This window comes from Paenibacillus sp. ALE2, assembly GCF_054113385.1.
The window spans coordinates 957,843-1,015,513 of sequence record NZ_CM134213.1 but is presented as its reverse complement, the minus strand read 5'-3'; the positions used below and the strand labels follow the sequence as shown (position 1 = coordinate 1,015,513).

Genomic DNA, 57,671 nt, shown 5'->3' with positions numbered 1-57,671 from the left:
ATTCACCGTGTTTTGCCATCCTTTCGGAACCCGGGTGGTGACCAAGATTACCTGTCTGGCTCCGGAAAGGGATTGCAGTACGTCGTGCAGTTGGTTTTTGCTAAACGGACCATTGGTGCCGAGTTCGATAATGACCTGGTCTCCCAGTTTGCCTTGGGCGGCCAATTCATTAATGACTTTTACAGCTTGAGACATCTGCCGGCCAACCTTACCGTCAACCGTCATATTCGGAAGCTGCTCTTTTAAATAAGGCTCAATTCCGACCGTAACCGAATCTCCAATCATCGTGACGCCCTCGCCGTTTAAGGAAGCAGATGATTGAGCTTGTTCCCCGCTGGTGCTAGAAGCCGCACGCTTTTGTGCAGCAGTCTGCATCTTATCAAGATTGTATAGAGAAGAGTCCTTGCTGCGGGATTCGTGATCATCTGAATTTTGCTTTGCGTGCATATGGAGAACTATGGCACCTAAAAAGATAAGGATAATCATAAATCCCCATAATCCGCTTACCATCCATCCATTTTTTTTGTTCATAGCTAGTTCATCCTTTCCTTTAACATGCTAGTAGGTTTTATCTTGTTTGATAGCATCAATTAACAACGAGGCATAATACTGAGCGCCTTCTGGTTTCAGGTGGACACCATCACCATAAAATAGATCGTCCCGGTTTTCGCTGGCTGAATACCAGTCGATAAGCTGGACATTTTGAAATTCACCAGCAATTTCACGCAGATTGTCATTTACGGTATTCTGCCAACCTCTTGGTACTCTAGTTGTTATCAGATAAATTTGCTGGGAGTCCTGCAGTGAAGCCAGCAAGGACTTCAGTTGACTCTGGTTAAAAACGCCGTTGGTGCCGAGTTCAATAATGATTTTATGGCCAAGTTTACCCTGTTCCCGCAGGCCATCAAGCACATCACCTGCCTGTGACATTTGACGTCCCACCTTGCCATCAATGATCATACCGGGGAGCTGCTTTTCCAGAAACGGGGCGGCATCCAGAATAACGGAATCTCCGATCGCAGTGATCCCCGCTCCTTCTGCGGAGTGGCTTGTATTTTCAGCGGGATGATTTTCATCGGAACAGCTGCATTGCAGTTGTTCTGTCTGGACGGGGTCCCGGCTTACGGCTGCTGGTGCATCAGGTACAGGATCTGGAGCTGGTGAGTCCGTCTTCCATGATGCCAAGACGAGAATGATGGCGATAACAATGACGACAAGGCCTAGCTGGCTGCCAGCGCCTGACCTGCGGAGGGATTGCAGGCCAGTCCAAAAGGTCCCACGGCGGATGGGCTCTTCGATGTATCTGTAGGAAAGACCCGCCATTATGAAACTGGCCGTTACCTGCAGAGCCATGCGCATATAGCTGGCATCATCGGTATTTACCACGGGACTTGATAAAATAATGATTGGATAATTCCATATATACAGACTGTAAGATCGCTTACCGATCCAGCTTAGAGGCCTGCAGCCGAGTAATCGTTCCAGTCGGTTGGCTGGATGAACCAGTACAGCGATAACAACCGCGGTAATGAGTGATAAATAAAGAAAACCGCCGCGATACAGCGAATCATCATACTCGTTGGTCTGAGCAATCAGGATAAACAGCATTATAATGCCCAGCACGCCAGTCATATCCAGCATGGTGCGGGATGAAGAAGATACATTGTCGCTCAGTCTCCAACTGGGCCAGACAACCGCCAGAGCCGCTCCGATCAAAATAGCAGACGCGCGCGTGTCCGTCCCGTAATACACCCTGCTCGGGTCTGTTCCGGGTTCGTATATAACGGCCATGGCTATGGCGGATACGCAGGCGCAACCCAGAATGTATAACATAAGTCTGCCTCGTCGCGGTGCAAGGCACAGACCAATCAGTAGAACGAGCGGCCAGATGACGTAAAACTGTTCCTCAATGGAAAGCGACCAGAGGTGCCCGATAGGTGAAGCCGGACCAAAGCTCTCAAAATATGAAACATGATGAAAAATGAGATACCAGTTGTTTACGTAAAAAAGCGAGGATACAAAATGGCCTCCTAATGCCTGCAGTCTGGAGAAATCAGTAATTAAAAGCCACAATGCCACTGCAGTCAGCATAAAGATCATTGCTGGTAGTAGTCTGCGCATTCGTCTGATCCAGAACCGCACAATGGAAAAACCGTTGCGCGTCCTCCATTCATAAAGGATCTGGTCCGTAATCAGATACCCTGATAGGACGAAGAAAATCTCCACCCCTAGCAGCCCACCCTCTGCCCATCTAAGATGAAGATGATAAGCAATAACAGCAAGCACGGAGATGGCCCTTAGCCCATCCAGACCGGTCATATAACGTTTTATGGGTTGATTTAGGTGCAGATTCGGATTTTCATTCACTATGGTCCATTCCTTGTCCTTATAGGCTAATGATCTTGCTTCATTTACTATAGAAAAAAGATGTCGCGAAAGTTTGATCAACATGTAAACAAATTGTCACAACGGTTGCAAAAAGAAAAACCTTATTCCGGCTGAACAACCGAAGTAAGGTTTTTGACATCCACAAATATAGAAATCCTAATCGCTATTTCAACTCAATGATCAATGACTCCTTACTAGGAGAATCCGTTGGCGCAGTCTGCGAGGAATCCAACTGTTTTTGTCCTTGAAGTAGTACACTTTTATTGTTCGGATTCCAATACATATGCGTTGGCACAATTCCGCGATACACCGGTTCGTTGTACAGTATATTTCTTCCCTGCACCTTGGCTACGTAAGTGACATTTTGATCATACACGGTGTATGCGATATTTTTCCTGTCAGGCGAAAATTCAAAATCAAGCACTTTTTCCAAAATGACAGAGAGCTCGCCGTTTCGCTGATCATATTCGTACAATGAATTATCCGTTCCGAGAAACACAAACTGGTCGTTATTCATCCAGGCTACTGAATCTCCACCAATCTGATGCTCGTATTGAAATTCAATATTCTTTCCCGAAACCTTCCCAAGGGTTAGCACCTTTTTCTGGCCTTGTTTTGCACCAAATAACTGTAGCAGTACGCTGCGGCCATCATTTGCAAGGTTAACACTCAAAAGTGTGTCTTCCTTTAGGATCCCTTTTAACTGATATTTGCTGGAAGTTTGAGACCCAACATCGTAGATGTATAGGCTATCAGCTCCATGATCAACCAGGTTTTCTACCAGGTAGCTGATATACGAACTGTTGGACGACCAGGAAACATATTGTACATAAGATTCGTTCCTGGTGCTGATCCTGTCTATTTCCTTTTCCTTGCCATCCTGCAAGGAAATAAGCTTTAAGGTTGTCTCCGAGGAAGAAGGGGAAACTTCGCAAATATATTTCCCATCGGGGGAAAGTATTGTATTGGAAGTTACCTTGTCGATTTCGGATATGACCTTGCTTTGCTCATACGGATAAGTTAAACGTTCCAGCGTGCCTCGCTTCAGTATGGTCATGGCCCCGAACGATGCGATGATGGCATCTCCAGACGACCAGCCCAGCAGCTGGCCCCGATTTGCAAAACGATCCGGAAGCCGATATATTTTTTGGACCTGAAACGGACGAGAGCTTTGATCGGTACTGGAAACTTCATTGCTGTCGGCGATGACGACAGTCTCTGTTTTTGGTTCTGAACCGCATCCTGACAGCAGTAATATCACGAGAGATACGACCAGCGGCATTACAACATATTTATATTTATTGCCCATTATTCATTCTCCGTTCCCCGCGGTTTCCAGCGCTTTAAATTCTACCGTAACGATAGTTTCATTATGCTCATTTGTAATTAAGATGGAACCCGCAAGTTCTTCAACGATAGATTTCACAATGCTGAGTCCCAATCCTACACTGCCTTCTTCGGCGCTGTCGGAATGAGCCGGATAAAACGGCTGTAATAGGCGTGACAGATGTTCTGCTTCAATTGGATCGCTTGGATTGCTGAAGATCAAGCGAATCTTTTCTTCTGCCCGCACCGCTTTTACCGATACTGCCGAAAAAGGCAAACTGTATTTAATCGCATTATCTATCAAATTGATGAACATCTGTCTGATTCTGTCCCGATCGGCCAACATGATCAATTCCTCATTAATCTCATATTCAATGGTTTTTTTATAGCGCTGAGAGCGGATCATCATTGATTCACACACATCCTGCAGGATCAGCCCAATATCCACCCGTTCAAGCTCTTGAAGCATGATATTTTTGCGTGAAACTTCCAGTAGTTTTAGCACCATCGCATGCAGGCGCCTGCTCTCCTCGATAATATGATTCATTCCTTTATCAAAAAAAGCACGGTCTTTCTCACCGTTAAGCCTGATCAGCTCCGCATATCCCAAAATGGAGGTTAACGGCGTTTTCAGTTCGTGAGTAATATTGTCAAAAAAGCGCTTTTCCTGCTGGTGAAGCTGCTTTAAATGGTCCCGATCCTTCTCAATAATATGAATTTGTCTGCTAATTTGACCAATCATATCGTTAAAATTCTCAGCCAGTCGGCCAATTTCATCCCTGCGTTTAAAATGTAGGCGGATATCCAGATTTCCGTTTTTTACCTCGGTGGAGGCCTGCGTCAGTCTGGTCAGCGGGATGGTAATATGCCTGGAAAGAATATAGGAAAACAGAAAGGCTGCCGCAAAAATCGCTAGGGCAATATAGAGGGTAATCTGTCGAATCTGTCCGGTTTGTTCGTAAAGTGAGCTGAAATCTTTGTAAAAACGCAGGATGCCCACCTTTGAACCGTCTATAACAACCGGATAGGAGAAAAGAACAGTCGTCTTATTACGATCATAAGTAATGCTGTACGCTGTATTGCCGTCAATCGCTTGCTGCAGATCGCTTTGCATTTGCTGCTGAAATATGGAGCTGTCTGGGGCATAAAGCAATTTGCCTTCCACCGTATACACGCCAATACTGCTGTCCGTGGTATGGTTCAGATTAGTGGCTATCTCCCTGGCGATTTCTCCAAAATACAGCTCATTGCTGCTGAAATGGTTAATCAGGAAAGCCTGGCGTACATACACATTGCTATTATTTTTCAGTCCGACGAGTTCGGAGGTAACCAGATTCTGATTGCTTGTCCGGATAAATTCCTTGACTGTCTGATTAAGCACGACAAAAGAAAGCGAAAAAATCAGAAAAAAACCGATCAGAAATTTGATGCTGATTTTACGTATCATGCTTAACCACCCATTTTTTAAAATTTGTATCCAGCTCCGAAGACGGTAGTAATGCATCCGGTGGTCCGTACGAAGGCAAGTCGGTAATCGGAGCATCATTTTCAATAATAAGAATCTTTGCTTTATTCATCGTAATCCTCATCTCTAATTTTAATACGGCAGGTTCATAACATCGTCCATTATATTAATCATTCAGGAGAAAACAATCAAATGTATAAAGAGAGAACCGACAGCCCCCGATAGACTAAAAAGACCAAAAAGACACGGTTCCTGTGGGGAGAACGTGTCTTTTTGGTCTATACAGCAACATGCGAGTGTGCACGTTAAATATCCGTTGGTCAGATGCGGACTTCCGTCTCGTCCGGAACGAACTGACGATATTGAAAATACATACGAAGCCGCCAGTGTAACAAGGTCCCGAAGGCTAGGATGAAAAATAGCCCTGCTGTTTGCGGAATGGTAATGTAATGCTGAATAAATTCATGCAGCAGCAATCGGACGATCAGTAGGCTGATCAGGATAAAAAAGAAGGTGCGTGAGCGTTGCACGAAAACCAGCCCTTCTTGCAACTCAAATTTAGTGCTGCGGATCAACGGGTAGGAAAAAATAAACCAGCCGACCAGAAAAGCGCCCAGCGCCCAAAGCCAGGGAACCCGTACTTCCGGTACCACAAACATCATAAAACCGGTGCTCATGCCGAGCGGAGGAATGATGATTTTTTTGGCATTAATCGGGCGATGACCTGTCTTCATGCGGATGAAAATAGCCGATATAGCGATTAAGATCATACCGAAAGTTGCGCCATATTGCAGCAATGGGGTGCTGATATGAAACATGGACTGGCCCCCTCTATAAGGAATATAAGCGTTATTGGACAGACTGCAAACCTTTTACATTATAGCACATATGCAATGGATATATTTAGTTACAGTCTTTCCTCCGGCAAGCGGATTATACGCCTCTTGGTGGTAACCGGCCCTATAATCGGGTCTCTTTCATCTTATGCGAGTTCTGTTGCTTGTACCTCTCCCGTAGCTGATTTTTTCTCCTGACGTATGATATAACCCATCGCTACAATAATAAGGATAAAAGCAATGAGTGCAAGCAAAGGAATGGTGATGAAATCCAGCCAGTTCAGATAATCCTGTTCGCAGGATACTCTACCGCAAGCCGTCGAAGTTTGCGTGGCTGCTTTGGCGGCTGCATGGATACGCTGAATGATAAAATGATAGGCCGAAATCGCACCTCCAATGATAGCTAACGGCATAACGTAAATCCGTATTTTTGTGTCACCTCGAAAATATGCGATTCCGAGTAGAAGGGTCAGGGGATACATCAGAATACGCTGAAACCAGCACAGTTTACAAGGTTCATATCCCAAGATCTCGCTGAGATACAGACTGCCCAATGTCGCCACACAAGCTACTACCCAGGCGGCAAATAAAGCAATATCCGTTTTTTTTAACGATCCGATCATAGTAACGCTCCTTTTTAAATTCAAATGAGAACAGTATGAACTCATCGTGTCTTGTCCCATCGGCAGGCATTTGCCGATATGCATGTCTTTATCCGTATTGTACTGTATTTTGAGTGCGGGGTCATACTTAAACATATTGACATCATTCACTATCATTTTTATAATTGCAGTAGTTTGGGAAGTTAATGAAGATTCAAGATATATATTAAGAAATTAGGAGTGTGCCCAGAATGTCGAGCAGCCGGAAAAATGAAACCTTATCTGTTATTAGTGAAAGACACGCGGTAAAAAGCTATGTAAAGGATTTTAAAATGCCAGAGGAAGATCTGGAAGCAATCTTGACTGCCGCGGTAGAAGCTCCTTCCGCATGGAACCTTCAACATTGGAAATTCCTCGTTATCGAAAGCGAAGCAGACAAACAAAAATTGTTGCCTATCGCCTACAACCAAGGTCAAGTAGCAGAGAGCTCTGTTACGATTGCCGTACTGGGTGATCTGGAAGCGAACCGTAATGCTGTCATTTATGATCAAGCGGTAGAAGCAGGAGCATTGCCAGCGGAAATCCGTGACGCATTGGTAGGACAAATCAATGGCGCGTACCAAAACCCGCAGGTAGCTCGCGATGCAGCGATTCTGAACTCTGCTCTTGCAGCACAAAACATTATGCTGGCTGCTAAATCTTTGGGCTACGATACTTGCGCAATGGGCGGATTTATTCCAGCACAATTGATCGAGCAATTCAATATTCCGGCACGTTACCTGCCAACCATGCTTATTAGTGTAGGTAAAGCACAAGTACCAGCACGTCCATCAGGACGTTTCCCACTGTCTGACGTTGTTGTAAAAGGCAGCTTCTAAGACGAATAGTGAATATAAAAGGGTGTTCCTGCAACCATTGTGGCGAGGAACACCCTTTTTTACGTCGTTTTGAACTGTCAAAATCCTTTTATTTCGTACCTCGTTTAGTCTGAGCGTTTGGACACGAGATACACCAGTTCCAGCGTCAGGATCGGTAGAAAAACAGAAGCTGGATAGGCTAGATAGCGCGGCTCCCACTGCGGCTTGAACTTATCCTTGAAGCGTCGGAGCCCCTGGAAGCCGTAAAAATGTCCCCCGTATTGAAAAACAAGTCGAGCCAGCTTTTCCTCGCGCAGTGCCTTTTCGCTTTGTCCTACCTGGGACAGCGGTGCCATGCCCAGATTAAATGTCGTATATCCACTCTCCTTGGCCCACTCAATGACCCGTGTGAATAAGTAATCCATCGTTCCATTGGGTGTGTCAGGCAGGTGACGCATCAGATCGATAGAGACCGTCTGCCCATGATCATAGGCAGGGGCCATCGTGGCGAAAGCAATAACCTTCCCTTCAGAGTCTTTCAGCAATGCAATTGGAGCCAACTGAAGGTAAGATTCCTTGAACCAGCCGAGTGAATATCCCTTCTCCTTGCGCCCGTCCAGCCAAATATCCGAAATATGACGCATCTCCTCAATCAATGACGCCTCTAGAGGAGGCTGGATCATTTCGAATGAATAGCCTTCGCGGTCAAAGCGGTTTTTGGCGCTTCGCAGCGCCTGATTGCTTTTGCCCGTTAGTGTAAAGGACTCCAGCGGCACGAGCGCTTCCTCGCCCAATTTAAAAAAACGATAGCCGTTCTCGTGATAGATGGACAAATATTCCGGGGATGCTTGATAAAATACAGCCGTCAAAGCATAGCGATCCGCGAACCGTTGGAATTCCTGAATGGCTTCACTCACACGTTCTTTTGGACCTAGGGGGTCACCTAATACAATCAGTTTGTCCCGACTGCGAGCATAGGGGAGAACTACCTGTTCGTCCTTGGTCCAATACAGATATTTATCGCCGAGAAAAAGCATATGAGAAACGAGATTACCACCCTGTCGTTCCAAAAATTCTTTTAGCTTAACCAGCTCCAGTGCGTCGGGTAGATTACTGATGCTACGTTGAGGACGAAGAAAGAAATACACCGTCAAGAATACCCATGCCAAAATCAAACTAAATACGGCTGTAACTCCGTAATCGCTGCGGTTCATAAAAAAGTCCAGGTGGACCTTGGCATGCAAATGACGCATAAATGGAGTATTGGAGCCTGCCCCGATTATAAAATAAGCACCAGTTACGAGTAGAGATAATCCGCCCCATATTAAAATGTTGTGCCGATTCAGCGGCGCACTGACCCGATAAAATCGTGAACGCGAAATCCACAGCATTAACGCTACGAACAGCAGGAATAAGGCTTCTTCAAAATCCAGACCTTTCGTGAAGGTGAAAATGGCTCCTGTCAGCAGCAGTATCAATGTTAGCCGCAATGCTCTGCGAATGCGAAGAGAAATTCCATGGGACAGAACGACAAGCATAATTCCGATGATGACCGAGATTTCATGCGATAAGCGCATAACGGGTAGAGTGAGCAAATGTTCAGCAAAACGGAGCCGATACAGTAGACCAGGCGTAGCGGCCGACAACAGAAGCACTACGCCGGAGATGAGTACCAGCTTCCCAAGCGCCCACACCCCCAGATCGGCTAAAAACCGAAATTGACCAGGCCAGCCCCATACCTTCTGCCAGGCATTCAGGGAGTAATCCCAGCCTGTCTCAGCGAGCTGGCTCAGGCGCTCGTTACGCGGGATCATTTCCAGCGCGGCTAATACCAGGCCGATGAGCCACGGAATGATGAAATAAAAGACGCGAAAGACCAGCAGCACAGCCAGCGCCCGGTCCGAGTTGGCTCCTGCCATTTGCAGCCCAAGCAGGGCAATAATATCGAATGCGCCGACGCCTCCGGGTGCAAGACTGATTAACCCTGCAATTGCCGCTATCACATAGATACCGAACACAGCATGGAGCGGCAGTTCATGGAGCAAGTGTGAGCCGATCCATGCAAAGGTAAGACCAGCCAGAAGCCATTCCAGCAGAGAGGCGCCAATGGAGGCAGAGATGGTGAACCAGGAGAGCTGTCCTTCTCCCTTGTTGAACCATGTGGCATACTTTTTGGAGCGCTGCATGATCAGAAATAGAGGCAGGTATAGTGCCATACCCCACAGTGCCCAATGAAGCCATGGGTGAGCATCCAGCACAAGCTGCACCGGATACAGATGGACAATAGCACCCCAAGCCAGCAAAGATAGTCCGGTAATAACGACAGGCGAAAGAAATACGACCGCCGAGGTGATAACACCCAATGGCACACCGCTCTTTTTATACAGCACAGTGCGCAGTCCAGCTCCTGTAAAGCCGGCGAAGCCGAAGACATTATTGAAGGTATTGGAGATCCAGGCGTACCGGAATGTCGTTCCAGGCTTGACTTGAAGCTTAAAATGATGCCTGATTACATAATCGTAAGCACTCATAGCTGCCACGGCTGCCAGGGAGAACAAGCCAATTTCGATGAGAAACGTGGCATCCATTCGCCGCAGCTCATGAAGCATCCGTGCCAGATTAAAGTCTTTTAGCTCTCGTCCAGCCTCCCATATAATAAAAGCCAGTACAGCCAGCGGTAGCAAAATACGCGTTAATCGCTGCCTATAGATGGTCATGATGTACTGTACGATTTTAAAGGATTGGATCGGTTTGTGATTTGACTTCATAGATTCACCTGCTTGAAAAAGGATAAGATTGAGACTGATAATGCGCGAAAAATTTCCTGCCCAAATAAAAGGCTTCGTTATATTATACCTGTAATAATAGCTTGAATAACAACAGAAGGGTTACGAAATGGGAGTTCAGATTGATTGCTGTAAATAATTCCAATATAATGATGGAATACCTAGTAAATTGCTTGGCATTGGAGCTGACTGGACATGAGTATATGGGATCGTAATCTTTTTATACGTCGATTGGAGCTATTATGGCCTCCAGATGCTGACAGGAGCCAATACCCTTTTAACTTAAAGGCTCTTCAACAGTGGAATGAACTCAAATTCCATCCTTCCGTTACCTATATTGTTGGAGAAAACGGTGTAGGTAAATCGACGCTTATGGAGGCAATCGCGGTCGCGTGGGGATTTAATCCAGAGGGTGGCACTAAAAATTTTAACTTTTCTACACAAGCCACGCATTCCGCGCTGCATGAGCATATCCGGCTGGTGAGAGGGATCGAAAAGCCGAGAGACGGCTTCTTTTTCCGGGCGGAGAGCTACTATAATGTAGCGACTCATATCGACGAGCTGGATCGAGAAGGAGGAGGGCGACCCATTCGAGATTCGTATGGGGGGAAGTCGCTACATGAGCAGTCGCATGGCGAGTCTTTTTTTGCTGCATTTGTGCATCGGTTTGGAGGACAAGGATTGTATATTTTGGATGAGCCAGAGGCAGCACTCTCGCCCTTACGCCAGATGGCCATGCTTGCACGGATTCATGAGCTTGTGCAGCAGGGATCGCAGTTTATCATTTCTACACATTCCCCCATCTTGATGTCTTATCCAGATTCGGTCCTGTATCATCTGACACATGAAGGGATCGACACACGGACGCTAGAGGAAACCGATCATTACATCATCACCAAACAATTTCTGAATAACAAGGAAAAGTTGTTGCAGGAGCTATTCGAAGATTCACCATAAGGATATAGGAAGTTTGGTAGTATCCACTTGATGAGGAGGAAACCGTATGAGTTCAGATCTGGATGTAGTTATTCAACGGATAGCGGCTTTCAAGATAGCAGCGCTGACTGCGCAAGCCCCTTTTGCAGAATTGGGTGATGAGGTACGCAGACAGTGGCAACAAGTGCAACAGAACGTTCCAGAGAACCACTCAGGTCGTTTGGACGCAGATATAGGCTATGTGTTAACTCCCCAATGGACAGTTGTTGAAGAGAATGGAAGTACGGCAGTCAAGGTGGGTGTTAAAGTGTTCTCGTGGAATGAAGTGCCGGATAGTCTTGAACGCATTGAGGTGCCTGAAGGGGAGTATGCGGTGACCCGTTTTCAGGGAGATCGGGAACGATTAAATACGATCTATGATGACCTATTTGCTTGGTTGGATCGTAATGGCTATGAGCGTAATACGACAGAGGGGGTATATTGGATCGAGTCGAATCGGCTGAAGCCGGTGAACCCTTTTGATATTCCATCCGCAGAAATTCAGAAATTTGATTATGATATTGCGATCGCTATTGTACAAAAATAAAGGATGGTGAAACGTTATAAGAGGGACAACCTCATGATTTAGTGGTTGTTCCTTTTTGCTACCTTGTCAAAGGTAACATTCAGGGTTATCGGAAGTATTTTATGATTGTTATTTGCCTCCCGCTCTATTAATATAATGAAGAGTTTTGCTGAAATAGTTGCAAAATAAGAATTTCGTATACGAAATAAAGAACCTGAGGAGGACAAAACGCAACATGTCGGATTCACAACAGTTGAAAATGGGGCCGCTCGTCATTTTGATGATTAATATGTTTATTGCCATGCTGGGAATTGGACTCATTATTCCAATCCTCCCCAAGTTCATGGGTTCCTTGGGGGGCAGTGGTGAAACGGGAGGCTATCTGGTTGCCGTGTTTGGGTTGACCCAGTTTATGTTTTCGCCGTTAGCTGGGGAATGGTCCGATAAATACGGACGTAAAAAAATGATTATTATCGGTTTGGTCATCATGACGGTGTCTTCTGTATTGTTTGCGATTGGACACTCGTTGACGATGCTGTATATTTCCCGTTTACTCGGGGGTGCAGGGGCGGCATTTATGATCCCTCCAATGATGGCTTATATTGCCGACATCACAACCGTCCATAACCGAGGCAGAGGAATGGGGCTGTTGGGGGCCGCTATGTCGCTTGGTTTTGTGATCGGTCCTGGTGTAGGCGGTTTGCTGGCAGATATCTCGCTTCGTACACCCTTATACGTTTCGGCGGCGGTATCCGGTTTAGCGGCACTGATTTCATTGATTTTACTGCCCGAAACCCTGTCGTTGGAGAAGCAGTTGAAGTTTCGAAATGTTAAGGTGAAAAGAGACAATGTGATTAAACAGTTTGCGCTGTCTTTCCGCAAGCCGTACTTTATGTTGCTGATTATGATATTCACGTTAACTTTTGGCCTGACGCATTTTGAAACGATGTTTCCCTTCTTTGTAACAGGCAAGTTTCATTACAATGAACGAGATATTGCTATCATTATTACGGTAGGTGCATTGGTCGGAACCGTGATTCAAGCTGCGGTCATTAGTCCGATGTTGAGCCGTTTTGGTGAAAAAGGTGTGATTATCGGTTCTTTCCTGTTTTCCGCGATTTCCCTTGTGCTTATGCTGCTCTCAGGGAACTTTTATTATGTACTCGGAGTATCACTTATCTTCTTTACCGCTACATCGTTGTTGCGGCCAGCTATTAATACGGCTTTATCCAAAATGGCAGGAGATGAGCAGGGAGTTGCAGCCGGGATGAACAATGCTTATATGAGTATTGGTAATATTCTGGGACCTGCGCTTGCGGGTACATTGTTTGAGGTGCATATCAATTTGCCGTACATTTTTGGGGCGGCCATTCTCATGCTTAGTTTGGGGCTGGCTGTAAAATGGAAAAGTAGAGATACGCAATCCACAGCGGTTTAATGTTATTTTCTCTGTAAACATAGTCTCTTTTGGTGTGAACTGTGACGTTCTTATGAACCACAGATTGCAGCGAAAGAGGCTATTTTTTTGCATACATAGCCACTTGTTAATGAAACGGCAGAATCTTGGGTAATAATGCATGATAAGTTTATAACCAGACAAAAAGTAGAACTTAAAAGTCGAATAACATGTAAGTAATACGCTAAAAGGAGCTGAGATCGGATGGAAGAGCGGAATGAGCAGTTATTTTTTATAGGAACTTATGCGTCTCGTGAGGAAAGAGGAATTTATATAGGCTCTTTGCATACGGACAATGGTGATTTGCGTATGGTTGGAGGTGTGGAAGGAATAGAGAGACCTTCTTTTCTGGCACTGCATCCGAATGGGACAAAGTTGTATGCTGCCAGTGAAACAGACCAAGGCGAACTGTACACATATCAGGTGAACACCCAGACGGGGGAATTGCATCCTTTGGATCGAAAAGGAACGGAGGGAGCACATACTTGCTATGTATCCGTAACAACAGATGGACGATATGTGCTGGCTTCTAACTATTCTGGGGGCAATGCCGTTGTATTCCCTGCGACAGAAGCAGGAGGACTGGGAGACATGTCGGGGCAGGTTCAGCATACGGGGTCAGGGATTCGCCAAGACCGCCAGGATGCGCCACATCCACACTCGATTATTCCTGATCCTTCAGGACAGTATGCTATGGTATGTGATCTGGGGCTGGATCAGATTATAGGTTATCGTTTGACAGAGGATGGGAAATTGGTAACCCACCGTGAGACAGATTTGCCACCTGGTTCCGGCCCACGTCATCTGGTTTTTCATCCCTCGGGTCGATATGCCTTTGTCGCCAATGAATTGAATAATACCGTCGCTGTGTTTGGTTATAACGAACGTAATGGTAAGCTTACCTTGCTGCAAAGTCTGTCCACACTGCCAGAAGGCATTATCGATGTAGAAAATACAGCAGCGGATATTCGGATTACTCCCTGTGGACGTTTTCTGTATGTATCCAATCGAGGACATGACAGCATCGTACTCTACCATGTCGATGTAGACAGTGGCAAGCTGAAGACGATTGAATGGGTCGAGAGTTTCGGCAGTACGCCGCGTAACTTCAACATCTTGTCTGGTTATTTGCTAGTGGCGAATCAGGAGGGAAACAACATTGTATCCTTTGCTATCCATGAGGATGATGGACGGCTGACCCGAACGGGATATGTATTGGAGGTTCCTTCACCGGTATGTATTGAACCTGTACGTTAATTACACAGCGCATGGCAAAAAAGGGTCGAAGGACCAGTAAAAGAGGATAAAGTAAAACACGGCGCTTTGTCTCCCAAGAAAGGCATGGGCAAAACGCCGTGTTCAGGTTTTGAAGGAGTCTAATGGTTACTTGCTGCTCTCGCCAGCTTCTACCGTTGCTGTTTTGGTATGGTTTTCCGCAGGTTTGTAGTACAAACGGAACAGGATATCCTGGTTATAGTTACCGAATCCAGTACCGAACAGGGTTACCCCTCCAATATGCTGGGCATCATCCAAAATAGCGATACGGAATTTCCATTGCTTCTGGTCAATCAGCACGTCGCTTAGAGTCACATCGGATATCTGCTTGCCATCCATAAAGGTGCCTTCAGACGTAACGCGAAGTCTCTTAAGTAGGCCATACTGATTGATAAAGTCAGGCCACCATGAAGGTGTATATTTACCACGATTATCCCCAAAATCCCCTGGGCTGGTCCAAGTGCCCAAATTCACATCATTTAGGAAAAACGTGATGTCTGAAGGCCAATTATCATTGGTAAATGGGGCTTCTGATGATAATTCCATTGAAATTTCCAGTTCCTCAGCTTTTTGACTGGACAATAGGAAATTCGGCACTTTATAATCCATATACCCTTGGCTAAACCACAGAATTTTGGAATTGAAGCGCTCAGGGTCCAAGAATGAACGAGGCTCATCAAATTCTCCGATAATCTTTTCGACGGTGGCTAGACCGCAGGTGGACTGAATCTCAAAATCTGTAAAGTGTCCGACAGAAATCTCCGTCTGATGAAATTGCCGTACATCCTGCTGATAGCGTGGCATGGCGATTTCAATTTTGTCTGTAGCCAATGAGCATACTTTCTGAACCCCGCCTCGTCCGGGCAGCATTTTAGTCGAAATAATGGATGCCCTTTCCAGTTTCTTAACATGCATTGTCATAATCGCACTACTGAGTCCCAGCGCTTCCGCTAGCTCACGTATATTCATCGGTTTCTCCGCAAGCAGAACAATCATATTCAGCCGAACCTCACTGGCCAGCGCTTCATAAACGGGAAGTGATTTTTCAGAAATGTCCAGTTGCATAATTCCTCCAATTCTAACGCACATCATAAATTGATGGTAGTTTAACATATATGGATTTTTTTCAATATTCATACATATAAAACGATATGATTTACATTTATATAAACAATATACCCTTTCCTTGATCGCTGGCACAAGCCTAACCCGGCAAAAAGCCAAAAATTGTTCAAAAAACAGGACACCCCATGAACTCTTTCTTTGTGTGTTGGGATGTCCTGTGATGGTATGTGATTTGCGGGATGTATACGGGATCTATTTCAGGCGCAACTGGTGTTTAGGACCGCATATGTTCATCAGCCACAGAAGAATCAGCGGTTGTATCTTTGTCAGTTGTGTGTAATTCCTGGTGCTGCGAACCATCGGACTTCATCAAGCCGGGATGACCCACATAAGGACGATCACTTCGCGAGCGGCCTCGGGTAAGTCGGAAGCCAATCAAGAACAGCACAAGCTGTACAGTCAGTATGTAGGGAGATGCTTCTGGCCCGAGCCACTGAAACAGGGCGACAACGGCGATGACCATGCACAACAGGCTTGTTGGGAAATGGGATGCCGTCACGTCCAGATCATTTTGTCTACGCAGGGTCATCAGCCGATAGACATACAGCAAGGCGATTAAGCCAGAAACGAACCTTATCCATGCATACCCTATAAGCCATGAGGCAGATTGTGTGGTGTCGGGTAGACTAACATCGACATGACTGTAGGTTATCAGTTCTATAACCAATCTTGAGATTAACCAGACCATTCCCGCCAGCGCCAGCGGACCGGCCGTTGGGCGCAATAGTTTCCATAATGCTGTTCCCCAGCCTGGAGCATGGGATTCCAGTAGAACAAGTCGTCGTTCCTCGATCAGTTTGTTCATTTCACGCTCCAGTGATTTGAGAAGCAATTCCCGGCGGAATGGATCACATTCCCGAAGGGATGCTTGAACCTGCTCTTGAAGGTGAGGGGTCAAATAGGGGGCGGCCTTAGCCTCCTGAAGAGCATGGATTAGTCCATTCTGGTGCTGCTGCTTTTCACTGTTGTTGATCGCGTTCTGGGTAGCCGTTTGGAGATAACCAGCTAACCGGCCATAGATACGCAGTGATTCCTGTAATTCCTCGAGCCGCTGCTGACGCGAATTGCGAAGCTGGGCTGCACTGTGAACATACAGCCATACCAGTAAGGACAACGCCAGCAGGAAGGCGATCAGACCGGGTGAGATATATGCGGCTAATGCCGCGAAGTCCGTCGGGGACACCCGCAATCCCTCCTTCCATTGTTCTTTCTACACTATTGCACAGACCACACAGGCATTTCAAGGGCTTGTATATCTCTAAACCAAGAACTATGAAGTATTTTTTGGTAAAATAGACAAGATTACAGCAGGAAGGGAGATTCGGCATGAATAAAAAAATTGAATTTGCAACAGAACATCATGAGACATCGAATCAACCGTACGAGCTGCTTCGCGTAGATTACGCCATTCCAGCCGTCGAGGAATATCGGGCTTTACGCAAGGAGGCTGGTTTATCGCAAATTACGGAAGAAGCGGCAGCTAAGGGCCTGCCGAACAGCCTATTTGCTGTAACGCTACGTCTTGGACAGGAATTGATCGGGATGGGCCGGGTGAGCGGTGATGGCGGTGTGTTTTTTCTGGTTACGGATATTGCAGTCAAGCCTTCCCATCAGGGGAAGGGCTATGGGCGTAAGCTTATGGAAGAGATTATGGAGTATTTGAAACGGGAGGTTCCGGCGGGCAGCTTTGCAACGCTGATTGCGGATAAGCCAGCCGACCGGTTATATGCGCAGTTCGGCTTCCAACTGGTCAGTCCGGGGTCAGAAGGGATGTACTGGCGCCAGCCGGGGGGACTGTAAGCTGAAATCCTGTACGAGTTTGAGCTGGTTATAAAACGGATAATTAACAGTAAGAAAATTATAGATAGGAAGAAGGCAACTTAATATGAAAGTAATTATTTTTGGAGCAACAGGAACAATTGGCAAAGCGTTAGTAAAGGAAGCGATCAAGCGTAAGTATGAGGTGACGGCGGCAGTGCGCGATCCGCAACGAGTGACGGAGCAAAGTGAATATTTGACGGTGGTTCAGGCGGATATTCTAAACCCGAATTCCGTTACAGAGGTAGCCAAAGGGCACGATGCTATCATTAGCGCCTATGGTCCCAAGTTTGGAGCTGAGGAGGAACTGCTCGAAGCAACTCGTTCTTTACTGGAAGGAACACGGCGTTCCGGCGCGGAGCGCATACTTGTCGTTGGCGGAGCGGGCAGTCTGAAAACAGAATCCGGTGAGCGTCTCATGGATACCGCTGAGTTTCCGGAGGAAGTAAAGCCGCTGGCGGCTGCGCACGCTGATGCCCTGGAGCTGTACCGTGCTGCGGATGTAGACTGGACCTATTGCAGTCCTGCCGGAATTATTGAACCAGGTAAACGTACAGGACAGTTCCGTATTGGCTTGGATCATTTGGTGGTTGATGAATTAGGTCATAGTCGCATCTCTGTCGAGGATTATGCGGTAGCCCTGATTGATGAGTTAGTAGAAGGGGAATTTGTCAATTCCCGCTTTACCGTCGGATATTAATCAACAGGGATGGCTATATGGGAGGCGAAAAAGCATGTATATGGTGACCGCCGAACAAATGCGGCAACTGGATCGGTACACGATTGACAAGCTGGGAATCCCGGCCCTGATCTTGATGGAAAATGCCGGACGAGCAATAGCTGACGAGGTACTGAAGCTTTGTGCTGAGAGACGTGAAACAAGCGATGGCATAAATGTGGTCACACACACAGGACCAGGGGATGTACCAAGACATGGCGGTGTTATACGGACGGATTCATCGAGCGGTGGGCAATATGACGTACGTGAACGAGCACACTGGTATATCCTCGTAGGTAAAGGCAACAACGGCGGTGACGGTCTGGTGGCAGCCCGCCATCTGACCGATGCAGGTCTGCGCGTCACCGTTGTGTATGCCGAGCCGCCTGCAAAGCTACGCGGTGAAGCGGCTGCCCAGCGCGATATCATCGCGGCGCTGGATATCCCGGTTATCCTCTATGGTCGGGATAACCTCGACCTGCGCGGTGCCTCTGGCATCGTCGATGCCCTGCTGGGCACAGGCACGCAAGGTCCACCGCGCGAGCCTTACGCCTCGCTGATTCGCGAGGCTAATGCCAGCGGCGCGCCGATCGTGTCGGTAGACGTGCCTAGCGGACTCGACGCCGACACAGGTGCGCTGCACGAGCCGTGCATTCATGCGCGTGTCACCGTATGCCTTGCCTACTTGAAGTGTGGGCTCGCCCAATATCCGGGCGCCGGAAACGCTGGTGATGTGGTGGTACGCTACATCGGTATCCCGCCCGGCCTTGCCCGTGAGCGTGGCGTGCAGCTGCGGCTCCTGACCAGCGATACGCTGCGCGACGCGCTGGACGTGGACGTCAGCCGCAGCCGTGTGCCGGACGGGCACAAGGGCACCTACGGTCACGTTCTGGTCGCAGGCGGGAGCCTGCGCATGAGCGGTGCGGGCCTGCTGGCCGCACGTGCCGCCTTGCGTATCGGCAGCGGGCTTGTGACGTGGGCGGTGCCCGAGGCGCTGCTTCCGCGCGTCATTGGCGCCGCACCGGAGCTGATGCTCGCTGCCGCAGCAACAGGCAGCGACGGCGAATGGAACGCCGACTCCGCAGACGAGCTACTAGAGCTCGCGCAGACGCGCGATGTGCTGGCCGTCGGGCCTGGCCTCGGCCGCTTCGCAGGGGACACTGGCTGGCTGCGCCGCCTGTGGGAGGAATACAGCGGTCCGCTCGTGCTTGACGCGGACGCCTTGAACATCCTCGCCTCGGCGGGGCCTGAGCTGGATGCTTGGAAGTCGAGAGATGCGGCAATCGTGTTAACGCCGCATCCCGGTGAAATGGCACGTCTGCTGGGCATATCGACAGGAGAGGTGCAGCGTGACCGTATCACCCATGCCCGGGAGTACGCCCGGACACGCGGAGTCACGCTGGTGCTCAAAGGAGCACGCACAGTCATCGCGTGTCCTGACGGAACGACCTATGTCAATACCACAGGCCACGCTGGGATGGCGACAGGCGGTGCGGGCGATGTGCTGACGGGCATCATCGCAGGATTGCTGGCCCAAGGCTTGAACGCTTCGCAGGCAGCAGCCTTTGGCGTGTATCTGCATGGTGCGGCTGGAGAATTGGCCGCGCGCCATCGCCAGCATCCCGCCTCAGTGGTAGCTGGCGACATCATTGAAGCCCTATAATCCATAGCAGCAGTGGCAGGAGGAAGGCCAGCATGATCTGTACTCCGTATTCACGGTTCAGCCAGTGCCTTCCGCCATAATAGAGCAGTGTAATCCCTGCACCTGCCATGCCGTTGCTCCACGAGATGCCCGTTCCAGCAGGCGACATCAAAGATCCTAGCAGAAGAAAGACACTGAACCCTACGGCAAGATATAGCGTGAACTGCTCAGGCTTGCGAAGCCAGGGTAAAAGATCACGTAGTGCATCAGCGGCAAGAGCCGCCGGAAGGGCAAAGCCATAGGCCCATAACTGCGCGGTCAGTTCACCGCTATTGCCTGCTATACTCACAGGCAATCCCGTTATTTCCTCTGTCAGATAGCAGTAGACCCATAACAGACCAAAAACCAATCCTCCACAGGCAAGCTTATTCAGAGCATAACAACCAAGCTCCATCCGCCAAGGCATTTTAGAATTAAATTCATTCCAAGGCTGTCTCATCTTGCGACTCCCTCCTCATTTCAATCGGTAAATCAAAACCATTCAAGGAATTTATTCTCAATTACAATCCGCTTACCGTTTACGACATTTGAGTTTACGTTAGCTGTGTATCATGTTCCTAAGCAAAATAAAGATTGCGGATAGCCGCGGTACGGAAAGGCGGGGATTACATGATACAGGCGGTTATTTTTAATCTGGAAAGTACATTGTTAGACCCCGGAGGTCGGGGCTTAATCCAGGGAATGTGCGACATCTTCAGATGGAAGGGTATACAGGTAACTGAAGAGCAGGTATCTCATGGACGAGGATTGCCCATCCGGGATCATATTGCGAATGTGCTCGGACTTTCAGAGGTTCGTAGAAAATGGTTGGAGTGCTTTGGTGCGCATCCTGGCAGAGTGGATATTGAGCATATTTATCTTGAGCTTGTCCCTGTTCTTCGCTCTTTGATCCAAGGGGCTGAGACTGCTGTCGGTATAGATAGGGCGTTGCAGGAGCTTCAAGATCGCCGCATTCAGTCAGGCGCTACTGCATCCTGCCCGATGGAAATGCTGAGTCATGTATTCACGCCTGCACAGTCACCCTATACGCTGGATTGTATGGTAGCCCCATGTGAAGTTTCGCAGGGGAGGCCTTATCCGTGGATGATCTATGAAATTGCACATCGCCTGCAGGTATTCCCGCTTAGCGATATTGTGAAGGTAGGAGACACAGCAGTCGATATGCAAGAAGGACGGAATGCCGGCGTTTGGACGATTGGTGTGTTGAACCATAACGAGAGTGCTTTGGCCGCGAACCACACTACAAGCTGTGAAGTGGACGATAGGGTAGCCGAGGAACGACGCAGACAAAGTATATATGGTTTGAAAAGGGCAGGGGCCCACATCGTGATGAACTCGGTCGCTGACTTGCCGCGTATTTTGCGTGAAATTGAAATGCTCCAGCATACGGGAGGCTATCCTTCTTACATGAAGCCAATGAAAACAGTTGCGATTCCCCCATTGTGAGCATAACGGCTATAACTCTTAAGTGCTTAAATTGACCTTCTAGGTTATATATGTATGCATCTACCTGGATAAAGGTGTACTCAGCTCGGCCTTCTAACCTCAAAAGGAGCATTCGCTATGTTAGCGAATGCTCCTTTTGAGTGTACTCCTTTTCGTCTGTAAAATGACCCGTAAGATGGACACTTTCAATCAAGTGTCCATCTTACGGGTCACAGTTCACCGAAATCATTACTGGTCGGAACTTTTCACCCGGAACTGATCAGCATGACGCTGTAGATTGTTGGAGAGTGTGGTCAGATTACGGGCTACTTCGGATAGTTCTTTTACCGCTAGGGCCTGCTTCTGTGCGCTTGCGGATACATCTTCTGTCATTCCGGCAGTTTGCTGCGCCGCGCTGGCTGTGTGCTTCAGATGTTGATCTACGCTGTGACGTACCTCCTGCATTTCTGTGGTCAATTGGGCCAGATGTGCAGCCAGTTCCTCAACTTCCTCTGATACCTGGGTGACTTTATCAACGGACTGTAGACATAATGCAATTTGTTTTTCTTGTTCATTGACAGTGTTTATATTTTCATCAAATTGATCGCCCATTTGCTCAATTTGCTCGACAAAACTACTTAAGATTTCGTCAATTTCACGAATAGATATGGCAGATTGTTGGGCAAGTTGTCCCATTTCATGAGCTACGACAGAAAAACCTTTACCAGCTTCCCCTGCACGCGAAGCTTCAATCGAGGCATTAAAGGATAAAATCTGCGTCTGCTTTACGATGCCCTGTACCTGCTGTCCAATGTTAGCTGCTTCGCGGGACTTTTCAGTTAGCGCGTGTGACATACGCTGCATTTGCTTGATTCGCAGAGCGCTTTCTCGTCCCTTCTCCAATAGTAGTTCATGTTCACTGGCTACCTGATTACGGACTTCATTGAGATGGCGCGCCGTATCCGTAAACTGGTGCACATGGCTTCCGACTTCATCCAGCGTTTGTCCTAAGCGGTCAGATTGCTGAACCGACTCTATCGTTTGATCCGCTTGGTTTGTAGATACATCGGCAATTTGCTGGAGTGTGCGGGACAGTTCCTCGGTTTGGTGAAGGGTACCTTCTGATGTCACGACGATATTCTCGGATGCTTGCTGAAGTGTACTTGAACTGCTTTGAATGTCCACAATCATATTGGACATGGCTTCTACCATCCGGTTCGTCAGGCCGCTGATTTCACCTAGCTGATCATACGTAACTTGCTGCGATGTAGCCGTAAGATTGCCGTCAGCTACTTGCTCCAGTGTATCTTTAATAAACCGTACTTGATGTAGTATTCGACGTGTTACCAGCATCATTACCGCAATGGAAATGATCAGAATGATGGAAACCACAGGGATAACTAGCCGGTAGGCCTCAGGCAGGGTTTTCTCGTACACTTCAGTTACAGAGGCAAGGGATCTGTCAATTCCTAGATAGCCTATGATGGTTCCATCTGTATCCTTAATGGGTGTAAAGGAAGAAAACATCGTTCCCCAATCAGGGTCCGTTGTGATATCTGTAGTGACCGTCTCCCCTTGTTTCAATCTATCTGCCGTTTCTTTACGGGTGAAACTAACAGGGCTTCCAAAAGGACTGTAGTCTTTGTCGTCCCAAGCAGCTCCGTCCACTGTAAGCTTCCACTCATCGCCAACACGATTGTACATATACATATACAGGACTCCGCTTTGCAGCCTGAGCGTATTTAACTCGTTCCGAAGTTTTTTATACTCATTGCTCTGCTCGGATGGATTCGTGTTTAAGCTTTTGACGGTTGATTTGTCCAGTAGCTTAGCCGTATTCACCGCCAACGCTTCATTGTTTAGCTGCATGGTTGATAGAGAAGCATTCTGAATAGATAGTTTGGTCGTCCACAGAATCATGACGCCAATCACAACTAAAGGAATGAGCAAGATGAAGTAGAGTTTGGTTTGTAATCCCATTCTTTTTTTGACTTTGCTTTTCATAATATGCTCCTTACTGTATTATTTCGCCTTCATATAATATCGTGTTCAAGTAGGAAAATATGAATAGTAATTAATATGTTTCATGAATTTTTTGCATATTTACGCAAGTTTCATCCCCATAGAAAAAAGCCTTAGCTCAGCAATACCGAGTTAAGGCTTGTAGCTTATGATTTACAAATCGTCAAATCCATTGTCATCTCCGACCTTGCCATAATTGCGTGATTTTGCTTCAAAAAAGTCCGTTTTTGTTGCATTCAGCGCTTCATCGGAAAATGGCTTGATCCAAGGCATACAGTTTACATCTACCCCTTCGTATGCTTTGTCCATACCCAGAAGTCTTAGGCGCATGTTTGCCATGTATTTGATATAATCGCTCAGCTCGTTCAAGTCAATGCCGCGAACCTCTTTGAGCGTGTAATGCGCCCAATTCGTTTCCAGTTCCACAGCGCGGTTGATCATACGATAGACATAGTCCGTATTTTCCTTGGTATCCAACTCAGGGAAATCAGCCAAAAGCTGCTTGAACACTTCGGCAAAGAAGTAGCAATGCTGATTTTCGTCGCGCTGAATATACGAGATCATCTGGCTGGTGGCCATCATTTTTTGGTCACGGGCCAAATTGTAAAAGAAAGCAAATGTACTGTAAAAGAATATGCCTTCCAGAATCAAATCCGCTACCATGGCTTGGAAAAAGGTTTGCGGGTTCTGCTCATCGCGGAACTCTTGATAAATGTCCGAGATGAATGTGTTACGCTCCAGCAGGACAGGATCATTTTTCCAGTATTCAAAAATTTCCTTCTGCTCCTGCTCTGATACCAGGGAAGACAGCACGTAAGAGTAGGACTGGTTATGCACGACTTCCTGTTGTCCGATAATGGCCGAAATAGCTTCCAGCGAGGAATCGGTAAAATATCGTTTTACATCTCCGACAAACATGGTTTGCATGGAATCCAGCACAGCCAGCAGGCCGATATTAATTTTGAATGTGCGCTGTTCTTCGGCATCCAGCATAGGGAACTGGGACGCATCCTTGGACATCGGAATTTCATCCGGAATCCAGTGGTTTAGCAGCAGCACCTTATATAGTTTGTACATATGCGGCATCCGAATATCGTTCCAGTTCAGGATACCGGAGTTTTCGCCTTCAATAATACGGGTAGAGCGGTTAGGCGCTTCCGTGTTAAAAATCTTTTGTAACTGCATGAGAGCCTCTCTCCTTTAGTTTAGGATGCGCAGCTTTCGCATTCTTCAATCGTCAGTGCGCGGCTGCGTACATAATAGGTCGACTTCATACCCGATTTCCAGGCATGAATATGCAGCGCTAAAAATTCGGTAGCTTTAATATCTGGGCGTACATACAGATTAAAGCTTTGACCTTGGTCAATATGACGCTGACGTGCAGAAGCCATGTTGATCGAAGCGTGTTGATCCAGCAAGAAAGCTGTTTTGTAGTACCAGATGGTTTTTTCATTCAAATCTGGTGCAGGGTTAGCGATCTTGTAGGTTGTTTTCTCTTCATAGGAAAGCAACTCATACAGTGGATCAATACTAGCGGTAGAGCCTGCGATAATGGACGTAGAACCGTTAGGCGCAATGGCGAACAGCCATGCGTTACGGACACCGTTTTGTTGGACTTCTTCCGCAAGCTCGCTCCACTCGGACGTAGTGACGAATTTGCCTTCACGTGTACCGTCTGTATAGCCACGGGAAGTGAAATAATGCCCGGTCGACCAGTCAGAACCCTCGAATTTGGCATAACGGCCTTTTTCTTTCGCCAGCTCCATGCTGGATTTTACGGCCAGGTAGTTAATTTTTTCATACAAATGATCATTATAGGTTACCGCTTCATCGGACTCCCAGCGGATGCCCTCAAGTGCGAGTAGATGATGCAGCCCAAATGTACCCAAGCCGACTGCACGATATTGGCTGTTTGTGTATTGTGCTTGCAGCACCTCAATGTTGTTGATATCAATAACATTATCCAGCATACGTACCTGAATCGGTACGAGACGATCCAGCACACCTGCCGGAACCGCACGAGCCAGATGGATGGAGTTCAGGTTGCACACAACAAAGTCGCCAGGAATTTTGGAAATAACAATGCGTGTTTGACCATCCTTGGTGACCAGTTCTTCTTTTTCTACTACCGTTGCAGATTGATTTTGCATAATTTCCGTGCACAGGTTGGAGGAATATACCATACCATGGGCGTGGTTTGGATTAGCACGGTTTACCGTATCGCGGTAGAACATGTACGGCGTACCTGTTTCCAGCTGTGATTTCATCAAACGCTTCATGATGTCAATGGCAGGCACCGTAATACGAGAGAGGATCGGATGCTGTGACGCCTCCTCATACTTCTCACGGAAGGAGCCTGAACCGAAGGCTTCATCATAAAAATCCTCCAGTCCCAGGGGACGACCCTTGTCATCCTTCCAGCCCATCACCTTCTTCACTTCATGCGGACAGAACAGATTCCATTCGCCCCGTGCTTCGACCCGCTCCATGAACAGATCGGGCAGACATACGCCGTGGAACACGTCATGTGCACGCATCCGCTCATCACCGTTGTTCAGCTTCAGGTCTAGGAACGCCAGAATATCCTTGTGGAATACGTCCAGATAAACGGCAATTGCCCCTTTGCGTGTACCCAGCTGGTCTACGCTAACAGCTGTATTGTTCAATTGTCGAATCCAAGGGATAACGCCAGAGCTTGTATTTTTATGTCCACGGATATCGGAGCCACGCGCCCGTACTTTACCGAGATATACGCCGATGCCGCCGCCCATTTTGCTAAGACGGGCTACATCGGTATTGGAATCGAAAATACCTTCCAATGAATCGTCTACGGTGTCGATAAAGCAGCTGGAGAGCTGTCCGGCCACCTTTTTTCCGGCATTAGACATGGTTGGTGTAGCTGCGGTCATGTACATGTTGCTCATCGCCCAGTATGCTTCCTTGACCAGCTCCATACGCTTGTCGGCCGGCTCTTGATGCATCAGGTACATTGCAATAATCATGTAGCGTTCCTGTGGAAGCTCCATTACGCGTCCGTCAAAATCATTGGCCAAATAGCGCTCAGACAGCGTCAACAGTCCAATATAGTCGAACAGTAGGTCATTCTGCGGCATTATGGAATCGCCGAGCTCATCAATCTGCTCCTTGGTGTAGCAGTCAAGCAGTTCCTGACGGTAGATTCCTTTTTGCACTAGATCGGTGATCAGTGGATAAAAAGCGCCGTAAGGCTCGTCTGCATAGGATTTGTAACGGCGGTGAGTAGCCGCTTTTTTATATAGGGAAGTGAGCAAAGCACGCGCAGCGGCAAATTTCCAGTCCGGTTCTTCCTTGCTAACCAGTTCTAGAGCAGCCATTGCAAATGCGTTGCTAATCTCATCTCCAGTGACTTCGTCCCGGCGGAGCTTACTAGTTACACCGCGAATGAGTCGATCTTTATCCAGCTTGTCCAGCCCGCTGAGTACACGGTCAGCATATACGGATATACGTATTTCATCAAAAGCCAACTGGCGATTGTTTGGTTTGGTTACGAGTTGTGGCATAGGATTAATTCCTCGCTTTCTTGATTTGGAATCATACTTAGGGAATAGGCATGAAAATGATCTGAGAAAAGAAACTGGTGAAAAAAGCGATGGTCAGACAGCATTTTGGGGCTGTATGTAATCCAATAACATAGAAATAGCGATGCGCCTGCCAATGAAGGAAAAAAAGATGGTTTCCGTAGGAATCATCGGCTACATCACTATATTTAGAGGTGTTATGAATATTTAACCCAACATATTGTGTATATAAACTTAAAATTTCAAATAAGTGCAAGGAGTATTATAGCAACATTCGAAGCCATACGTAAAGGAAAAGGAATGGAAAATCAAAATATGCAGAGAAGTCGCGGGCTATATTTGAATTGAGACGGAGTGAACGGTACAATAAATGATAAAGATGTTTCCTACTAAAAATAAGCCGTATACATATGGAACTTTTTTGAAGAACAAGGTTGCTTTATCGACTGAGTTTTTAGAATTTTTAAAAAAAATGATTTTTTCAATTTAAAGGAGGAACTTGGTGATGGCCATTGCAGAAGTGACAGTAATCCCGATTGGAACGGGGAGTACGAGCCTGAGCGACTACGTTGCTCAAATGCAAAAAGTGTTGAAGACGCAAAAGGGAATTACCTATGAACTTACCTCTATGAGTACGATTATTGAAGGTTCGTTGGACGATGTGTTCACTGCTATTGCTGCGCTACACGAAGCGCCATTCCTAGCAGGAGCCAAACGCGTTTCCACCTCAGTCAAAATTGATGATCGCCGTGACAAGCCTTCCTCCAGTCGCCAAAAGCTGCGATCCGTCGCAGATAAGCTATCCGGAACCACGGCAGGGAATGTTACAGAATTAAACCCAAATCTTAGTTGATAAAGTTGATGTAAGTGATTGATTTTTATGTAACTAAGAGTATAATAGTTTTTGTTGTCAGTCACACTGACCTGCTGGTGTAGCTCAGGGGTAGAGCAACGCACTCGTAATGCGTAGGCCGGGGGTTCAATTCCCTTCACCAGCATTCTATAAAACTCAAGCACAGCGCGGCTTCCAAGCTTTTTGGAGGCTGCGCTTTTTTGTGATTTTGGACAATCTTCTACCATTTTTCTACCCTTTAGTATAGTAAAGTAGGTTCTTCAGTGCTAATGCTCTCTCCTGTAATTGAATCGCTAATGTTTTTTAACACCGCTTCTTGGAGATTCAGGTGTTGTATAGTGACAGACTGGAAACGTAAATTGTCCAGCCGTAAGTTTTGGGCGTTACTGTCCGCATTGATCACGAGCTTGCTTACTGCTTTTGGAGAAAACAATGCCACAGTTATTCAAGTGACCGGCGTTATTGGTGCTTTCGGTGCAGTAATTGCTTACATTCTGGCTGAGGCTTATGTAGGTGGTAAGTCGGCAGAAACGTCAGCCACTGACGATCTGTAAATCTACAAGTGTTTGGAAATACGAAATACCCTGCTGGTATAGTGCCCGTGAGGGTGTTTTGATAGGATTAGCAGTTCCAAAGCCATTTATAAATTAAGTCAATAGGTATATTACTCTAGTATAGCGGGGAGTCTATATACTAATTATCTACAATTTTTAAACAAGGAGGGCTTTTTGCGTGGACCATCTCATTATTTTAATCAGAAGTTTTTCAGCATTTTTTATCCTAATGATAATTGGGAGAATATTAGGAAAGCAAACCCTTTCCAATATGAACTTCCATGAATTCGTAACGGCGGTTATATTAGGAGCTATGGCTGCTAACTTTGCATTTAACGAAAAAATAGAAGTTATCCACCTATTAATAGCGCTGTCCGTTTTTACAATTACTTCTTATGTTTTAGCCAAGATTTTTTTGAAATTCAGAAACTTTAAGATGTGGACAGAAGGAACCCCCACCGTTCTCATCGAAGGAGGGCTCATTCTCGAAGATAACTTAAAAAAAAATAATATGACATTGGATTCTTTAAACCAGCAGCTTCGCGAGAAAGATATTTTTAATATAGAAGAAGTGGAGTACGCCCTACTTGAGATTAACGGAAAACTATCTGCCCAAAAGAAAAAGGAACTGCAAGCCGTGACATTAAAAGATTTGCAGTTGAATGCAGGCAATACCTCACAGTTCCCAATTGAGCTTATAATCGACGGACAGCTTTTGCAGGGCAATTTAGACTCCAACCATATTTCCGAATCCTGGATGAACTCCCAACTCAAAGCACGCGGCAAAAAGTTAGAGGACGTATTCTACGCCGTTAAAGGCAGCAACGGCCAGCTCTATGTGGATGAATATAAGGATAAAATCCAGCAACCAATTGATGTGGAATAGTATTAACTTTTGGTCAAAAGTTACTTGAGATTCAACGTAATCAGATAATTGTATTTGGCAGCGTGCTTAAGCTCATCCAAGATGATACCGTACACCGTGTCCTTATAGATGCCAGTAGGCAATCCAAACCAGATGTTGCGGTATCGTTCTACCGCACCTAACTCTCCCATCAAGGCGCGCTGCAGACCTTCTGCATAGGAGTGCACTTTCTCATATTTCTCACTACTGATGCCTGTAATCTCCTGTCCTGTCAAAGCCCGATACATCTCTCTGAACATTTTGTTGTGGCCGCGTTCATCGTTACGGATGCTTTCAATAATAGCCACCTGCTCCTGTGAGGGAGCCAAATTGATCAATTCATCGTAGAACAACTCATCGTTACGCTCCCCTTGTACCGCTTCCTTTATCATTTGTACTGCTTTTGGAAATCCTGTGTTCCAGATCGGTACAAAATCGGCCCGCATATAATATGAATTTCCCCAGTAAGAAGGTACTTGATACAAGTTTATTCCCTCCCAATGCTAGTTTTTAGAAAGTATATGCGCATCTGCCCATGTCGGTTCCTAACATTAGGAAAATGATTGTTCCTCATACTCCTAATCGCCCTTTTCTTGTGAAGAAATGCTGGCGGCTATTTGACTTACCAACATACTGGGTTGATTATACTGATGGTAGCTAACACCGGGGAAGAATTTGTTTGTAGGAATGCTCTTATGACAAACGTAGTATTTCTACATAATTCGCAAAAAAAAGATATTGACAACTGGTTAATTGATGGGTAAAAATAGTAAATAATTATAAAATACTGGGATTTTTATGCGAAGGGTGGCTATGTCATGAAGCATACACCTACGATTCGAGCGGAATTAGATAGATATTTACAACAAGAGGGCATGAGTCTAACGCAGTTTGGGCATGTAGCAGGCATGAATAGGGGAATCGTAAGCGCCATTGTGACAGGGAATAAGTCCATGTCTGTTAACCAGCTTGATTTAATCACTGAGGCTATGGGCTTACCAGAAGGTCACTTTTATGATCTATTTATAGAAAACTACATCATCGATCATCCACCCAATATGAGGCGAATCGAGCCGCTTTTGTTTCGATGTGCGGAGTTGGACAAGCTGGAGGCGATCCGCCGAGTAGTGGGAGCTATCATGGATAATCTACTGTATTCACCCAAGCTATTTGAAATTGCAGAGGAATTGTTGTCGCAGGGAAGACATGCGGCTGCATTGTTGCTGTATGAGGGGGTAGCTGAAGCGGAGAAATATCAACATTCTGAACGTTTGGCAGTCTGCCAATATCGTATATTCACGATTCAAGTTGGAGACGACCAAAGCCGCAACCACAAAGCAGCTATACTATTCGAGCCTTATGTCGAGCGCCTAGATGATTTAGAACAACTTGATGCGTTAAAGGATCTGGCTAATGTGTACAGGTCATTGCGTAAATGGGACAAGGTTGATGAAATAGCGAGGGTGATGAGAGCTAAGGCTGAAATCCAATACAATTGGAAACATCAACAGAAGAACCAAGAACGCAATGAGGCTGCTAAGAAATTAAGTCGTCCGATGTTCGTGTACATCACGTATGCCGACTTACTATGTGCGAGTGTCTGTGATGCCCGAGGCGATTACCAACAAGCTCTACAATATACATACGCCTATGCGGACTTGGATTGGGTTAGAGAGACTGATGATGATACCCTCTATTGGGTAGAAATGTATCAAGATTGGGCACGATGCAATATTTATGTAAATAAGCTCTTGTCTGGAGATGTCAGCGTGCTCTCAGATTATGTCGAATACATAGCCGAAACAGCAGATACCATGGAAGGTGAGAAACTTTCAAAGCTGTTAAACGTTATGATAGCTGCTAATCAATATAATTTGGATGTTGATGATGTACTTTCAAGGTTTAAAAAAGACATTGATGCCTTTACTCAACTCCCGACATCTACTGATATGTACAGCCAACAAGTAGTACCCGACTACATTGCATGGTTTGGTTACGAACTGGCCTACTATTATTTAAACAGAGAAAGGTACAGTGATGGTTTTAAACAATTGTTATTTGCAATGGTAAAGTCACATATAATAAATAATGAGACTTACTTTATAAATTGTATTGGCTTGTTTATGCGTTTCCAAGTCTATGCGACTCCTGAAATCAAAACAGAGTTCTCCAATCTAATTGAAAAGGTGTGGGTAGGTAATGTTGAGAAAAATAGGACTGTTAATTGTTGCGAGTAGCTTTTTAGTTTTCATGACTGTACCTGGTATCCAGATTCTTGTACAGGTTGGAGGTTCTTAAACGTCATTAAAAAGCTCTGCTAACCTTATGGTCGGCAGAGCTTTTTAGTTGAAAAATTGCTTACAGACGGACATTTAAGGCGGAACTGATATGAATCAACTTTAATTGTATGTAGAAAATAAAGTTTTGATACTACAATAAAAGAAACAACGGTAGGCTAGGACGAGAAAATATGCCCTAGACTGTCGCTGCTTCATCTGTTTCATTGAACTAACGTTTCCCGTTAGCGTAATGGGTTCATTGTCATTAGCCTCAACCGCTTACCTGTTTGCTCAGACTCCTGGCAACAGCTGGGGCATGATGCTTTTGCCATAATCCAAGACGTACTTATTAATCTCTGAGACAAGTTTTGTGTCCTTAGTTTTGTAGTGCACCTTGTTAATTACGAAGTAACCTGTACTAGAATATTGCTCATCAGTCGAAAACATCAACGTAAAACGATAAAACAAAAAAGCCGCTAAAATAGCGACTTCAAATGGGACTATGCTCTTGTCCCCCGACAGTTAATCCAGATACAAAATCTCAATCTCGCCCGGAGCGAAGGATTGCTCTGCGTAATTCCCCCCCCAATCACAAAGCGATCTCAAAATGGGTTCAAGTGATTGACCCAGTTCCGTCGTTGAATATTCCACCTTAGGCGGTACCTGATTGTACATCTTTCTGCGAATTAATCCGTCTGTTTCCAGTTCCCGAAGAGTTTGAATCAGCATCTTTTGCGATATATTATGAACGAGTCGCTTAAGCTCTCCCGTCCGTTTAGGTCCTTTTATTAAATAGTACAGAACAAGCCCCTTCCACTTTCCTCCGATAACCTCTAGTGTAACTTCCAGTTCACAGAAAAATGTTTTCATATCAATGCACCATCTCCGATCTAAGAATATCCCCTTCATGTATCGCTGATCCTTCAAGGATCACTGAAGGAAAAATTGAACGTTACATAGAGGGGATAATACAATCGCATTTAAGTTGATTTAAAAATCTTTGTCGTTTGAAAATTATTATGTCTTGGTTAAACTTGAGCTACTCCGCCATCTACGAATAATTCAACGCCGTTCATATAGCTGCTTTCATTAGAGGCTAGGAACATGACAGCATTGGAGATCTCTTCAACCTGCCCCACTCTGCCGAGCGGAATATCATTTTTTGCCTGTTCCAGTAAATGATCTAGTTCAGAGCCAAATAACTCATCGTACGCCGGCGTTACGATTGTTCCCGGACTAAGGATGTTTATACGAATTTCGGTCCCTCTCATATCAAGAATCCAGCTGCGGACGAGCTGTCTGATCGCTGCCTTGGATGCACCATAGATACTAAACGCTGGCATCCCCGTCGAGCCAGCAGTGGATCCCGTTAGAATAATCGAACCTCTTTTATTTGGAAACAAAGCTAATGCCTTTTGTACTGTAAAGATGGTTCCTTTCACGTTGACATCGAAAGTCTTGTAGTATTGTGCTTCTGTAATTTCTCCTAATGGAAGAAATGACCCTAGTCCGGCATTTGCAAAGAGAATGTCCAAGTGTCCCTTTTCTCGCTTAACTGTTTCGAATAATATATCTAGATCTTCCGATTTAGATATGTCACCTCGGACACCTGTAACATTCTTTCCGATCTGCTTTACTGCTTCATCCAGTTCACGTTGTCTGCGTCCCGTGATAAAAACGTAAGCCCCTTCTTTTACGAACTGTTGTGCCGACGCGAGACCGATGCCGCTTGTACCTCCGGTTACAACTGCTACCTTCCCGTCAAATTTCCCCATTCTATTACACTCCTTTTATAATGATTTATATGGTATAGAATGCTCTGTCTGCTTCATGAACCTCCTATGAACGATAGTATGGGGGAAAAGTTACAAGAAAAACAGTACCCACTTTTTTGTGATATAGTCACCAAAAAGTGATAATTGAGGCGGCACAAGCGTTTGTTTTTACAGCCTAACAGATGGAAGTGAGCTCCATTAAGTTTGAGATTGTATATGTGCTTTTAATTTCTGCCGGACTTATTTGTCCGGTTCTGTTGACCCAACAGGTGTCAATGCCCGACTGAAGACCACCTTTGATATCCGTATTTAATGAATCTCCAATGACAAGTGCATCCTTTCTATTAAATTCTGAAATATGACTTATGACGTAATTGAAAAATTCTTCCTTCGGTTTTTGATAACCAATGCTTTGCGAATCAAAGATATCCTCGAAAAACTTATATAGCCCAGACTGCTTCAAGCGTTTGATTTGCGTGTGAGTGATACCATTCGTGATTACGAACATTCGATGGGTCTTTGATAAGCGAATGACAGACATCCATTGCGCCTTCCATAAGCAATTGGTTTCCATCTCCCAACAATTCTCTATACAAACCTTCCCATTCCAAGCCGACCACGATTTCCCCCATTCTCAACATTGTAAAAGAGGGCTCCAATTAATTACTCACCACATGATACCACGTATTTGAACTATCCTGCCCGTTAGCTTAACATCGGATGCCAGCTATTAAGGAACTAGAGATAAAGAAGGTGAAGCGCACAGAGGACATAAAAGTTAGGGTGCTTGCTTTAGAGCAAGATAACTATATTATAGGGACGGATAATTCCACACTACAGGATATCATTATCTGGAGGGAGGGGGATCACAATCAAAAGAACATCATGCTTGCAGGGGACGAGAAGGAGACTTTAGAGAGCATTAGGGCGAACGTAATTCAATAATTACAGACTTTGGGGGTATGTGGGTACTAACGGGAACTGTACCGGAACGCACTCGTTATATATTAATTTAGTAAGAAAGGTGTTCCCCTTTTAATGAGAAACACCTTTTCAAAATGCTTTAAAACTTTTAAATTTGTGGCTCTTCCAAACCGTTTTTATCTAATCCGGAAGGTTCAGCAGTGATTCCTTTATCAAGTGTCTCCTCAACAAAGGATAGAACAGCCTTTCACTTTATTTATTAACTAAAGCAGACAATTCACCTTCAAAGACTTTCTCTTCTTTGTCATTAAAAGTCGTCAGCAAAACAGTAACTATTCCTGTTTCACTTCGTTTTTCCCTAAGCTCAGTCACCTCCACAATTGTATGTAATTCATCTTCCGGGTACACGGGTTTTATAAATCTGATATTGTTAAAAGCAGTTCCCGCAATGACATCGTCACCATAAATACCTGTTTCAACCCACAGCTTAAAAGAAACTGCTAGCGTTTGGATTCCTGAGGCGATGATTCCATTAAATCTTCCTTGCATTGCTTTATCTTCGTCCAAGTGCATGTATTGCGGGTCGAACTCAGCTGCAAATCTCTTGATATTCTCTTTAGTTATCTTTATGGACTTGGTTTTAAATGTTTGTCCGACAAAAAAATCATTAAATTTCATAAATATACTCCTTTGCTGAGATTATGTGCTGGGTGGACTCCATTAAAATTTATGGCTTGATTATAACACTTGATAATAGTACTTAGTACTAATTATAAAAATATGCCCATTTTAAAAAAACACTAGAATATATTGTAGCGACATCAGTGGCTAACGAAAACGAGAAGATATTAAATCTGCTCAATGTTATAATTGCCGCAAACCAATATAGCATAGATGTAGAAGATATACTCCTCGATTTGAAGCGGAGATTAATTCGTTTTCTGAACAGCCTTTATGATTATCGCGGCTAGCTTTTTGTTGTTTATTGTAACTGTGCCTAATCAAGCCTTTAACCACCACCATCGTATCCAGCCTCAAGTTACCGTTGGAGGAGCTTAAACGTAAGCACATCAAATTAAATCCCCGCTAACCTGAACTGGTCGGCGGGGATTTTTGTTGAACAATCTAAGGACAGTATGTTGTACAGTACCCCTTGTACAAATTTGCGATTCCCAGAAGTGGAAAATTTATGTGCGATTAAAAGCAATGCTGCATTACAGATAATACAAAATAAGCTGTCTGGTGCACTTCAATGATATGAAGGTCTTTTAGTTTTATTTTAGAACAGAAACAGCTACAATTATCGGCTGCTGTCTCCTTGTGCTTATTGAGCATCGTTTCCCGCAAGCCCAATAGTTGATGGTTATTTACCCGCTTATTAACCAAAGGGAAAAATAGGCAACTTCTCGAAGTCTGGTCTGTAGTGCACTGATATGCTTGACCTCTGGTATAGGCATGCATGTTTCTATTTCTACTGACCACTTTAACCGTTGCGGCAAATCAACATGTTCGTGACTACAGTAGCTGCTAATTATAAGCCCTTTTCTTCTTCTTCTGAATTAGCATGGTGAGGAAAAGGAGGACAGGCAGTACAATCTGAAAAATAGGCCAGACTCGAACCAAGGCTACATGAAGACCGAACCACAAAAATTCGGTTAACCTAGGGGATAGAAACGTTAGGCCGTATATGATGATGCTTAGCAACAGTAACGCAGGCTTATATCTAAAAGGGGTTATCGTTTGAAGTCCAATGACGGCACCAAACATAAAACCAGCCGTTTTGACTCCGATTCCAATAAATAGAATCATCGAAAACAGGACATCAGCTCTCTCAACAATTTTTGGTAGCTGAATTAGTTGTGTAACCTCAAATAAGGGGTAGGTACTTGATGCTGCCCATTCCGGACCTAAAACCAGGATTGTTAGTTCATTCATTACAATAAGGAACACAGCAGTGATCCAGTAAACAATGACGATCGACCGCTGTAATTTACGTTTATCCGTAACAATCTTGAACAGCACAAGAAAAAGAACTGTCTGCCCGAAGGGAAAAGACACGATCTCGGGAATGGCAGCCTTCACTATGGGAGTTAGACCATTCTCCAATACAGGAAACAAAAATTCAAAGTGAATGAGTCCTGTAAAAGGAGTAAGCAATAATAGAACGATATAACCAAAAGCCAACATGATAATAAATATATGACATAAAAGGAACCAGACCCTTGGGCCAAACCACACCACATCGGCACAGACAAATAACGCTATAAACGTAATAACCTCGGTAGGGGTTCTGTTCAGCAAAGTCAATGCGCCGAGCTCACCAATGTCCCTAACACTCCTGGAAGCTTCATAAGCAAAGTAACAGATGAACAAAAGCCCACCCAGACTACCAACCCACTTTCCCCAATAATGGCATAAAAGCTCGTACAAATCCCGGTGTGGATCAAGTTTATGCATGGATAAATACATGATTAGCAGTACGAAGCCTGCAAGTGCACCGATCAGCATGGCTAGCCATGCATCCTGCTTGGCTTCAGCTCCCAATAGGAATAACGTTGTACTGCCTACCTGAAACAAGGAAAAGGCGATAGCTAACCCGGATACCTTGGTGACGGTTTTATTCATACTGTTTAAGCCCCTTTATACAAATGGGTTAGGATTGAGTACCGATATGCTTCTGTAAGAGTCCAGGACGCTGAATCCGTGCATCCACTCGAATGTCGAGTTCTATCTTCTTAAACTCCTGATCCCAGTTTTTTTTCACCGTCTCCCACTCCCTTGGGAACCTCCGGTGAATTCGGTCAGCAAAACCAGTTGCGTCTACACCAAGTTCCTGAAGTTTAGTCCAGCCCTCATTTATCGTACTGGTCACTTCTTTTGCAATCTCTTCTTCCAAATCATGTATGATCTTCGTCTTGGAAATATCTTTAGTGCACGTTGTTTCATTTAAAGTTCCGTTAATTTTCACTCTAACCTGCATAGTGTAATGAGAACTCGTTTTTCTGGGTGTAAGTTTTACACCAGCAGAGTTTACTAATATAGAAGAGTACATTTCCCTACCAGGTTGTTGGCTGCATGGGAATGAAATTTCGGTGTTGTTAACCTTTTGAGACAGATAAGATACTCCCAGACTCTCTTCCTTGTCGAGAAACCCTTTGAACTTTCCGTTTTGGAATATCGCCAATTTAGTTAATGCCAGCTTGAGCGGGGCCGAGGTTTTTTTGAAGACATCCAGACTCTCTGCTTCCTTCTCATCCTGATAATCCCTTTCTCCGATTATCTCGGCGACAGGTACTCCAATGGATTTGGAATCCGAGTTCATGCTTAATACGAAATCATAAACCCTAACTTTCGGAAACACCGATAAAATATCGCTCTCTTTGTCGACCAATTCAGCCATGGCGGCGCCTTGAAGTTTATCAGGCGGCAATAATTTCTTTAATAGATCGGATGCTAGTCCGTCCGTTACAATCATATTTACCATCTCTCTCGCTTCCGAATTACGAAGATAAAAATCGATTAGACGGTCCATTCCCTTCTCAGCCGCTCTTTTACCGATAAATACAACACGATTATGTGCTACGTAAATTCGTCTTGATGTTTTTAAATTGCTGTACGCTAACGCCTGGTTATAGGTTTTGGACTTTACAGAGAATACATGGGATGCCGGTTGAGGAGACCCTCCGGTTCCTCCTCCGGTACCACTTGCAATGGCAGAGGGAACAATAATCTGATAGGACACCATCCACTGTCCGTCATCCATCATATCTACTCCTGTAGCTGCTGTTACCCACAGCTCATTCAGTTCGACTCGGTTCCAGCACCCCGCCAAAATGAATAGTATGATCAAGACCAAAATAAACCTGCCTAATTGGGACATATCGGTTCCTCCTTACGCCATAGGGTCTCGGCCGTGTTCCCCCGCTTGTTCTGCATATGATTCCTGTTTCGTTGCCTGCTTTACTGGATTGGAATCCCCAATCATTATAGGCCGCTTCTTCATCTTCCACCTAGGTACACGCACAAACAGGTCTTTCATATTGCTCGTATAGAAAGGTGCGAGCGGCATCATATAAGGAACGCCGAACGAATTCACAGATACTAATCGAACGAGTATGGGAATCAAGCCCGCCAAAACGCCGTATAACCCAAATAAACCTGCTAACAGCATGAGTCCAAACCTGAGCAAACGAACAGCCCCCGCCATATTGATTGCAGGTAGCACAAAGTTGCAAATGGCTGTGAATGATACCACAATGACCATAGCTGCGGAAACCAATCCCGCCTGTACAGCAGCTTGCCCAAGAACCAAAGCCCCAACAATAGAGATTGCAGGCCCTACGGCGCGCGGCATTCGTACACCTGCTTCGCGGATAACCTCGAAGGTCAGCTCCATTAACATCGCCTCAAGCAAGGCTGGCAATGGTGTATTTTCTCTCTGTGCAGCCAGAGTGATAAGCAGTGTTGTAGGCAGCATTTCCTGGTGAAACGTAGTTGTTGCAATGTAGAACGAAGGTAATAGCAATGCCAAGAAAAAGGATGACATCCGAACGATCCGCAGAAAAGATGCCAGATCATAACGCTGGTAGTAGTCCTCGCTGGAAGCTATAAATCGAAAAAAGGTTACGGGAGCAATCAGGGCAAATGGGGTCCCATCAACCAATATCGCTACTTGCCCTTCAAGTAAGCTGCCTGCTACAGTATCCGGGCGCTCGGTGTTAACCATGGTTGGAAAAGGTGTCCATACCCCATCTTGAATAAATTCCTCGATATATCCACTTTCGAGTATACTATCAGTGTTGATGGAGTCTAATCGTCTGGATATTTCCTTAACCACCTCTGGATTTGCAATGCCTCGAACATATGCTACCGATACCTTCGTCTGCGTGTATGATCCGATAATTCGAGAATCAAAGTGGAGTTCAGTTGATTTGATCCTCCTCCGGAGGAGCGTGATATTGGTGGAAATATCCTCTGTAAACCCCTCCTTAGGGCCGCGAACTACTGTCTGCGATGTTGGCTCCTCAACTGCTCTTTTAGCCCCTCCACTGATAGAAGCAGCAAAGGCCTTGGTGCTGCCTTCGACGAGGATAGCCACCTGTCCATAAAGAACGGCATGGATAAGCGATTGCTCATTGTCAAGACAAGTTATACCCCCAATAGGAATACGATCCATCAACCAACTTTCGACATTACGATCAGAGACATCTCCATTTCGAATACCTGCAGTGAGCTCCTCCAGCAGTGTCGTTAAAATTTGCTGATCAATCAGGCCTTGAAGAAAACCTACAGCGAGAACCGGATTGCCCTGCTTATCATTCAAACAACGAAGAATGAAATCCCCGCTATGCCCTATTTCCTGGTTTAGTACGGTCACATTTTCCTTAAGCGTGCCACTCAGCTCTTTGGATATTTTAGTCAATTTTTCGTCATTAACTGGTTCAGAGTTCATGCCATTTTTAGATCGTGAAGGCTGTTTAAACAGCCATTTTTTTAACTTGTCAACCATGCCATATAGTTCCCTTCTAGATATCAGTCAACTGTAATATGCTGCTATTCCACAGTTTATATGTACTGTTCTTGTCAAAAGATGGTCGCATACCAATCCATTGCAACTATGTTTATATTGTGGAGAGGTCCATTAGCTTAACGTCGCCGTTCAGTCTACAAGCTTTCAGCAGACAGCCGTAAGATGCTATCTATTAAGGAGCTGGAAGCGTACAGAGGACATAATAGTTAGGTTTATGGGGGCGGATAACTATACTACGGGATATCGTCATCTGGAGGGCTGGGATTACAATCAAAAGAACATCATGCTCGCAGGAGACGAGAAGGGGACTTTGGAGAGCATTAGGGCGAACGTAATTCAATAATTACAGACTTTGGGGGTATGTGGGTACTAATGGGAACTGTACCGGAACGCACTCGTAATGCGTAGGCCGGGGGTTCAATTCCCTTCACCAGCATCTTATAAAATTCAAGTGCAGCGCGGCTTCCAGGCTTTTTGGAGGTCGCGCTTTTTGTTGGAGCGAGCATTTTTCTAACGTTCCCTTATGGTGGATGAATACCGAAAGCGGGTTGCACCAATGGCTGCCAAGTGGAATGAATAGCGCAAAAGCAAAGTCAATACGGTACCGCCGAAAGATGGGGAGCCAGTAAACGGTCAGCAAGAAGAACAACAACATGACGACGGTGTCGCGATGAAGGAAAGACATGGATGCAGATAAGCATCGGCTTGAGCAGCGGCCAGATAAGGATTCCAAAGCTGGGCTAAAACACAAATATTAACTATGCATTAACGCCTAAGGGAAAATTGAATAGCATACACCGTAACGAAAAAATTCCTGAGGGAGTGGGTAAAATGAAGAATGCAAATCAAAATAGACAAAGTGGGAAACGTGGGTTAGGAGGACCGACGTATCTACTAAATCCAAATCAAGTGGCCTCGTTTATAAATCAAACGGTTGACTTTACACTTAATAGTGGGCAAAGAGTTTGTAGAGTCTTTATACATTCTGTATCACCCGAGACTAACCCTCAAAACTCAACTTATGGAGACTTCACCTATCTAGTTTTCCAAAATGGGAAGTTCTATATGATATCAAATAATGCAGCTAACATCTCACAAATAGGATTGGCCGGTTCAATTTGTATGTAAAATAAAGTGAGCACTCTAAACGGAGTGCTTTTTCTTTTGCATTTATTCGACAGGATGTAAGCCATTTTGAGTGCTCTTTCCGTTACATGGGAATGCCGGAAGGAGTGCAGAAGAGAACAGAGAGAGGGCATGCACACGCTCTGACAGCCTATTAGCCACCCACCCGAATAGTGGAAACCAACCCCAATAGCCTTTTGAACATTTACACTACCTCTTTCATAGTATACGGCAGTTGATAAAGAGAGGAGGCTACTGATGGAAATACCAATAACAGGTTTTGTTGTTCATTCCGGTGATTCCGGTTCTAACCATTCGCATAAGCTTTTTATTAGTTCGTGGGATGGTAGACCAGTTAATGTTCACGTACATCCTTTTAAAGGGAATACATCACTTGATGTGGGACACTACCATCATTACGCTGGGGTAACAGAACCAGCTCCAAGTGGTGTTCCGCATGTTCATAATTATTATGCAGAAACATCATTTAACGATCAACATACGCATTTAATTAGAGGAACTACAGGACCAGCTATTCCCTTGACTGGTGGCGGGCATTACCATCATTTTGAAGGGTATACAACAGTAAACGGTAGAATTCCTCATGCCCATAGGTACAGTGGAAATACTGGAGATGAGAAAGAATATCGATAGTAATCAATTAGAAAAACTCAACCCGCTACAAATAGTGGACTGATGGAGTTGGTGCTGACGCTCAGATAGCAATTTGGATGGGAGTTTCAATTTAGAAAGCACTAGAATTTTAACTGCAAGGACTTATTGATGAAATGAGTGTATATTTAGCTCCTGTAGTAGAGGCAGGTACGAACCAGCAAACAATTGTTGAAGTAATGCCCAAATATGGTGAAGCTGCGGCCGCTATACTGTAACGTCCCCCTGATTATCAGCGTATCCTCCGGCTGAATAGCGGCCCGCCTCGCTTGGCATTTTTGCGGACTTCCGCTATTGCCGTGCCCCAGATGAACTTTAATTAAACCAAGCTATCAAACAAAGGAAGAGAGCTCCAACCTTTTCTGGTTCGGGGCTTTCTTTGTTTTGCCCAAAGGTCACATCATATTATTAAATAAACAAATAATTGCATTTACATTCGTGGGGGTGGTGATTGTGTAACATGGCGAGAGAACGGAGTCCTGAGCGGGACAAGGCAAAACAGATGTGGCTAGAGAGTGACGGAGCGAAGTTACCATTGGAGGAGCTTAAACATAAGCAGAGTAACTCCTCGCTAACCTTAACTGGTGGCGGGATATTTTCTTTCTATTTACCTGCATGCCCAGTCACAGTGTGTATTCACACATATATTAAGGTGACGACAAATAAAGGAGGGCTAAAGTTATGAGTGGATGCGCAGGTCCAGCTGTTTGCGGTGCGTGGACTTCTACAACAGCAATCTTGGTGCTCTATATCCTTTTGGTTATCATCCTTAAATCATGTTGGGTGTAACTTTTTGAAAAGATTGTATACATCCCGCATTCATCAAGTTTTTTTCAAGATTTTCCCGAAATTAAATTAGACAGAGAGCTCTGCTAACCTTATGGTTGGCAGAGCTTTTTAATTAAATAAATTGCTTACGTTACGGAGAATTTTAATTTACCTGGGTTCGTAGGCGCCGTTTGTTGGTCCCTGTGTTTATGGCAAAGACCGGGGAACAGGGCAAGAATTGAAAGAGGACAAGTTAGGGAATTATCTACGGGACAGACCCTGCGATGGGCTATTTATTATTTAAGGCAGAGCCAATATTGAATTCTATGTCACGCAGGTGACTGATATCTCTCATCGGTGGGCGTCCGAATAAGCGGGCGTATTCTCGGTTGAACTGGGAAGGGCTTTCGTAACCGACGCGAAATCCTGCCGTAGCAGCATCGTAGCCTTCCTTGAGCATCAGCCGACGTGCGCTCTGCAATCGAATGATCTTTTGATACTGAAGTGGGCTCATACCCGTTACTCTTTTAAAATGCTTGTGAAAGGTTGTTGGGTTCATGTTCACTTTTTTTGCTAACTCTTCAATGACTAGCTGTTCAGAATAGTCACGATTGATTACATGTATTGCATTTGAAATACCTTGTGCATAGCTTCCGATCACAACGAACTGCCTCAGTAACGTTCCTTGCTCTCCCTCCAGCACACGATAAAATATCTCCCGGATGTAGAGTGGAGCTAGTATCTCGATATCCGTGGGTGAATCTAAAAGATTGACGAGGCGTAGAATCGCATCTAACAGAAAGGAAGTGGACGGATTAACCAAAATGCCCCTTCCTGTGTCTCCCTTTTTCTGTGAACTAGATTTCTTGCTTATATCTATAATGACATCAGGGCTAAGTGTTAATTGTAAACTTAGGTACGGCAACTGCGGAGAAGCATGAGTAATTTTCCCAATCACTGGTAGATGTACGGATGCGACCATATAACTGGACGAATCGCATATGAAGCTTTCCCCAACAAATGTGACGGTTTTAGAGCCTTGGGCAATTACGTAAAGAGAGGGCATGTTGAGGGTATGCGTCGGTTCCGTTTCCGCGGATGTGCGCCTGAAACAAAGCTCTGAAATCGCAGTTTGGTGTAAACCGTCCGTAGACGTATGCCGTGCAATTTGCTTAGCTAACTCCGTAATGAGTTGGTTCAAACTTATTCACCAATCCTTTTTCATTTAAGCTGATATGAATATTGTAACTCAAACTAGACAGGATTAGGCAAGGAACGCGTATGAATCGTCTACCTGCTTTATTTTGATATTTCTTATAATTCAAGGCGAAAGACAATTTCCAGATGAAAGAAGGATTCGGCTATGAGATTAATCCAGAATACAACCTTGTCCGGAATCAAAGATAAAGTTGTTGTTATTACGGGTGCAAGCAGTGGGATTGGTGAAGCGACTACGCTTTTACTGGCTGAGCATGGGGCAAAAGTCGTACTTGGGGCACGACGACCTGATCGTCTTGAAGCTCTTGCGGCCCGTATCGCGGAGGCTGGGGGTGAAGTCGTGTATGCTAGCACAGACGTCAGACGGCGGGACGACGTAACCAAGCTTATCCATTTGGCATGTGAACGATTCGGTACGATTGACGTTCTCGTAAACAATGCCGGCGTGATGCCGATTTCTCCCCTTGATGACTTGCGTGTAGAGGATTGGGAGAACATGATCGACGTCAACATTAAAGGTGTTTTGTACGGTATCGCCGCAGCACTGCCTGTCTTTCGCAAGCTGGGTTCCGGACATTTTGTCAATATTGCTTCTACAGCGGGACATAAAACTGTACCAAACCAGTCCGTTTATTCTGCCACCAAATTCGCCGTCCGCGCCATCTCCGAGGGTTTGCGACAGGAAGCTGGTGATAAGGTGCGGGTAACGATCATTTCACCCGGTTTGGTTCGGACGAATTTCGCTGAAGGAGTGACGAATCTGGAGGTGAAGGCCCGGCTCGAAGAGTCTCGTGACCGGTTCGCATTACCACCAGAGGCGGTTGCCCGTGCCATTGCGTACGCAATCGAGCAGCCGGTTGACGTTGATGTGAACGAGATCGTGATTCGCCCCACATCTCAAGTGTAAGGTATAAGGGGGATGATAAGTAAGCCAAACGAGCAAATGTACTCGTTGAGGCTTGCTTTTTTTTGCCCCTATAGGAGCTGAGCAACCCACATTAAGAACCGGCTGAATGGCTTTTATTTATTTTTAAAAAGGCATTGAAATCTTTGTAACCCTTAGTTATAATACAAGACATAACAAATTAAAGCGCTTACATTAGAGGGGGTGAAGCAAATGAAGATTGCGGGAATGAATATTACGTATAGGCATTTTCCTTTCGAGCACTTCCTAGATCACGTGACTGAACTCGGGATCGAGCACATCGAGTTGTGGGCGGGCGAGCCTCATTTATACGTCTATCGGAATGTTCTTGGCAACTTGAGGCACATAAGGCAGCAACTGAAATCCCGAGACATGAAGGTCGTCTGTTATACGCCGGAACAGTGTGTCTATCCCTTCAATATTGCTGCTTCCGATTCCCAACTGCGGCAGAAGAGTATCGTATACTTCATAGATAATCTGTACGCGGCTCTGGAGCTGGAGACCAACATGATGCTTGTGACTTCAGGAATAGGGGACTTCGCTGTATCGCAATTGGAATCATGGAAATATGCAAGCGACTCCATCTATCAGATATCCAGGGTGGCGGAGAAGGAAGGGGTGACTTTAGCGTTGGAGCCTCTGACCCGATTCGAATCGAATCTAATTATCGATGCTAAGGGAATCAAGAGGATGCTGGAGGAGATTCGTTCCCCCTCATTAAAAGGGATGATCGATACCGTAGCGATGCAGCTCGCTAACGAGACACCCGAAGATTATTACTCCCTACTCCCGGAGATGGTTCATTTCCACCTGATTGACGGTGACGGCTTGTCTGATGCGCATCTTGCTCTGGATGATGGGGTGCTGAATTGGCGGGAATATCTAACCAGTCTTCAGAGCCATCATTACGAGGGAGCTTGTACACTAGAGATTATGGGGTTCAATTATTATCAGAATCCACAGGAAGTACTTAGGGAATCAGTCAGGAAAATAAGGGGAATGGAAGTCTTATCACCTTGATTTGGAGGAACTCGTTATGAGTAATGACTCTCTTACACGAAAACTGGGCTTTTGGTCGGCCCTAGCCATCGCTGTTGGAACTACGGTAGGTTCCGGAATCTTCGTCTCTTCCGGTGATGTCGCAAAAGCTGCGGGTATGCCTTCGATCTCAATTCTAGCCTGGATTATTGGTGGAGTTATTGCGATTCCTCAGGTCATGGTGCTGGCTGAGTTGGCGACTGCCTACCCGCAAAATGGAAGCGGTTACGTATACTTGAATAAAGCAGGATGGAGGCCTTTGGCTTTTCTATACGGATGGGCAACCTTCTGGGCCCTCGATCCTCCGTCCATTTCAATTATGGCTCTGGCCATTGTTGCATACCTGGCGAGCTTCTTCCCTTTCTTCGTTGGAATTGCCGGTAAACTGCTAGGAGTAGCGATCATTCTGATCATCACGTCCATCCATTACCGTAGTGTTAAGGCAGGCGGTAGTTTTCAGGTCATTATTACGGCTATCAAAATCATCCCTTTCCTGATTGTCATTGTGCTGGGCCTCATGTATATGAACTTTGACAACTTTGCTTACACGCCCGTCGCAGGAGCGACAAGTTCAAGCTTAATTGGTGGCGTATCTGCCACGACGTGGGCTTACACGGGAATGGCCGCCATTTGTTTTATGGCTGGAGAATTCAAAAATCCAGGGAAAGTTCTCCCTCGGGCCTTAATTAGTTCGGTACTGATTGTATTGGGTTTATATACGCTGCTTGCGGTATGTGTCACCGGCCTAATGCCGTTCGATAAACTGATGGGTTCCAGCTCCGCTGTGTCCGACGCCGTCAAGTACATTCCCGGATTATCCGGCATGGCCTCATCTTTTGTAGCTGTTACCGCGATTATTGTTATCCTGGGTTCCTTGAGTTCTTGCATTATGTTTCAGCCTCGCCTGGAGTATGCCATGGCGAAGGATGGGCTGTTCTTTCAGCGTTTTGCGAAAGTTCATCCCAAATTCGAAACACCAAGCTTTTCGATTATTGCTCAGGTTACGTTGGCCTGTATTCTTGTGTTCTTCAGCAATTTAACCGAACTGCTGGGTTATTTCACGCTGATTCAGCTGGTCATTAACATTCTGGACTTTGCCGCGGTCTATAAATGCCGTAAGAGAGAGGATTATAACCCGATTTACCGCATGCCAATGTGGAGAGTAACTACTATCCTGGCTATCCTTGGGGCAGGATGGCTGGCTTGGGGAACCTTTACGTGGGCTCCAGTGCAGGGCATGATTGCCGCGGCGATAGTCATCGCAACGGGGTTGCCTGTGTATTACTACTGGGAGAAGAAGTATGGATCTAAAAGCAGTCATGACAGTAGTAATATAGTGACTTAGTCCGGATGAACTGAAGGGGGCCGATGCTGACTCGCTGATTTCCTTCAGATTTAACAAAAATAGTTGTTTTAATTGTATTGTCTGGTTATGATACTATATATAATAAATAAAAATGGATGATATTGGAGGGGAACCGATCCAGTATAGGGAGGGAACGTAAATGTTGAATTTTGACGAACAGTTATTCCTTAAGCTTGTGGAACAAGAGGGCCTGGCCTTTAGAGGACAAATTGAAGAGATTGTAGACGGGATTGCCAAGAAAGGGTACAGCAATATTTTTCTGATTGGTGCGGGTGGCACAATTGCGATGATGTATCCTTATGAGTATATTCTGAAATCAAACTCGACCATCGATGTGCATGCGGCGATTGCTGCTGAGTTTATGGTGATGAACAACAGACATTTCAGTAAGGATTCCGTATGTATTTTTACATCTGTGTCGGGAACCACGCAGGAGACCGTTGCGGCAGCCGAGTTCTGTAAGGAACGAGGAGCGACTACGATTGCACTTGTGGCAGAAAGGGATACTCCATTAACCAAAATTGTAGATCACTGTATCACAACCGGCTCGGAGAAACATTCCTTTGATACATTCTTCATGCTCCTGTACATGGTTGTGTTCCGGTTCATGTATAACAACAATGAGTTCCCTCAATATGAACAGTTCACGAAGGAAGTTGCCTTATTGCCGCGTGCGATTCTGGACGCAGTCAAAACCTTTGACCCTAAAGCGGAAGCTTTTGCAAAAGAACATAAAGATACTGACTATCATATGATGGTTGGCTCCGGCAACCTGTGGGGGAACACGTACTCCTACGCGATGTGTATCCTGGAAGAAATGCAGTGGATTCATGCGAAGTCGATTCATGCGGCGGAATTCTTCCATGGCACGCTTGAGCTTGTGGTTGAAGATACCAGTGTTATTCTGCTGAAAGGCGAAGATGAGACAAGACCACTGATGGATCGGGTGGAAAGATTCGCTGAGAAGATTACGAAGAAGCTGACCATTATTGATACCAAAGACTTTGCCATGGAAGGCATTAGCGAGGAGTTCAGAAAGCATTTTGCCGTAAGTATCAACTGGTCTGTACTAAGCCGTATCAGCGCCTATCTGGAGCGTGAGAGAAATCATCCATTAACACTTAGAAGATACTATCGCCAAATGGAATATTAAGATACGCAGTCTTTAGTTCATTCTATATTGATGCATTTGATTTGAGCACTACTTCGTAGTGCTCATTCTTTAATAGCAGGGAAGGCGGGAGCAAGATGAGAATCATTACAGTCGGGGATAACTGCATGGATGTCTATCAAGCAAGCGGCAAAGCCTATCCTGGAGGCAATCCGGTGAATGTGGCCGTCTATTTAACTGAAATGGGTGCAAAGACGGCCTATCTGGGCTGGGTGGGCACCGACATTTATGGGGAGATCATGATCCAGGCTATTCAGGACAAGGGTGTGGATACTTCCCGAATTTTAAAAAAGGACGGAAAAACAGCGGTAACCTACGTGGAGATGGTGGAGAATGACCGGAGGCTCGGCGAATACGACGAGGGAGTTATGGCACAGTTTTTCCTTACAGCAGAAGAGATCGATTTTGCTGGCCATTATCAGCTTGTCCACTCAGGGATATGGGGCCATGCCGATCCGTACTTTCCTCTCTTTAAGGAAAAGGGCCTGATCACTTCCTTTGATTTCTCGGATCAGTTGCAGGATGATCAGGTACAGACATTAACGCCCTACGTAGACTATCCATTCTTTTCGTACACTCAGGATGATGACTATATCCGCCAACTTTTGGTAAAGGTCAAGCAAAGAGGAGCGCAGATTGCTGTGGCTACCTTGGGGGAGAATGGTTCGCTTGCTTACGATGGGGAACAATTCTTTCCACACGGCGTGGGTAAGGTGAACGTCGTGGATACGATGGGAGCTGGCGATTCTTTCATTGCCGGGTTCCTTTACGGTAGAATGAAAGGGTTTTCAACAGAGAACTGCTTGGAGCTTGGGACAATTACAGCTGGGAAGACGATAGGTTATTTCGGTGCATGGTGACTGGAGATGATCATCAATGTATAATACTTATTATAATCATTGATGGATAAGGATGAATTTACCATGAATTTGAATCCTTCAACCCCCCAGCCGCTGTACATGCAGATCAGGCAAATGTTGAAGAACGATATCCAGGACGGACGGTACAAACCGGATGAACAGATTCCAACCGAAGCAGAACTCTGTGATACTTATAGTGTAAGCCGAATCACTATACGGAAAGCAATTGAGGAGCTTGTGCGGGAAGGAACCCTGACGCGAATTCCTCGTAGAGGCACCTTTGTGGCCTCCAACAAATTTCATAATGAACTGTTATCCGTAAGCGGTTTCTCGGAGTTCAGCCACCAGCTGGGCATGATTCCAAACTCACGGATATTAAGAAGCGAAGTAATCCCGGCATCTGAAGAGGTGGCTGGACATCTTCTTATTGAAGAAGGCAGCCCTGTGTTGGAGCTTGAACGCTTGATGTATGTAGATGACCGCCCGCTTTTTTATGATATAGCCCATTATTCGCTGACCCGGTTTCCGGATTTGGAAAAAAAGATCGCAATGAAAGAATCGACTTACAAGATTCTGGCGGAGGATTATAACACCGAGATCGTGAGCAATGACAAGATCATTGATGTGATCGGTGCGACTAAAGATTATGCGAAATTTCTGGAATGTGATATCGGGGCGAACTTATTCCGGATATTGAAAATTGCTTTTGATGCAAACGATGAGCCTGTTCATCTCTCTACATTTATGTGTGAGACGAATCGGGTCAACCTGACGGTCCACCGGGCAAAATAGGTTATGCCCATCAGCATGGCTTATTTTCCAAAAAGGATTTAGCTTCGAAACGATTATACGGGTACTCCAGGACGTAGCTTTATTCATCAGAATTGCTTCTTTTACTTGGACCATGGAGTCATAGGCTCTGCTGGCTTACCACCGGCAGGCCTTTTTTGTGTGTTGAAATACGAAATCAAGTTTTTGTAAGATGATTGCAGGGGTGGTATAGAATTAGATATTTCAACCATAATAAGACAGCCTGTTTAATCCAAACGTAAGAGGAGCAGAAGAATGTGAAAAATAAATGGTTACTGGCATTGTCGTTAACCTTGGCGCTCGTTTTTAGCATGAATCCACTAGTTGTCGTGCAAGCGAAGGCGGGGGAGGATAAGGGGAACATTTGCCTAAGTCCCAAAATGGTGCAACTGAAAGTCGATATGCAGAAGGTATGGATCGATCATACGATATGGACGAGAAGCTATATTGTCAGCGCCATATCTAATCGTCCAGACCAAAAGGATGTATTGGACCGACTTTTACGGAACCAACAGGATATAGGCAACGTGATTAAGCCTTATTATGGGGAAGCTGCTGGGAATAAGCTGGCTGATCTTCTGAGAGAGCATATTTTGATCGCAGGGAAAATCGTAGCGGCTGCCAAAGCGGGCAATCAGGCGGACGTGAAAAAGCTAGAGGCGGATTGGCATACAAACGCCGACGATATTGCTAAATTTTTAAGTGAAGCGAATCCGAACTGGCAGTTCAAAACGCTACAAGATATGCTGTATACGCACCTTCAGTTGATTACGGAAATAGTCCTTAACTGTATCAAAGGAGACTGGAAAGCAGATATTGCCGCAACCGATAAAAATGAGATCCATATGATTCATTTAGCGGATATCCTGACAGAAGGCATTGTCAAACAGTTTCCAGAAAAATTTTAAGCGAGTGGTGCAGTCGCCGCAAAGCAGATTAGCTTTTTATAATCACCCCAAAGGTGGCTATGAAAAGCTTTTTTCATGTTATGAGATAGACATTACCTGACAGCTAGCGTTTCTTTGGAAAAGCATAATAATTAATGACTTTTAATTAGAGTATGAACAAGGGTACACTAAAAATATGGATCTTAATCCAAATCAAGTTGGAAGGCAAGTGTAGGTTTATTGAAAATAGGCGGTTTACAAATCTTTTGCCTAAAAGGTATATTGTACGTAAAGCAATTTAAGCGTGACTTAGATATGAGTAGATGAAAAAAGGACTTCAATGGCATATTAGCCGATATGAAGTCCTTCATAAAGTTTATTTGGTTGAATACTCACTTACTTCGAATGTGAGAATTTTGTTGAAGATTACGTAGTCTTTGCGATTGCTGAACGGGCCTTTGTTATTATTATGTTTATCGATGGCAAATAATGAAGCACCTCTGCCCGCATCTTTAGCGTCATACCAAGCGATGAAGGCATTCAATTCTTTTTTACTCAGATCGAATTCTTTATCAAATCCATTGTCCATCGTTACAGTTAGAATGGCGCGGTCACCAGTTGGTTGTGAGGAACCATCTGTATCCGACGGATCTGGCGTTGTGGATGACCCAGGTGTTGTAGATGAACCAGGCGCCGTAGATGGATCAGGTGTTGTAGATGGATCGGGTTTTGTAGATGGATCCGGTGTTGTGGACGGATTAGGTGTTGTTGATGTACTTGATTCTTGGTAAGGCAAAAATCCTTCGGGAATTGGATATTTAAAATCACTTGCCCCAAAATTAGCAGTATAAGTAGCAGGTTGATCTTGAGGGTTTCTTATATAAGGATATACAGTCTTACCTAGTGAAGAAGGAGTATATTTCGAGACCCCTTGTGAGATACCATTTTTATAAAAGGTTAGTGTGTCATTTTCTAGATTTAAAGCAACAGATATAACATCATTTACTGTATACACATTCCCGTAACTATAACTTCCAGCTTTAATAGAGTCATTTGTAGGCCCATAATTTACTCCGTTATACCCTTCATACCTAATTGGTGGTTTGCCTGGACCGAATAATCCAACTTCACCATATCCACCATCAAGCTTTATCTCCCAATACCATTTCCCTGAGCTTTTACCTACATTAGCAATATCGGTTTGGTTCCATTCAGTTATGGTTTTTGTTAGAGATCCATCGGACCAAGTCACATTTGTAGTCTCAGCTTTTGTAACAGTGGGGAACAATGAGAACACCGAAGCTCCAATAAGAAGAGCTAACACTATTGTTCCTAGTTTTTTATAAAGATTTTTCATGACTTCCTCCTAAAATTATGTAATAACAAGTGAATTATAGAACTTGAGTGGGATAATTGTCCAAACATTAAATGATATATATTCAAATATGAGTTATATTATGGAATTTAATTTTTCGTGAGGATTATGGGGGAATAGTAGAGGAGATTAAGCCAGAATCGGTCAGGATAGCAGGTAAAATTTTTATGAGAGACCAGCTTGAGTTTCGGGTAGACTTGGTAGCGGAAGAAAACCCTGAATGATTTAATAACTCCGACTCAATTTCGGAATTGGATTCGTATGAGACGTTGAACTTCGATATTCATAATGACCTGTCATATCCCATATGACTAAGTAAGTGCTTTTTTGCTCATTTAGAGGAGGGATATCATTGGATGCATTTGTTTCACGCTCATTAGATGAAATACGTTTTTGGTCCAGGATTATGAAGGAGCATTCCTTTTTTCTGGGGTTAGGCTTTAGAGCGGAAGATACTCAACTTAAAACAGAAGCCAATCGGTTTTACGCTATTTTTGAGGATATTGAGAAAAGATCGTATGAATTTAATATCAATACAGATCCTTATACAATCAAAGAGTTTAATACGGAAGTACAGAATGCGGCGACAAATATTTGGGCATTTAAGAGAATGGTATTGGGGCTTATATTACAATGCAAACTTCCTGGACAAACCAATTTTCCCTTACTGGTAGACCATGTAAGCCGGGAAGCGAATTATTTCAGAAATCGTTTAGGGGAACTTAATTCAGGAACGCTTGAACCACTACCCGATGCTATTATTGATGAAAATATTTTTTTCTTAAAGATCATGGCCGATCACGCAAAATTCATAGGCCATTTGCTGGATCCATCCGAACGCAAACTGGTTGAACAAGCTAGGGAGTTTAGTAATGACTTTGATACACTGATGTTTCAGGCGATTGATTTAAGTTATATGCGTCCACAGTCGCAGACCGTTCCACTTCTGAGTCAATTTGTGGATGAAAACCGTATCTCTGTTAAGTCCTTGCGAGATTTTAAGAAAACAGCGCGTGATTTGATCGACGAGTGCCGAATAAAAAGCATTATCCATCCTCTATTAGCTGATCATGTATTTCGTGAAGCTGAGCGCTTCCTCTTTATTCTCGAAATGTTTGATCAGTCCTTATCCGGCGTTAAGGTGAATAAGAAAGAAATCATGCACTGAGATTCCCAGCAAAACGAATATAGTTTCTGTAAAATGTGCATTGGAAATAAAGTTTTAGATTGAGCAAAAATTCAAACAGCGGCAGAACAAGACTTAAAAAGTAAAGTCTTAGACTGTCGCTGTTGTCATTCAACTAACGCATTCTAATAGGTTGTCATAACTTTTCTTTTCCATTAACTTTCAAGACCAATATTCACTAAACTTAGATATCCTCTGATGGATTGATAATCGCCAGAACCTGATGGTCCTCCCACTTTCCATTAATTTTTACGTTGCTTCGAGAAATGCCTTCTTTGTGAAAGCCAGCCTTCTCAAGCACACGGATGGACCCTGGATTCCGAGGAGAGGCTTCTCCGACGATCCGATGAAATTTTAGTTCATCGAAAGCGTAGCGAACCACCTGCTTCACCGCCTCCGTCATATAACCCTTGCCGTTATAGGCTTGGTCTAGGCTGTATCCGATCATACAGCTCTGAAGTGGACCCCTTACTACAAAAGATAGACCTATGCTGCCTATAATCTGATTGTCTTCCTTGTGGCACACCACGAAGGAATATTTCCGATCCTCTACCATGTCAGCCTTACTCTTAATAATCGTTTGAAGCTGGTGCTCCTCCGTATAGTGCTCTTCTTGGTGGTTTGGCGAAAACGTATCAAAGAACTCCCGATTACGTCTGTACATTGCTGTCAATTCTGCAACGTCCACCTCTTCTGGGAACCGGACGTATACTTGTTGCTCCGACATCTGCACCATCCTTCCATACAATGATATTGAAGGAATTATATCACAGGATGAAGATGCAAATTTGATTGGATGCGTGGTGTATGTCAGGTAGCAGTCTCTGGATTTTAACTAAAAACATATAGCGAAATGATCATATTGGATATAGTATTTTCTAAAAAAGGGAGGTTAGGAAGTATGAATAATGCTTACGAAGTGCTCGAAGAGCGAATATTCGAATGGGGAACTTCTAATGATGAAATATAGCGATTTATATCGTAGGGTCCCGGGCAAGAGAGAAAAAGCCCCTTGATGAGTTTTCTGACTCGATAAGACGGGGAATGGAAACCAAAATCATCCCTCAGACCACAACAATCTCAGGTACTCCTTCAATATCTGATGAGGCTTTTCTGCAGGTTGTTAATATAAGAGTATAAATATGCGTATCCGGATGAATTGTTTTCCTATATTCAAACCTAAGGGGGCAACATGATAAGCATAGATAAGAAGTCGGACACCCTCATTGTCGTGCTGCATGAGATTTATGGAATTAACCAGCATATACAAAATTATTGCAGCTTATTATCAGATGAGGGTTATGACGTGATTTGTCCAAATTTAATAGGCAAAGAAACGCCTTTTGACTATTCGCAAGAGGAAGCTGCCTATGCCCATTTCATAAAAAATATAGGATTCGAACGTGCTTCTTATCATATTGAAAGTTTATTGTTAAGTATTCAAGCTCGCTATAAAAAGGTATTTATCGTCGGGTTTAGCATCGGGGCAACGATTGCCTGGCTGTGTAGCAAAGAAAAATATGTTGATGGAATCGTAGGATACTACGGCTCTCGTATTCGAAATTATTTGGAAATAACTCCACATTGTCCAACACTACTTTTTTTCCCACAGGAAGAAATATCATTTAATGTGGATGAGCTCATTTCAGCTTTAGACAACCATAATATCCGGGTACATAAATTCAGCGGACAGCACGGATTCAGTGATCCGTACTCTCCCCGATATCACGTACATTCAGCTCAGCAATCATTTATCGAAATGGTAGAGTTCTTTAGGAAGGCTGATCAATAAAAGCAGTCGTTTGCTTCCAGCCCACACCTTTTTCACTGTTCTGGGGAAACGCACAGTCATGATGTGCGGATTAGTCATATGTATATACATCATTGACTATGAAAAGGAGATGTATGTGGCTGTGGCTACCTTTTATCAAGCCTTCAAGCTGAAGAGTCGGATATGGCGAACGATGCTCAAACGGAACGGAGTAACAGGGATTGGAGTAGGTTATGCTGATCCCAATAGACCGGCAAAGGGCGCGGCGATTGTGGTATACACCTTGAGAAATCTTTCGGCTGTGACGCAAACCAAATTGCAGGCAGTAACTCATAATATAAGTCAGGCTTCTGCGGTACCTATCCGAATTTTAGGTGTGGGTTCCTTCAAAAGGGAAGCGGCGACTCCTACCCAAACGAACCCACGCCAAAGATGGCGCCCCGTGCCCGGTGCGGTCAGTGTAGGAACGACGGTTCCCACCACTGCAGGAGGAACCGGAGGACTCATTGTTATTAAGAATAATACTTTGTTTATTTTGAGTAATGCCCATGTCCTAGTCCCAACGAATACAAACCAATTTCACAATACCATTCAGCCTTCTCCGGCAGATGGCGGCAGAACGGCGGATCAGATCGGGAGAGCTTTTCAATTTGTCCCGCTTACTACGACAGGTGTTAACTTTCAGGACTCTGCCATAGCTATTGCCAATTCAAATAGTCTGCTTAATCCGAGGTATCTGATTAACCAAAGTGGTGGTCTCATTACCGTACCTGGGCACTTATTGAGTTATCGTCTGGGGATGACGTTTAAAAGAATGGCTAAAACAAACGGCTTCGCCAGAGGAGTCGTGGAGGCGATTGGCGTGGAACAAAGAGTGAGGGGCGATTCGGGAATCGAGATTTTCCGTGATCAAACCGTCATTCGTTTTACCCAGGGACGAACTGGACCTGGAGATTCGGGTTCCGTATGGCTGAATGACAGTAACGATCGGCTGAACAATTATGCAGCCGCAGTTCATTTTGCCGGATCTACCGATGGAATGCGTTCTGTATCTTTCCCAATTGAACGGGCGATGAGAACCTATGGAACCTTGGTTGCCATTCCGGCTGCTGCTGGAGGATATAAAGCAGGTGTGGCAAAAGGAAAGGCTCCAAAAAACAATTATGCCTATGTCCGGCCATTGACGAGAAAACAAAGGTCTTTGTCTCCAGTCATAACATCCAATGCGAAACAAGAAAAGCATTAGAACTATGATTACTTAGCCGATCTCTATCGAAAATACCTCTTTAAAACCTCTTTTACCCTCGGCTGTAATGCGTATCGCTCGGGTTGTGGGCAGATGCTCGACCCAATGTAATTCGAATAATCTGTCTAGAAGAGCACTTCCTAAAGCACCGGCAAGATGATGGCGTCGTTCACTCCAATCCAGGCATTTATGTGAGAAGGAGCGACGCTTTTGTCTTGTATTCTTGAGGTTGATCTGAAAGTCAGCGAAGAAAATCTCTCCTTGTTGGGTGATATGAAGTCCGTCCTGATCTTCGGAAAGAATCCCCTTTTGCATGAAAAAGCTCATGATTTGTACGCCTAAATGACCCGCAACATGATCGTAGCAAGTTCTTGCCAACCGTATGGCCTCGTTTTCGGAGGCTTGCTTGAATGACTTGATTGGAACTGGTGGAGCTATGGACAAAAGTGACTCCATCACCTGGGCAACCTCGGGGTCTTGAATGCCATAGTAACGGTGCCGCCCCTGTTTTTCTACAGTAATGACTTGTGCTTCGGTCATTTTAGCCAGATGGAAGCTGGCGGTTTGCGGTTTGATACCTGCCATATGGGCTAATTCACTTGCCGTGTGGAATCTACCATCTAATAAAGCGGTGAGAATAGCTGCACGGGAAGGCTCGCTGACGAGAGAAGCAATCATGGCTACATTCGATTGGGTGCTCATGGCACGGTTATCCCCCTTTGTAATCCATACTTCGATGAAGGTTGAAATGTTTACATTTTACAATAAGGAGGCAGATCTGAACAGAAGGAGAAGAGAACATGGACCCAATGAATCCAATAAATCAGATGAATCGTACCCCAAGCATAAAAACGATAAACCCTAGCATTTTATATTACGGAACCCCTGTGATTTTACTCAACACGCTGAATGAGGATGGAACGACCAATATTAGCCCTATTTCCTCCTCATGGGCATTAGGAGATTGTGTGGTACTAGGCATTGGAACAGGTGGCAAAGCATTAGAAAATATGGAGCGGCATCCCGAATGTGTAATCAATGTTCCTGGGCCTTCCATGTGGGAAAATGTAGAGCGTTTGGCTCCTTTTACAGGCAAGAATCCCGTTCCAGCGGAAAAAGAGAAAAATGGATTTTCATATCAAAAAGATAAGTATGAGATCAGCGGACTGACTGCGATTGACTCGAATAGGGTCAAGCCCACCCGAATCAGGGAGTGCCCTATTCAAATCGAAGCCACAGTGAAGGAGATACGGATTCCTGACCATTCTCCTTATTTTGCGATCGTCGAAACCCAAGCCGTACAGGTGCATGTTCATCAGGATATGATCCGCGGAGAGAATCATATTGATCCGGCCAAGTGGAGCCCGATCATCTATAATTTCCGCCATTATTTTGGTCTGGGTGAGCATTTGGGCAAAACCTTCCGATCCGAAACCTGATGTTTCAACAAAATTATTATATCCTACCTGAATAATGGGAATTATCTTCCCAAATCGTTCTTTTTGTGCGAGAATAGTTGAAAAATCATCCAAGACTACGCATACAGGAAGAGACGATTCATACAGCACGTATAAC

The 57,671-nt window shown here is 45.0% G+C and carries 54 protein-coding genes and 2 tRNA genes (1 of these 56 only partly in view); 29 read left to right on the top strand and 27 right to left on the bottom strand.

Translation table 11 applies throughout. The features are described 5' to 3' along the window. The 7 genes from ACXHJ1_RS04235 to ACXHJ1_RS04205 form a co-directional block, all read right to left on the bottom strand. Positions 1 to 531, bottom strand: partial view of an SGNH/GDSL hydrolase family protein gene (locus tag ACXHJ1_RS04235; RefSeq protein ID WP_107734761.1) — the 5' portion only. The gene continues 168 nt to the left of window position 1, outside the view; only the first 531 of its 699 coding nucleotides appear in the window; it begins with the start codon at positions 529 to 531; the stop codon falls past the left edge of the window. 27 nt (positions 532 to 558) lie between these two features. Continuing rightward, the gene (locus ACXHJ1_RS04230) at positions 559 to 2,367 is read right to left on the bottom strand and encodes an acyltransferase family protein (protein ID WP_457905664.1); all 1,809 of its coding nucleotides are present in this window, start codon (positions 2,365 to 2,367) and stop codon (positions 559 to 561) included. Between the two features lie 184 nt (positions 2,368 to 2,551). Further along, a complete protein-coding gene (locus ACXHJ1_RS04225; protein WP_457905663.1) occupies positions 2,552 to 3,697 on the bottom strand; it encodes a hypothetical protein in 1,146 nt (381 codons plus the stop codon). A gap of 3 nt (positions 3,698 to 3,700) precedes the next feature. Beyond that, positions 3,701 to 5,161, bottom strand: coding sequence for a sensor histidine kinase (locus tag ACXHJ1_RS04220; RefSeq protein WP_113050482.1), 1,461 nt, complete (start codon positions 5,159 to 5,161; stop codon positions 3,701 to 3,703). Then, a complete protein-coding gene (locus ACXHJ1_RS04215; RefSeq protein ID WP_457905662.1) occupies positions 5,151 to 5,291 on the bottom strand; it encodes a hypothetical protein in 141 nt (46 codons plus the stop codon). The genes ACXHJ1_RS04220 and ACXHJ1_RS04215 overlap by 11 nt, the downstream gene beginning before the upstream one ends. A 208-nt stretch (positions 5,292 to 5,499) precedes the next feature. Beyond that, positions 5,500 to 5,997: a CcdC family protein gene (locus tag ACXHJ1_RS04210; RefSeq protein WP_016819434.1), complete on the bottom strand. Its 498-nt coding sequence runs from the start codon at positions 5,995 to 5,997 to the stop codon at positions 5,500 to 5,502. 164 nt (positions 5,998 to 6,161) lie between these two features. Continuing rightward, positions 6,162 to 6,638 carry a disulfide oxidoreductase gene (locus ACXHJ1_RS04205; protein ID WP_457905661.1) on the bottom strand — a complete coding sequence of 159 codons (477 nt, stop codon included), beginning with the start codon at positions 6,636 to 6,638 and terminating at the stop codon, positions 6,162 to 6,164. A gap of 230 nt (positions 6,639 to 6,868) precedes the next feature. Between ACXHJ1_RS04205 and ACXHJ1_RS04200 the strand changes: the two genes are divergently transcribed. Then, positions 6,869 to 7,495 (top strand): nitroreductase family protein, encoded by a 627-nt coding sequence (locus ACXHJ1_RS04200; protein ID WP_013369121.1) that lies wholly within the window; start codon positions 6,869 to 6,871, stop codon positions 7,493 to 7,495. Between the two features lie 104 nt (positions 7,496 to 7,599). Here the strand turns inward: ACXHJ1_RS04200 and mprF are convergent, their stop codons facing one another. Next, the gene (gene mprF, locus ACXHJ1_RS04195; protein ID WP_457905660.1) at positions 7,600 to 10,242 is read right to left on the bottom strand and encodes a bifunctional lysylphosphatidylglycerol flippase/synthetase MprF; all 2,643 of its coding nucleotides are present in this window, start codon (positions 10,240 to 10,242) and stop codon (positions 7,600 to 7,602) included. A gap of 213 nt (positions 10,243 to 10,455) precedes the next feature. On the opposite strand from mprF, the gene ACXHJ1_RS04190 reads away from it, so the two are divergent. The 4 genes from ACXHJ1_RS04190 (at position 10,456) to ACXHJ1_RS04175 (ending at position 14,474) form a co-directional block, all read left to right on the top strand. After that, entirely contained in the window at positions 10,456 to 11,217 is a 762-nt protein-coding gene (locus tag ACXHJ1_RS04190; RefSeq protein ID WP_017428075.1) for an AAA family ATPase, read from the top strand. A gap of 46 nt (positions 11,218 to 11,263) precedes the next feature. Then, positions 11,264 to 11,782 carry a GyrI-like domain-containing protein gene (locus ACXHJ1_RS04185; RefSeq protein WP_457905659.1) on the top strand — a complete coding sequence of 173 codons (519 nt, stop codon included), beginning with the start codon at positions 11,264 to 11,266 and terminating at the stop codon, positions 11,780 to 11,782. A 214-nt stretch (positions 11,783 to 11,996) separates the two neighbouring features. Beyond that, positions 11,997 to 13,199 carry an MFS transporter gene (locus ACXHJ1_RS04180; protein ID WP_290410322.1) on the top strand — a complete coding sequence of 401 codons (1,203 nt, stop codon included), beginning with the start codon at positions 11,997 to 11,999 and terminating at the stop codon, positions 13,197 to 13,199. 222 nt (positions 13,200 to 13,421) lie between these two features. Further along, entirely contained in the window at positions 13,422 to 14,474 is a 1,053-nt protein-coding gene (locus ACXHJ1_RS04175; RefSeq protein WP_153794430.1) for a lactonase family protein, read from the top strand. Between the two features lie 126 nt (positions 14,475 to 14,600). Here ACXHJ1_RS04175 and ACXHJ1_RS04170 read toward each other — a convergent pair whose 3' ends face one another. Together ACXHJ1_RS04170 and ACXHJ1_RS04165 are read right to left on the bottom strand one after the other, a co-directional pair. Further along, on the bottom strand, positions 14,601 to 15,557 hold the full coding sequence (locus tag ACXHJ1_RS04170) for an ArsR/SmtB family transcription factor (RefSeq protein WP_016819441.1): 957 nt from the start codon (positions 15,555 to 15,557) through the stop codon (positions 14,601 to 14,603). A gap of 274 nt (positions 15,558 to 15,831) precedes the next feature. Beyond that, positions 15,832 to 16,800 (bottom strand): hypothetical protein, encoded by a 969-nt coding sequence (locus tag ACXHJ1_RS04165; protein ID WP_102998294.1) that lies wholly within the window; start codon positions 16,798 to 16,800, stop codon positions 15,832 to 15,834. A 143-nt stretch (positions 16,801 to 16,943) separates the two neighbouring features. Between ACXHJ1_RS04165 and ACXHJ1_RS04160 the strand changes: the two genes are divergently transcribed. The 3 genes from ACXHJ1_RS04160 to ACXHJ1_RS04150 all read left to right on the top strand — a co-directional run bounded on the left by ACXHJ1_RS04160 (position 16,944) and on the right by ACXHJ1_RS04150 (position 19,816). After that, positions 16,944 to 17,417, top strand: coding sequence for a GNAT family N-acetyltransferase (locus tag ACXHJ1_RS04160; RefSeq protein WP_153794431.1), 474 nt, complete (start codon positions 16,944 to 16,946; stop codon positions 17,415 to 17,417). Positions 17,418 to 17,502: 85 nt separating this feature from the next. Continuing rightward, positions 17,503 to 18,135 carry an NAD(P)-dependent oxidoreductase gene (locus ACXHJ1_RS04155; protein WP_016819444.1) on the top strand — a complete coding sequence of 211 codons (633 nt, stop codon included), beginning with the start codon at positions 17,503 to 17,505 and terminating at the stop codon, positions 18,133 to 18,135. Between the two features lie 34 nt (positions 18,136 to 18,169). Next, positions 18,170 to 19,816 carry an NAD(P)H-hydrate dehydratase gene (locus ACXHJ1_RS04150; protein WP_153794432.1) on the top strand — a complete coding sequence of 549 codons (1,647 nt, stop codon included), beginning with the start codon at positions 18,170 to 18,172 and terminating at the stop codon, positions 19,814 to 19,816. Here ACXHJ1_RS04150 and ACXHJ1_RS04145 read toward each other — a convergent pair. Then, positions 19,800 to 20,294, bottom strand: a complete 495-nt coding sequence (locus ACXHJ1_RS04145) for a hypothetical protein (RefSeq protein ID WP_019685967.1) — start codon at positions 20,292 to 20,294, stop codon at positions 19,800 to 19,802. The genes ACXHJ1_RS04150 and ACXHJ1_RS04145 overlap by 17 nt on opposite strands. Before the next feature lie 170 nt (positions 20,295 to 20,464). Between ACXHJ1_RS04145 and ACXHJ1_RS04140 the strand changes: the two genes are divergently transcribed. Then, positions 20,465 to 21,301: an HAD hydrolase-like protein gene (locus tag ACXHJ1_RS04140; RefSeq protein ID WP_153794433.1), complete on the top strand. Its 837-nt coding sequence runs from the start codon at positions 20,465 to 20,467 to the stop codon at positions 21,299 to 21,301. A gap of 228 nt (positions 21,302 to 21,529) precedes the next feature. On the opposite strand, the gene ACXHJ1_RS04135 is transcribed toward ACXHJ1_RS04140, so the two are convergent. The 3 genes from ACXHJ1_RS04135 to ACXHJ1_RS04125 form a co-directional block, all read right to left on the bottom strand. Next, a complete protein-coding gene (locus ACXHJ1_RS04135) occupies positions 21,530 to 23,284 on the bottom strand; it encodes a methyl-accepting chemotaxis protein (protein WP_290410325.1) in 1,755 nt (584 codons plus the stop codon). A 171-nt stretch (positions 23,285 to 23,455) separates the two neighbouring features. Beyond that, positions 23,456 to 24,487, bottom strand: a complete 1,032-nt coding sequence (locus ACXHJ1_RS04130) for a ribonucleotide-diphosphate reductase subunit beta (RefSeq protein ID WP_019685970.1) — start codon at positions 24,485 to 24,487, stop codon at positions 23,456 to 23,458. A 20-nt stretch (positions 24,488 to 24,507) separates the two neighbouring features. Next, a complete protein-coding gene (locus tag ACXHJ1_RS04125; RefSeq protein ID WP_457905658.1) occupies positions 24,508 to 26,841 on the bottom strand; it encodes a ribonucleoside-diphosphate reductase subunit alpha in 2,334 nt (777 codons plus the stop codon). A 523-nt stretch (positions 26,842 to 27,364) separates the two neighbouring features. Between ACXHJ1_RS04125 and ACXHJ1_RS04120 the strand changes: the two genes are divergently transcribed. The 4 genes from ACXHJ1_RS04120 to ACXHJ1_RS04105 all read left to right on the top strand — a co-directional run bounded on the left by ACXHJ1_RS04120 (position 27,365) and on the right by ACXHJ1_RS04105 (position 29,152). Further along, on the top strand, positions 27,365 to 27,712 hold the full coding sequence (locus ACXHJ1_RS04120) for an MTH1187 family thiamine-binding protein (protein WP_016819451.1): 348 nt from the start codon (positions 27,365 to 27,367) through the stop codon (positions 27,710 to 27,712). Between the two features lie 73 nt (positions 27,713 to 27,785). Next, positions 27,786 to 27,857, top strand: a tRNA-Thr gene (locus tag ACXHJ1_RS04115). A 193-nt stretch (positions 27,858 to 28,050) separates the two neighbouring features. Continuing rightward, the gene (locus tag ACXHJ1_RS04110; RefSeq protein WP_457905657.1) at positions 28,051 to 28,266 is read left to right on the top strand and encodes a hypothetical protein; all 216 of its coding nucleotides are present in this window, start codon (positions 28,051 to 28,053) and stop codon (positions 28,264 to 28,266) included. A 178-nt stretch (positions 28,267 to 28,444) separates the two neighbouring features. Then, positions 28,445 to 29,152, top strand: a complete 708-nt coding sequence (locus ACXHJ1_RS04105) for a DUF421 domain-containing protein (protein ID WP_457905656.1) — start codon at positions 28,445 to 28,447, stop codon at positions 29,150 to 29,152. 20 nt (positions 29,153 to 29,172) lie between these two features. Here the strand turns inward: ACXHJ1_RS04105 and ACXHJ1_RS04100 are convergent, their stop codons facing one another. After that, positions 29,173 to 29,616 carry a ferritin-like domain-containing protein gene (locus ACXHJ1_RS04100; protein WP_044788291.1) on the bottom strand — a complete coding sequence of 148 codons (444 nt, stop codon included), beginning with the start codon at positions 29,614 to 29,616 and terminating at the stop codon, positions 29,173 to 29,175. Between the two features lie 372 nt (positions 29,617 to 29,988). On the opposite strand from ACXHJ1_RS04100, the gene ACXHJ1_RS04095 reads away from it, so the two are divergent. Continuing rightward, positions 29,989 to 31,407 carry a helix-turn-helix transcriptional regulator gene (locus ACXHJ1_RS04095; RefSeq protein WP_107734767.1) on the top strand — a complete coding sequence of 473 codons (1,419 nt, stop codon included), beginning with the start codon at positions 29,989 to 29,991 and terminating at the stop codon, positions 31,405 to 31,407. A gap of 564 nt (positions 31,408 to 31,971) precedes the next feature. Here the strand turns inward: ACXHJ1_RS04095 and ACXHJ1_RS04090 are convergent. The 8 genes from ACXHJ1_RS04090 to ACXHJ1_RS04055 all read right to left on the bottom strand — a co-directional run bounded on the left by ACXHJ1_RS04090 (position 31,972) and on the right by ACXHJ1_RS04055 (position 39,657). Then, on the bottom strand, positions 31,972 to 32,319 hold the full coding sequence (locus ACXHJ1_RS04090; protein WP_019685981.1) for a winged helix-turn-helix transcriptional regulator: 348 nt from the start codon (positions 32,317 to 32,319) through the stop codon (positions 31,972 to 31,974). A 158-nt stretch (positions 32,320 to 32,477) separates the two neighbouring features. Further along, the gene (locus ACXHJ1_RS04085) at positions 32,478 to 33,224 is read right to left on the bottom strand and encodes an SDR family NAD(P)-dependent oxidoreductase (protein WP_013369142.1); all 747 of its coding nucleotides are present in this window, start codon (positions 33,222 to 33,224) and stop codon (positions 32,478 to 32,480) included. Positions 33,225 to 33,399: 175 nt separating this feature from the next. Continuing rightward, positions 33,400 to 33,732, bottom strand: coding sequence for an HAD-IA family hydrolase (locus ACXHJ1_RS04080; RefSeq protein ID WP_240753737.1), 333 nt, complete (start codon positions 33,730 to 33,732; stop codon positions 33,400 to 33,402). Beyond that, on the bottom strand, positions 33,665 to 33,865 hold the full coding sequence (locus ACXHJ1_RS04075; RefSeq protein WP_240753768.1) for a hypothetical protein: 201 nt from the start codon (positions 33,863 to 33,865) through the stop codon (positions 33,665 to 33,667). The genes ACXHJ1_RS04080 and ACXHJ1_RS04075 overlap by 68 nt, the downstream gene beginning before the upstream one ends. 535 nt (positions 33,866 to 34,400) lie before the next feature. Then, the gene (locus ACXHJ1_RS04070; RefSeq protein WP_107734769.1) at positions 34,401 to 34,826 is read right to left on the bottom strand and encodes a MaoC family dehydratase; all 426 of its coding nucleotides are present in this window, start codon (positions 34,824 to 34,826) and stop codon (positions 34,401 to 34,403) included. An 849-nt stretch (positions 34,827 to 35,675) separates the two neighbouring features. Further along, positions 35,676 to 36,773 carry a GerAB/ArcD/ProY family transporter gene (locus ACXHJ1_RS04065; RefSeq protein ID WP_457905655.1) on the bottom strand — a complete coding sequence of 366 codons (1,098 nt, stop codon included), beginning with the start codon at positions 36,771 to 36,773 and terminating at the stop codon, positions 35,676 to 35,678. Positions 36,774 to 36,801: 28 nt separating this feature from the next. Then, positions 36,802 to 38,028, bottom strand: coding sequence for a Ger(x)C family spore germination protein (locus ACXHJ1_RS04060; protein WP_457905654.1), 1,227 nt, complete (start codon positions 38,026 to 38,028; stop codon positions 36,802 to 36,804). Between the two features lie 12 nt (positions 38,029 to 38,040). Then, entirely contained in the window at positions 38,041 to 39,657 is a 1,617-nt protein-coding gene (locus ACXHJ1_RS04055; RefSeq protein WP_107734772.1) for a spore germination protein, read from the bottom strand. 387 nt (positions 39,658 to 40,044) lie between these two features. Between ACXHJ1_RS04055 and ACXHJ1_RS04050 the strand changes: the two genes are divergently transcribed. The 4 genes from ACXHJ1_RS04050 (at position 40,045) to ACXHJ1_RS04035 (ending at position 42,264) form a co-directional block, all read left to right on the top strand. After that, positions 40,045 to 40,111: transfer RNA gene (locus tag ACXHJ1_RS04050), tRNA-Thr, on the top strand. Between the two features lie 950 nt (positions 40,112 to 41,061). Beyond that, positions 41,062 to 41,457, top strand: a complete 396-nt coding sequence (locus ACXHJ1_RS04045; protein ID WP_017428058.1) for a YmaF family protein — start codon at positions 41,062 to 41,064, stop codon at positions 41,455 to 41,457. A 478-nt stretch (positions 41,458 to 41,935) separates the two neighbouring features. Further along, on the top strand, positions 41,936 to 42,160 hold the full coding sequence (locus ACXHJ1_RS04040) for a phage terminase small subunit-related protein (RefSeq protein WP_049828238.1): 225 nt from the start codon (positions 41,936 to 41,938) through the stop codon (positions 42,158 to 42,160). Further along, positions 42,157 to 42,264, top strand: a complete 108-nt coding sequence (locus ACXHJ1_RS04035) for a hypothetical protein (protein WP_017428056.1) — start codon at positions 42,157 to 42,159, stop codon at positions 42,262 to 42,264. Before ACXHJ1_RS04040 ends, ACXHJ1_RS04035 begins: the two co-directional genes overlap by 4 nt. Positions 42,265 to 42,532: 268 nt before the next feature. On the opposite strand, the gene ACXHJ1_RS04030 is transcribed toward ACXHJ1_RS04035, so the two are convergent. Continuing rightward, complete coding sequence (locus ACXHJ1_RS04030; RefSeq protein ID WP_457905653.1) at positions 42,533 to 43,444, bottom strand: AraC family transcriptional regulator N-terminal domain-containing protein; 912 nt, start codon at positions 43,442 to 43,444, stop codon at positions 42,533 to 42,535. A 162-nt stretch (positions 43,445 to 43,606) separates the two neighbouring features. Between ACXHJ1_RS04030 and ACXHJ1_RS04025 the strand changes: the two genes are divergently transcribed. From ACXHJ1_RS04025 to ACXHJ1_RS03995, 7 genes are all read left to right on the top strand, one after another. After that, positions 43,607 to 44,368 carry an SDR family oxidoreductase gene (locus ACXHJ1_RS04025; protein ID WP_457905652.1) on the top strand — a complete coding sequence of 254 codons (762 nt, stop codon included), beginning with the start codon at positions 43,607 to 43,609 and terminating at the stop codon, positions 44,366 to 44,368. A gap of 210 nt (positions 44,369 to 44,578) precedes the next feature. Further along, positions 44,579 to 45,406 carry a TIM barrel protein gene (locus ACXHJ1_RS04020; RefSeq protein WP_457905651.1) on the top strand — a complete coding sequence of 276 codons (828 nt, stop codon included), beginning with the start codon at positions 44,579 to 44,581 and terminating at the stop codon, positions 45,404 to 45,406. 16 nt (positions 45,407 to 45,422) lie between these two features. Next, a complete protein-coding gene (locus tag ACXHJ1_RS04015; RefSeq protein WP_017428053.1) occupies positions 45,423 to 46,769 on the top strand; it encodes an amino acid permease in 1,347 nt (448 codons plus the stop codon). Between the two features lie 160 nt (positions 46,770 to 46,929). Continuing rightward, positions 46,930 to 47,943 carry an SIS domain-containing protein gene (locus ACXHJ1_RS04010; RefSeq protein WP_019685995.1) on the top strand — a complete coding sequence of 338 codons (1,014 nt, stop codon included), beginning with the start codon at positions 46,930 to 46,932 and terminating at the stop codon, positions 47,941 to 47,943. Positions 47,944 to 48,038: 95 nt separating this feature from the next. Beyond that, positions 48,039 to 48,821, top strand: coding sequence for a fructoselysine 6-kinase (gene frlD, locus ACXHJ1_RS04005; protein ID WP_153794577.1), 783 nt, complete (start codon positions 48,039 to 48,041; stop codon positions 48,819 to 48,821). 63 nt (positions 48,822 to 48,884) lie between these two features. Next, positions 48,885 to 49,613, top strand: coding sequence for a GntR family transcriptional regulator (locus tag ACXHJ1_RS04000; RefSeq protein WP_016819462.1), 729 nt, complete (start codon positions 48,885 to 48,887; stop codon positions 49,611 to 49,613). 275 nt (positions 49,614 to 49,888) lie between these two features. After that, complete coding sequence (locus ACXHJ1_RS03995) at positions 49,889 to 50,539, top strand: glycosyl transferase (RefSeq protein WP_025363877.1); 651 nt, start codon at positions 49,889 to 49,891, stop codon at positions 50,537 to 50,539. 355 nt (positions 50,540 to 50,894) lie between these two features. On the opposite strand, the gene ACXHJ1_RS03990 is transcribed toward ACXHJ1_RS03995, so the two are convergent. Continuing rightward, a complete protein-coding gene (locus ACXHJ1_RS03990) occupies positions 50,895 to 51,875 on the bottom strand; it encodes an SPRY domain-containing protein (protein ID WP_457905650.1) in 981 nt (326 codons plus the stop codon). Positions 51,876 to 52,245: 370 nt separating this feature from the next. Between ACXHJ1_RS03990 and ACXHJ1_RS03985 the strand changes: the two genes are divergently transcribed. After that, positions 52,246 to 53,061: a DUF2935 domain-containing protein gene (locus tag ACXHJ1_RS03985; protein WP_016819466.1), complete on the top strand. Its 816-nt coding sequence runs from the start codon at positions 52,246 to 52,248 to the stop codon at positions 53,059 to 53,061. Positions 53,062 to 53,263: 202 nt separating this feature from the next. Here the strand turns inward: ACXHJ1_RS03985 and ACXHJ1_RS03980 are convergent, their stop codons facing one another. Beyond that, positions 53,264 to 53,806 (bottom strand): GNAT family N-acetyltransferase, encoded by a 543-nt coding sequence (locus tag ACXHJ1_RS03980; RefSeq protein WP_457905649.1) that lies wholly within the window; start codon positions 53,804 to 53,806, stop codon positions 53,264 to 53,266. Between the two features lie 465 nt (positions 53,807 to 54,271). Between ACXHJ1_RS03980 and ACXHJ1_RS03975 the strand changes: the two genes are divergently transcribed. Further along, positions 54,272 to 54,871, top strand: a complete 600-nt coding sequence (locus tag ACXHJ1_RS03975) for a dienelactone hydrolase family protein (RefSeq protein ID WP_107734780.1) — start codon at positions 54,272 to 54,274, stop codon at positions 54,869 to 54,871. 58 nt (positions 54,872 to 54,929) lie between these two features. Beyond that, the gene (locus tag ACXHJ1_RS03970; RefSeq protein ID WP_052679238.1) at positions 54,930 to 56,096 is read left to right on the top strand and encodes a hypothetical protein; all 1,167 of its coding nucleotides are present in this window, start codon (positions 54,930 to 54,932) and stop codon (positions 56,094 to 56,096) included. 12 nt (positions 56,097 to 56,108) lie between these two features. Here the strand turns inward: ACXHJ1_RS03970 and ACXHJ1_RS03965 are convergent, their stop codons facing one another. Then, entirely contained in the window at positions 56,109 to 56,798 is a 690-nt protein-coding gene (locus ACXHJ1_RS03965) for an ArsR/SmtB family transcription factor (protein WP_102998337.1), read from the bottom strand. Between the two features lie 98 nt (positions 56,799 to 56,896). On the opposite strand from ACXHJ1_RS03965, the gene ACXHJ1_RS03960 reads away from it, so the two are divergent. Then, positions 56,897 to 57,535, top strand: a complete 639-nt coding sequence (locus tag ACXHJ1_RS03960; protein WP_457905648.1) for a flavin reductase family protein — start codon at positions 56,897 to 56,899, stop codon at positions 57,533 to 57,535. The last annotated feature ends 136 nt before the right edge of the window (positions 57,536 to 57,671 follow it).

What these genes read in the sequence shown, in the direction of transcription:
- ACXHJ1_RS04090 (WP_019685981.1), bottom strand. Translation starts at nt 32,319, where the DNA reads ATGAAAACATTTTTCTGTGAACTGGAAGTTACACTAGAGGTTATCGGA.
- ACXHJ1_RS04035 (WP_017428056.1), top strand. Translation starts at nt 42,157, where the DNA reads ATGAGTGGATGCGCAGGTCCAGCTGTTTGCGGTGCGTGGACTTCTACA.
- ACXHJ1_RS03965 (WP_102998337.1), bottom strand. Translation starts at nt 56,798, where the DNA reads ATGAGCACCCAATCGAATGTAGCCATGATTGCTTCTCTCGTCAGCGAG.
- ACXHJ1_RS03980 (WP_457905649.1), bottom strand. Translation starts at nt 53,806, where the DNA reads ATGTCGGAGCAACAAGTATACGTCCGGTTCCCAGAAGAGGTGGACGTT.
- ACXHJ1_RS03990 (WP_457905650.1), bottom strand. Translation starts at nt 51,875, where the DNA reads ATGAAAAATCTTTATAAAAAACTAGGAACAATAGTGTTAGCTCTTCTT.
- ACXHJ1_RS04135 (WP_290410325.1), bottom strand. Translation starts at nt 23,284, where the DNA reads ATGAAAAGCAAAGTCAAAAAAAGAATGGGATTACAAACCAAACTCTAC.
- ACXHJ1_RS04150 (WP_153794432.1), top strand. Translation starts at nt 18,170, where the DNA reads ATGTATATGGTGACCGCCGAACAAATGCGGCAACTGGATCGGTACACG.
- ACXHJ1_RS04010 (WP_019685995.1), top strand. Translation starts at nt 46,930, where the DNA reads ATGTTGAATTTTGACGAACAGTTATTCCTTAAGCTTGTGGAACAAGAG.
- ACXHJ1_RS03960 (WP_457905648.1), top strand. Translation starts at nt 56,897, where the DNA reads ATGGACCCAATGAATCCAATAAATCAGATGAATCGTACCCCAAGCATA.
- ACXHJ1_RS04190 (WP_017428075.1), top strand. Translation starts at nt 10,456, where the DNA reads ATGAGTATATGGGATCGTAATCTTTTTATACGTCGATTGGAGCTATTA.
- ACXHJ1_RS04205 (WP_457905661.1), bottom strand. Translation starts at nt 6,638, where the DNA reads ATGATCGGATCGTTAAAAAAAACGGATATTGCTTTATTTGCCGCCTGG.
- ACXHJ1_RS04075 (WP_240753768.1), bottom strand. Translation starts at nt 33,865, where the DNA reads ATGTTGAGAATGGGGGAAATCGTGGTCGGCTTGGAATGGGAAGGTTTG.
- ACXHJ1_RS04200 (WP_013369121.1), top strand. Translation starts at nt 6,869, where the DNA reads ATGTCGAGCAGCCGGAAAAATGAAACCTTATCTGTTATTAGTGAAAGA.
- ACXHJ1_RS04180 (WP_290410322.1), top strand. Translation starts at nt 11,997, where the DNA reads ATGTCGGATTCACAACAGTTGAAAATGGGGCCGCTCGTCATTTTGATG.
- ACXHJ1_RS04085 (WP_013369142.1), bottom strand. Translation starts at nt 33,224, where the DNA reads ATGGGGAAATTTGACGGGAAGGTAGCAGTTGTAACCGGAGGTACAAGC.
- ACXHJ1_RS04215 (WP_457905662.1), bottom strand. Translation starts at nt 5,291, where the DNA reads ATGAATAAAGCAAAGATTCTTATTATTGAAAATGATGCTCCGATTACC.
- frlD (WP_153794577.1), top strand. Translation starts at nt 48,039, where the DNA reads ATGAGAATCATTACAGTCGGGGATAACTGCATGGATGTCTATCAAGCA.
- ACXHJ1_RS04020 (WP_457905651.1), top strand. Translation starts at nt 44,579, where the DNA reads ATGAAGATTGCGGGAATGAATATTACGTATAGGCATTTTCCTTTCGAG.
- ACXHJ1_RS04045 (WP_017428058.1), top strand. Translation starts at nt 41,062, where the DNA reads ATGGAAATACCAATAACAGGTTTTGTTGTTCATTCCGGTGATTCCGGT.
- ACXHJ1_RS04170 (WP_016819441.1), bottom strand. Translation starts at nt 15,557, where the DNA reads ATGCAACTGGACATTTCTGAAAAATCACTTCCCGTTTATGAAGCGCTG.
- ACXHJ1_RS04055 (WP_107734772.1), bottom strand. Translation starts at nt 39,657, where the DNA reads ATGGTTGACAAGTTAAAAAAATGGCTGTTTAAACAGCCTTCACGATCT.
- ACXHJ1_RS04100 (WP_044788291.1), bottom strand. Translation starts at nt 29,616, where the DNA reads ATGCGGGCCGATTTTGTACCGATCTGGAACACAGGATTTCCAAAAGCA.
- ACXHJ1_RS04130 (WP_019685970.1), bottom strand. Translation starts at nt 24,487, where the DNA reads ATGCAGTTACAAAAGATTTTTAACACGGAAGCGCCTAACCGCTCTACC.
- ACXHJ1_RS04125 (WP_457905658.1), bottom strand. Translation starts at nt 26,841, where the DNA reads ATGCCACAACTCGTAACCAAACCAAACAATCGCCAGTTGGCTTTTGAT.
- ACXHJ1_RS04025 (WP_457905652.1), top strand. Translation starts at nt 43,607, where the DNA reads ATGAGATTAATCCAGAATACAACCTTGTCCGGAATCAAAGATAAAGTT.
- ACXHJ1_RS04080 (WP_240753737.1), bottom strand. Translation starts at nt 33,732, where the DNA reads ATGTTCGTAATCACGAATGGTATCACTCACACGCAAATCAAACGCTTG.
- ACXHJ1_RS04000 (WP_016819462.1), top strand. Translation starts at nt 48,885, where the DNA reads ATGAATTTGAATCCTTCAACCCCCCAGCCGCTGTACATGCAGATCAGG.
- ACXHJ1_RS04160 (WP_153794431.1), top strand. Translation starts at nt 16,944, where the DNA reads ATGAATAAAAAAATTGAATTTGCAACAGAACATCATGAGACATCGAAT.
- ACXHJ1_RS04155 (WP_016819444.1), top strand. Translation starts at nt 17,503, where the DNA reads ATGAAAGTAATTATTTTTGGAGCAACAGGAACAATTGGCAAAGCGTTA.
- ACXHJ1_RS04095 (WP_107734767.1), top strand. Translation starts at nt 29,989, where the DNA reads ATGAAGCATACACCTACGATTCGAGCGGAATTAGATAGATATTTACAA.
- mprF (WP_457905660.1), bottom strand. Translation starts at nt 10,242, where the DNA reads ATGAAGTCAAATCACAAACCGATCCAATCCTTTAAAATCGTACAGTAC.
- ACXHJ1_RS04065 (WP_457905655.1), bottom strand. Translation starts at nt 36,773, where the DNA reads ATGAATAAAACCGTCACCAAGGTATCCGGGTTAGCTATCGCCTTTTCC.
- ACXHJ1_RS03970 (WP_052679238.1), top strand. Translation starts at nt 54,930, where the DNA reads ATGATGTGCGGATTAGTCATATGTATATACATCATTGACTATGAAAAG.
- ACXHJ1_RS04225 (WP_457905663.1), bottom strand. Translation starts at nt 3,697, where the DNA reads ATGGGCAATAAATATAAATATGTTGTAATGCCGCTGGTCGTATCTCTC.
- ACXHJ1_RS03975 (WP_107734780.1), top strand. Translation starts at nt 54,272, where the DNA reads ATGATAAGCATAGATAAGAAGTCGGACACCCTCATTGTCGTGCTGCAT.
- ACXHJ1_RS04120 (WP_016819451.1), top strand. Translation starts at nt 27,365, where the DNA reads ATGGCCATTGCAGAAGTGACAGTAATCCCGATTGGAACGGGGAGTACG.
- ACXHJ1_RS04070 (WP_107734769.1), bottom strand. Translation starts at nt 34,826, where the DNA reads ATGAAATTTAATGATTTTTTTGTCGGACAAACATTTAAAACCAAGTCC.
- ACXHJ1_RS04175 (WP_153794430.1), top strand. Translation starts at nt 13,422, where the DNA reads ATGGAAGAGCGGAATGAGCAGTTATTTTTTATAGGAACTTATGCGTCT.
- ACXHJ1_RS04040 (WP_049828238.1), top strand. Translation starts at nt 41,936, where the DNA reads ATGGCGAGAGAACGGAGTCCTGAGCGGGACAAGGCAAAACAGATGTGG.
- ACXHJ1_RS04145 (WP_019685967.1), bottom strand. Translation starts at nt 20,294, where the DNA reads ATGAGACAGCCTTGGAATGAATTTAATTCTAAAATGCCTTGGCGGATG.
- ACXHJ1_RS04220 (WP_113050482.1), bottom strand. Translation starts at nt 5,161, where the DNA reads ATGATACGTAAAATCAGCATCAAATTTCTGATCGGTTTTTTTCTGATT.
- ACXHJ1_RS04015 (WP_017428053.1), top strand. Translation starts at nt 45,423, where the DNA reads ATGAGTAATGACTCTCTTACACGAAAACTGGGCTTTTGGTCGGCCCTA.
- ACXHJ1_RS04140 (WP_153794433.1), top strand. Translation starts at nt 20,465, where the DNA reads ATGATACAGGCGGTTATTTTTAATCTGGAAAGTACATTGTTAGACCCC.
- ACXHJ1_RS04185 (WP_457905659.1), top strand. Translation starts at nt 11,264, where the DNA reads ATGAGTTCAGATCTGGATGTAGTTATTCAACGGATAGCGGCTTTCAAG.
- ACXHJ1_RS04060 (WP_457905654.1), bottom strand. Translation starts at nt 38,028, where the DNA reads ATGTCCCAATTAGGCAGGTTTATTTTGGTCTTGATCATACTATTCATT.
- ACXHJ1_RS04210 (WP_016819434.1), bottom strand. Translation starts at nt 5,997, where the DNA reads ATGTTTCATATCAGCACCCCATTGCTGCAATATGGCGCAACTTTCGGT.